56 protein-coding genes (2 of these 56 running past the window's edge) are annotated in these 56128 nt (G+C 64.4%); 38 read left to right on the top strand and 18 right to left on the bottom strand.

Translation table 11 applies throughout. From position 1 onward, the window contains the following. From CDQ91_RS11615 to CDQ91_RS11595, 5 genes are all read left to right on the top strand, one after another. A protein-coding gene (locus CDQ91_RS11615; protein WP_088472890.1) for an electron transfer flavoprotein subunit alpha/FixB family protein crosses the window boundary here: on the top strand, positions 1-362 show its end. 568 nt of this gene lie to the left of the window's left edge; 362 of the gene's 930 nt are visible here — the last part of the coding sequence; its start codon lies beyond the left edge, outside the window; the stop codon is at positions 360-362. 161 nt (positions 363-523) lie between these two features. Beyond that, on the top strand, positions 524-1519 hold the full coding sequence (locus CDQ91_RS11610; RefSeq protein WP_088472889.1) for a cupin-like domain-containing protein: 996 nt from the start codon (positions 524-526) through the stop codon (positions 1517-1519). 69 nt (positions 1520-1588) lie between these two features. Continuing rightward, positions 1589-2476: an energy transducer TonB gene (locus CDQ91_RS11605; protein ID WP_088472888.1), complete on the top strand. Its 888-nt coding sequence runs from the start codon at positions 1589-1591 to the stop codon at positions 2474-2476. Positions 2477-2553: 77 nt separating this feature from the next. Further along, positions 2554-3885 (top strand): phosphotransferase, encoded by a 1332-nt coding sequence (locus CDQ91_RS11600; RefSeq protein ID WP_088472887.1) that lies wholly within the window; start codon positions 2554-2556, stop codon positions 3883-3885. A gap of 23 nt (positions 3886-3908) precedes the next feature. Then, entirely contained in the window at positions 3909-5198 is a 1290-nt protein-coding gene (locus tag CDQ91_RS11595) for an acyl-CoA dehydrogenase family protein (protein WP_088472886.1), read from the top strand. A gap of 153 nt (positions 5199-5351) precedes the next feature. On the opposite strand, the gene CDQ91_RS11590 is transcribed toward CDQ91_RS11595, so the two are convergent. Both CDQ91_RS11590 and CDQ91_RS11585 read right to left on the bottom strand, forming a co-directional pair. Further along, positions 5352-5657 (bottom strand): alkylphosphonate utilization protein, encoded by a 306-nt coding sequence (locus CDQ91_RS11590; RefSeq protein ID WP_088472885.1) that lies wholly within the window; start codon positions 5655-5657, stop codon positions 5352-5354. Positions 5658-5664: 7 nt separating this feature from the next. Further along, the gene (locus CDQ91_RS11585; protein WP_088472884.1) at positions 5665-6426 is read right to left on the bottom strand and encodes a class I SAM-dependent methyltransferase; all 762 of its coding nucleotides are present in this window, start codon (positions 6424-6426) and stop codon (positions 5665-5667) included. 126 nt (positions 6427-6552) lie between these two features. Between CDQ91_RS11585 and CDQ91_RS11580 the strand changes: the two genes are divergently transcribed. Next, complete coding sequence (locus CDQ91_RS11580) at positions 6553-8292, top strand: N-acyl-D-amino-acid deacylase family protein (protein WP_088472883.1); 1740 nt, start codon at positions 6553-6555, stop codon at positions 8290-8292. 91 nt (positions 8293-8383) lie between these two features. Here CDQ91_RS11580 and CDQ91_RS11575 read toward each other — a convergent pair whose 3' ends face one another. The 4 genes from CDQ91_RS11575 to nhaA form a co-directional block, all read right to left on the bottom strand. Then, positions 8384-9511: an aminotransferase class V-fold PLP-dependent enzyme gene (locus CDQ91_RS11575; protein WP_088472882.1), complete on the bottom strand. Its 1128-nt coding sequence runs from the start codon at positions 9509-9511 to the stop codon at positions 8384-8386. Continuing rightward, positions 9508-10272, bottom strand: a complete 765-nt coding sequence (locus CDQ91_RS11570; RefSeq protein WP_088472881.1) for a tryptophan 2,3-dioxygenase family protein — start codon at positions 10270-10272, stop codon at positions 9508-9510. Before CDQ91_RS11570 ends, CDQ91_RS11575 begins: the two co-directional genes overlap by 4 nt. Positions 10273-10424: 152 nt before the next feature. Continuing rightward, a complete protein-coding gene (locus CDQ91_RS11565; RefSeq protein ID WP_237245955.1) occupies positions 10425-11777 on the bottom strand; it encodes a hypothetical protein in 1353 nt (450 codons plus the stop codon). After that, the gene (nhaA, locus tag CDQ91_RS11560; RefSeq protein ID WP_088472880.1) at positions 11777-13057 is read right to left on the bottom strand and encodes a Na+/H+ antiporter NhaA; all 1281 of its coding nucleotides are present in this window, start codon (positions 13055-13057) and stop codon (positions 11777-11779) included. Before nhaA ends, CDQ91_RS11565 begins: the two co-directional genes overlap by 1 nt. A 149-nt stretch (positions 13058-13206) precedes the next feature. Here nhaA and CDQ91_RS11555 point away from each other — a divergent pair, with 149 nt between their 5' ends. From CDQ91_RS11555 to CDQ91_RS11535, 5 genes are all read left to right on the top strand, one after another. Continuing rightward, the gene (locus tag CDQ91_RS11555; RefSeq protein ID WP_088472879.1) at positions 13207-14634 is read left to right on the top strand and encodes a glycosyl transferase family protein; all 1428 of its coding nucleotides are present in this window, start codon (positions 13207-13209) and stop codon (positions 14632-14634) included. Continuing rightward, complete coding sequence (locus tag CDQ91_RS11550; RefSeq protein WP_144036761.1) at positions 14631-15782, top strand: hypothetical protein; 1152 nt, start codon at positions 14631-14633, stop codon at positions 15780-15782. The genes CDQ91_RS11555 and CDQ91_RS11550 overlap by 4 nt, the downstream gene beginning before the upstream one ends. Positions 15783-15888: 106 nt before the next feature. Then, positions 15889-16797 (top strand): sulfite exporter TauE/SafE family protein, encoded by a 909-nt coding sequence (locus CDQ91_RS11545; protein WP_088472877.1) that lies wholly within the window; start codon positions 15889-15891, stop codon positions 16795-16797. Continuing rightward, positions 16794-17570: a TIGR02186 family protein gene (locus tag CDQ91_RS11540; protein ID WP_088472876.1), complete on the top strand. Its 777-nt coding sequence runs from the start codon at positions 16794-16796 to the stop codon at positions 17568-17570. The genes CDQ91_RS11545 and CDQ91_RS11540 overlap by 4 nt, the downstream gene beginning before the upstream one ends. An 83-nt stretch (positions 17571-17653) precedes the next feature. Further along, positions 17654-19366 (top strand): ATP-binding protein, encoded by a 1713-nt coding sequence (locus CDQ91_RS11535; protein ID WP_174688500.1) that lies wholly within the window; start codon positions 17654-17656, stop codon positions 19364-19366. A 73-nt stretch (positions 19367-19439) separates the two neighbouring features. Here CDQ91_RS11535 and CDQ91_RS11530 read toward each other — a convergent pair whose 3' ends face one another. The 6 genes from CDQ91_RS11530 to CDQ91_RS11500 form a co-directional block, all read right to left on the bottom strand. Continuing rightward, positions 19440-19601: a hypothetical protein gene (locus tag CDQ91_RS11530; protein ID WP_419722560.1), complete on the bottom strand. Its 162-nt coding sequence runs from the start codon at positions 19599-19601 to the stop codon at positions 19440-19442. 43 nt (positions 19602-19644) lie between these two features. Beyond that, a complete protein-coding gene (locus CDQ91_RS11525; protein WP_088472875.1) occupies positions 19645-20775 on the bottom strand; it encodes a cell wall hydrolase in 1131 nt (376 codons plus the stop codon). A gap of 16 nt (positions 20776-20791) precedes the next feature. Further along, complete coding sequence (locus CDQ91_RS11520; RefSeq protein ID WP_088472874.1) at positions 20792-21784, bottom strand: glycosyltransferase family 2 protein; 993 nt, start codon at positions 21782-21784, stop codon at positions 20792-20794. A 329-nt stretch (positions 21785-22113) separates the two neighbouring features. Further along, positions 22114-22308: a hypothetical protein gene (locus CDQ91_RS11510; RefSeq protein ID WP_088472872.1), complete on the bottom strand. Its 195-nt coding sequence runs from the start codon at positions 22306-22308 to the stop codon at positions 22114-22116. A gap of 219 nt (positions 22309-22527) precedes the next feature. Then, positions 22528-22785, bottom strand: a complete 258-nt coding sequence (gene infA, locus CDQ91_RS11505; protein WP_088472871.1) for a translation initiation factor IF-1 — start codon at positions 22783-22785, stop codon at positions 22528-22530. Between the two features lie 2 nt (positions 22786-22787). Further along, positions 22788-22994 carry a cold-shock protein gene (locus CDQ91_RS11500; protein ID WP_088472870.1) on the bottom strand — a complete coding sequence of 69 codons (207 nt, stop codon included), beginning with the start codon at positions 22992-22994 and terminating at the stop codon, positions 22788-22790. Positions 22995-23308: 314 nt separating this feature from the next. Here CDQ91_RS11500 and CDQ91_RS11495 point away from each other — a divergent pair, with 314 nt between their 5' ends. From CDQ91_RS11495 to rbfA, 7 genes are all read left to right on the top strand, one after another. Next, positions 23309-24484 carry a benzoate/H(+) symporter BenE family transporter gene (locus tag CDQ91_RS11495; RefSeq protein WP_088472869.1) on the top strand — a complete coding sequence of 392 codons (1176 nt, stop codon included), beginning with the start codon at positions 23309-23311 and terminating at the stop codon, positions 24482-24484. 145 nt (positions 24485-24629) lie between these two features. Further along, positions 24630-25175, top strand: coding sequence for a ribosome maturation protein RimP (gene rimP, locus CDQ91_RS11490; RefSeq protein WP_088472868.1), 546 nt, complete (start codon positions 24630-24632; stop codon positions 25173-25175). Further along, on the top strand, positions 25175-26839 hold the full coding sequence (gene nusA / locus CDQ91_RS11485) for a transcription termination factor NusA (RefSeq protein ID WP_088472867.1): 1665 nt from the start codon (positions 25175-25177) through the stop codon (positions 26837-26839). Before rimP ends, nusA begins: the two co-directional genes overlap by 1 nt. Continuing rightward, a complete protein-coding gene (locus CDQ91_RS11480) occupies positions 26820-27590 on the top strand; it encodes a DUF448 domain-containing protein (protein ID WP_088472866.1) in 771 nt (256 codons plus the stop codon). Before nusA ends, CDQ91_RS11480 begins: the two co-directional genes overlap by 20 nt. Before the next feature lie 17 nt (positions 27591-27607). After that, a complete protein-coding gene (infB, locus tag CDQ91_RS11475; protein ID WP_088472865.1) occupies positions 27608-30199 on the top strand; it encodes a translation initiation factor IF-2 in 2592 nt (863 codons plus the stop codon). 36 nt (positions 30200-30235) lie between these two features. Then, positions 30236-30793 carry a DUF1697 domain-containing protein gene (locus tag CDQ91_RS11470; protein ID WP_088472864.1) on the top strand — a complete coding sequence of 186 codons (558 nt, stop codon included), beginning with the start codon at positions 30236-30238 and terminating at the stop codon, positions 30791-30793. Continuing rightward, a complete protein-coding gene (gene rbfA, locus CDQ91_RS11465; protein ID WP_088472863.1) occupies positions 30790-31191 on the top strand; it encodes a 30S ribosome-binding factor RbfA in 402 nt (133 codons plus the stop codon). The genes CDQ91_RS11470 and rbfA overlap by 4 nt, the downstream gene beginning before the upstream one ends. Positions 31192-31274: 83 nt before the next feature. Here rbfA and CDQ91_RS11460 read toward each other — a convergent pair whose 3' ends face one another. Further along, positions 31275-32690: a WS/DGAT/MGAT family O-acyltransferase gene (locus CDQ91_RS11460; RefSeq protein WP_088472862.1), complete on the bottom strand. Its 1416-nt coding sequence runs from the start codon at positions 32688-32690 to the stop codon at positions 31275-31277. A gap of 192 nt (positions 32691-32882) precedes the next feature. On the opposite strand from CDQ91_RS11460, the gene CDQ91_RS11455 reads away from it, so the two are divergent. The 6 genes from CDQ91_RS11455 to pnp all read left to right on the top strand — a co-directional run bounded on the left by CDQ91_RS11455 (position 32883) and on the right by pnp (position 38370). Continuing rightward, entirely contained in the window at positions 32883-33485 is a 603-nt protein-coding gene (locus tag CDQ91_RS11455; protein WP_088472861.1) for a thymidine kinase, read from the top strand. Then, on the top strand, positions 33478-34032 hold the full coding sequence (locus CDQ91_RS11450) for a GNAT family N-acetyltransferase (RefSeq protein WP_088472860.1): 555 nt from the start codon (positions 33478-33480) through the stop codon (positions 34030-34032). The genes CDQ91_RS11455 and CDQ91_RS11450 overlap by 8 nt, the downstream gene beginning before the upstream one ends. Before the next feature lie 47 nt (positions 34033-34079). Continuing rightward, complete coding sequence (locus CDQ91_RS11445; RefSeq protein WP_088472859.1) at positions 34080-34496, top strand: DUF6491 family protein; 417 nt, start codon at positions 34080-34082, stop codon at positions 34494-34496. Between the two features lie 86 nt (positions 34497-34582). Then, a complete protein-coding gene (gene truB / locus CDQ91_RS11440) occupies positions 34583-35557 on the top strand; it encodes a tRNA pseudouridine(55) synthase TruB (RefSeq protein ID WP_088472858.1) in 975 nt (324 codons plus the stop codon). 26 nt (positions 35558-35583) lie between these two features. Next, positions 35584-35853, top strand: coding sequence for a 30S ribosomal protein S15 (rpsO, locus tag CDQ91_RS11435; RefSeq protein ID WP_088472857.1), 270 nt, complete (start codon positions 35584-35586; stop codon positions 35851-35853). Positions 35854-36045: 192 nt separating this feature from the next. Next, positions 36046-38370, top strand: coding sequence for a polyribonucleotide nucleotidyltransferase (gene pnp, locus CDQ91_RS11430; RefSeq protein WP_088472856.1), 2325 nt, complete (start codon positions 36046-36048; stop codon positions 38368-38370). 120 nt (positions 38371-38490) lie between these two features. Here the strand turns inward: pnp and CDQ91_RS11425 are convergent, their stop codons facing one another. Together CDQ91_RS11425 and CDQ91_RS11420 are read right to left on the bottom strand one after the other, a co-directional pair. After that, a complete protein-coding gene (locus CDQ91_RS11425; protein ID WP_088472855.1) occupies positions 38491-38799 on the bottom strand; it encodes a TFIIB-type zinc ribbon-containing protein in 309 nt (102 codons plus the stop codon). Positions 38800-39127: 328 nt separating this feature from the next. Further along, complete coding sequence (locus CDQ91_RS11420) at positions 39128-39616, bottom strand: MarR family winged helix-turn-helix transcriptional regulator (protein WP_088472854.1); 489 nt, start codon at positions 39614-39616, stop codon at positions 39128-39130. Positions 39617-39709: 93 nt separating this feature from the next. Between CDQ91_RS11420 and CDQ91_RS11415 the strand changes: the two genes are divergently transcribed. Further along, the gene (locus CDQ91_RS11415; protein WP_088472853.1) at positions 39710-40888 is read left to right on the top strand and encodes a serine hydrolase domain-containing protein; all 1179 of its coding nucleotides are present in this window, start codon (positions 39710-39712) and stop codon (positions 40886-40888) included. Between the two features lie 90 nt (positions 40889-40978). On the opposite strand, the gene CDQ91_RS11410 is transcribed toward CDQ91_RS11415, so the two are convergent. The 3 genes from CDQ91_RS11410 to CDQ91_RS11400 all read right to left on the bottom strand — a co-directional run bounded on the left by CDQ91_RS11410 (position 40979) and on the right by CDQ91_RS11400 (position 42393). Beyond that, positions 40979-41512: an SRPBCC family protein gene (locus CDQ91_RS11410; protein WP_201791891.1), complete on the bottom strand. Its 534-nt coding sequence runs from the start codon at positions 41510-41512 to the stop codon at positions 40979-40981. 2 nt (positions 41513-41514) lie between these two features. After that, a complete protein-coding gene (locus CDQ91_RS11405; protein WP_088472851.1) occupies positions 41515-41874 on the bottom strand; it encodes an ArsR/SmtB family transcription factor in 360 nt (119 codons plus the stop codon). 63 nt (positions 41875-41937) lie between these two features. Then, positions 41938-42393: a hypothetical protein gene (locus CDQ91_RS11400; RefSeq protein WP_144036760.1), complete on the bottom strand. Its 456-nt coding sequence runs from the start codon at positions 42391-42393 to the stop codon at positions 41938-41940. Positions 42394-42566: 173 nt separating this feature from the next. Here CDQ91_RS11400 and CDQ91_RS11395 point away from each other — a divergent pair, with 173 nt between their 5' ends. The 13 genes from CDQ91_RS11395 to CDQ91_RS11335 form a co-directional block, all read left to right on the top strand. After that, positions 42567-43295: a peptidylprolyl isomerase gene (locus CDQ91_RS11395; RefSeq protein WP_088472953.1), complete on the top strand. Its 729-nt coding sequence runs from the start codon at positions 42567-42569 to the stop codon at positions 43293-43295. An 82-nt stretch (positions 43296-43377) separates the two neighbouring features. Next, the gene (locus CDQ91_RS11390; protein ID WP_088472849.1) at positions 43378-44172 is read left to right on the top strand and encodes an outer membrane protein assembly factor BamD; all 795 of its coding nucleotides are present in this window, start codon (positions 43378-43380) and stop codon (positions 44170-44172) included. A gap of 47 nt (positions 44173-44219) precedes the next feature. Then, positions 44220-45890: a DNA repair protein RecN gene (recN, locus tag CDQ91_RS11385; RefSeq protein ID WP_088472848.1), complete on the top strand. Its 1671-nt coding sequence runs from the start codon at positions 44220-44222 to the stop codon at positions 45888-45890. Continuing rightward, on the top strand, positions 45887-46576 hold the full coding sequence (locus tag CDQ91_RS11380; protein ID WP_237245950.1) for a GNAT family N-acetyltransferase: 690 nt from the start codon (positions 45887-45889) through the stop codon (positions 46574-46576). Before recN ends, CDQ91_RS11380 begins: the two co-directional genes overlap by 4 nt. Then, positions 46573-46968, top strand: a complete 396-nt coding sequence (locus CDQ91_RS11375; RefSeq protein ID WP_088472846.1) for a putative quinol monooxygenase — start codon at positions 46573-46575, stop codon at positions 46966-46968. The genes CDQ91_RS11380 and CDQ91_RS11375 overlap by 4 nt, the downstream gene beginning before the upstream one ends. Further along, positions 46965-49106, top strand: a complete 2142-nt coding sequence (gene ligA, locus CDQ91_RS11370) for an NAD-dependent DNA ligase LigA (RefSeq protein WP_088472845.1) — start codon at positions 46965-46967, stop codon at positions 49104-49106. The genes CDQ91_RS11375 and ligA overlap by 4 nt, the downstream gene beginning before the upstream one ends. Before the next feature lie 184 nt (positions 49107-49290). After that, a complete protein-coding gene (locus CDQ91_RS11365; protein ID WP_088472844.1) occupies positions 49291-50460 on the top strand; it encodes a sterol desaturase family protein in 1170 nt (389 codons plus the stop codon). 87 nt (positions 50461-50547) lie between these two features. Continuing rightward, entirely contained in the window at positions 50548-50940 is a 393-nt protein-coding gene (locus CDQ91_RS11360; RefSeq protein ID WP_144036759.1) for a DUF2946 family protein, read from the top strand. Between the two features lie 69 nt (positions 50941-51009). Then, entirely contained in the window at positions 51010-53010 is a 2001-nt protein-coding gene (locus tag CDQ91_RS11355; protein WP_088472842.1) for a TonB-dependent receptor family protein, read from the top strand. A gap of 12 nt (positions 53011-53022) precedes the next feature. Beyond that, complete coding sequence (locus CDQ91_RS11350; RefSeq protein ID WP_088472841.1) at positions 53023-54375, top strand: PepSY-associated TM helix domain-containing protein; 1353 nt, start codon at positions 53023-53025, stop codon at positions 54373-54375. A 32-nt stretch (positions 54376-54407) separates the two neighbouring features. Beyond that, positions 54408-55163 carry a molybdate ABC transporter substrate-binding protein gene (modA, locus tag CDQ91_RS11345; RefSeq protein ID WP_088472840.1) on the top strand — a complete coding sequence of 252 codons (756 nt, stop codon included), beginning with the start codon at positions 54408-54410 and terminating at the stop codon, positions 55161-55163. A 132-nt stretch (positions 55164-55295) separates the two neighbouring features. Further along, positions 55296-55991: a molybdate ABC transporter permease subunit gene (gene modB / locus CDQ91_RS11340; protein ID WP_088472839.1), complete on the top strand. Its 696-nt coding sequence runs from the start codon at positions 55296-55298 to the stop codon at positions 55989-55991. Further along, positions 55981-56128, top strand: partial view of a molybdenum ABC transporter ATP-binding protein gene (locus CDQ91_RS11335; protein ID WP_088472838.1) — the beginning only. The gene runs 473 nt beyond the window's last position; 148 of the gene's 621 nt are visible here — the first part of the coding sequence; its start codon is at positions 55981-55983; its stop codon lies off the right edge, out of view. The genes modB and CDQ91_RS11335 overlap by 11 nt, the downstream gene beginning before the upstream one ends.

The following is a 56128-nucleotide window of genomic DNA, read 5'->3' as shown; positions in this document are numbered from 1 at the left end:
TGACCTCGGCCAAGATCATCGTGTCGGGCGGCCGTGCGCTGGGTTCGAGCGAGAAGTATGAAGAAGTCATCGTCCCGCTCGCCGACAAGCTCGGCGCCGCGCTCGGTGCTTCGCGCGCTGCGGTCGATGCGGGTTATGTCCCCAACGATTATCAGGTCGGCCAGACCGGCAAGATCGTGGCGCCGCAGGTCTATTTCGCCATCGGCATTTCGGGCGCGATCCAGCATCTCGCCGGGATGAAGGATTCGAAGACGATCGTTGCGATCAACAAGGACGAGGACGCCCCGATCTTCCAGGTCGCCGACTTCGGCCTCGTCGCCGATCTGTTCAATGCCGTTCCCGAACTGACCGGCAAGATCTGATCCGCGATTGCTCCGGCCTGCGCCGGATAGCGTGAGTATAACAAAGCGGTCGTGGGCGATGCCCACGGCCGCTTTGTCGTTTCGGGCGCGTCGCCAAATTGTCATCGACATGCGCTTGAGCATCGCTCACGAACGCCCATCGTGGGCGGAGGAGGCTTTTCATGTCGCAGTCGGACAAGCGCACGCTGATCGCCGAGGGGCTGGCGGCGGGCGACGATGATGCCGCGTTGCACGCGCGGTTGGTTGCGGCGGGAGTCTCCGGGGCGTCGGCGAAATATGAGATTGAGCGGCTGGCGAAAGACCCGCTGGCGGCGGCGCTGCGGTTGCAGGCGGCGCGCATGGCGAAGCAGGGCTGGCTGCTCGCCAATCAGCAGCGGCTGGCGTTCGAGGCCGATGGCGGCTTTGCGCTCGATACGCTGGAGCGACCCGATCCCGATCATTTCTATCGCCACCACTATGAGGCGAACCGCCCCGCGAAGCTGACCGGGCTGATCGATCATTGGCCCGCGCTCGAGCGCTGGTCGCTCGACCATTTTGCGGCCGCCGGTGGCGACGCGGTGGTCGAGGCGCAGGTCGAGCGGACGCGCGATCCCGCCTATGAACTGGCGAAGGATGACCACCGCCGCCTGATCCGCTTCGCCGAACTGATCGACTGGCTCCGCAAGGATGAGGCGAGCAACGATATTTACCTCACCGCCTATAACAGCGGCACCAATGCAGCGGCGCTTGGCTTCCTGTGGGACGATCTGGCGCCGATCGATTTGCTTGACGATCGCGGAGGCCGCGACGGCTTTTTCTGGCTGGGGCCGCGCGGCACACTGACGCCGTGGCACCATGACCTGACCAACAATCTGCTGGTCCAGGTGCTGGGCCGCAAGCGGGTGCGGATGGCGCCGCCCTGGGCTTTTGGGCGGATGAAGAACCGCCTTCATTGCTTTTCCGACTGGGGCAATGAAGCGCTGCCCGCCGGGGTGGGTGACGCCGACACGCCGCCGGTGCTGGAGGTGGTGATCGGCCCCGGCGAAGCGATTTTCCTGCCCGTCGGCTGGTGGCATCAGGTCGAGGCGCTCGACCTGTCGGCGAGCATGAGTTTCACGAGCTTTCGGAGATCCAATGCCCATGCCGGGGATTATGTGTCCTACGGTGCCATCGGCTGAGATTGCCTTTCCGATTCCAGCCTATAAGTTCGGTGCCTCCGAAAAAGAGGGTTGTGGGAGAGGATTGTGATGCATCGTCGTGCTGCTCTTACCGGACTTGCCGCAGCTGTGGCCATGACGATGCCGGCCTATGCCGGCGAACCCTTGCGGTTGTCCCCTTCGTCTGACTGGCACATCAATTATGCCGACGATAGTTGCCGCCTGGCGCGGTCGTTCGGAACCGGCGATGAAGAGGTCGTTCTCGTCCTCGACCGCTTTCAGCCGGGACCGAAGGTTGGCATGACGCTTACCGGTCAGCCGGTGAAAGTCCGCAGCGAAACGCGCCGGATCACCCTTCGCTTCGGTCCCAACGACCCGGCGTTCGAAAAGGGCTTCACGACCGGATCGCTCGACAATGGAAATGCGGCGCTGATCGTCGACGGCAATCTGTGGATCACGGGGTACGACCCGGCCCGTGCCGCCCGGGAGAATGAGGGAAAATCGCTCAAACAGCCAGATATTGATCCGGCGCTTTACGCCGCGATCCGTTTTCTCGAGTTGCGGATCGTCGGCAAGCAGGCGATCCATCTGGAAACGGGTTCGATGATGGCGGCAGAACAGGCGCTGGCCGCCTGTACCGACGACCTGCTGCGGGGATGGAAAATTGATGTCACAGCGCATCAGAATTTGTCGCGCCGGGCGACTCCGGTGGGCGAGCCGGAACAATGGCTGAACAACAGCGACTATCCGCCCGAGATGCGCGCGCGCGGCTATCAGGGCCTTGTCCATTTTCGTCTGATTGTCGATGCGGCGGGCAAGCCCGCCAGCTGCCATATCCAGCAATCAACGCGGCCGGTCGAGTTTGACGAGGCGGTGTGCAACGGAATCATGCGCCGCGCTGAATTCGAGCCGGCGCTCGATGCGATGGGTAAACCGGTGGCTTCCTATTATCTGAATCGCGTGCGTTTTCGCATGTAACGCATCACCGATGCGAAGGCGCCACACCGAAAGCCGATTGGCCTTGCGGTAGAGCAAAATACTTAGCAAGGTAAGTAATGGCTGAACTGAACGAACCCCTGTCCGCCTTCATGACCCGCACCGCCGGACCCGGCACGCTTGCAGGGCTCGCGCGCCTGTCGGGCGGCGCGAATATGGAAAGCTGGGCGTTCGAGTGGGCTGGGGCCGCTTATGTGCTGCGTCGTGCGCCGTCGGCGGAATATATGGCCGACCGGCCTTTCGCCCATGTCGACGAGGCAGCGCTGGTGATGGCGGCGCATGCCGGCGGTGTGAAGGCGCCCGAAGTGGTTGGGGTGCTGGGCGATGCCGATGGCATGGGAACCGGCTATGTGATGCGGCGGGTGGTCGCCGAAGTGAACCCGGCGAAGATTCTCGCCAATCCGCCGCCGTCGCTGATCGCCGATCTTGGCCGCGAACTGGCGCGTATCCATGCGCTGCCGATGGAGGTCATCCCGGCGGCGATCCCGTTGATGGATACGGCGGACGCGCTGGCCGAATTGAAACGGCGCTTTCTCGTCTATGGCGGCGACCGCCCGGCGATCGCGCTCGCGATCAAATGGTGCGAGGATCATCTGCCCGCGCCCGTCGCGCCGGTGCTCGTCCATAGCGATTATCGCATGGGCAATATCATGGTCGATGGCGATGGCCTCGCCGCCGTGCTCGACTGGGAACTCGCGCATCGCGGCGATGCTCATGAAGATCTGGCCTTCGGCTGCATGACCGTGTGGCGTTTCGGCCAGCTCGACAAGCCCGCCTTTGGCATCGGTAGCCTCGAGGACTATTTCGCCGCCTATGAAGTCGCGGGCGGGGTGCCGGTCGATCGCGACCGCTTCCACTTCTGGCTCGTCTATCGCACCCTGTGGTGGGCGCTCGGCTGCCTCCAGATGGGGCAGGCGTGGCGCAGCGGCGCCGACGCGACGGTCGAGCGCGTGGTGATCGGGCGGCGTACCGCCGAACAGGAACTCGATCTGCTGCTTTTGCTCGAGGATGAATCACCCGCGGACGAACGCGCGCGCGCGCTGCCACCGTCGTCGCCCGTTGCTGCGGCGCCGGTTGGCGAGCCGACCAACGCCGAAATGGTGCAGGCGGTGCGCGACTGGATGGGCGACACGATCAAGCCGCGCGCCGAGGGCCACGCGAAGTTTGAAGTTGCTGTGGCGATGAACGCGCTCGGTATCGTCATGCGCGATCTCGATGCCGGGGTGCGCGCCGAGGACAAGCCGCTCGCCGAGGCTTTTCTGGCGGGAACGACGACGCTCGCCGAGCCGGGCTTGCTAGCGAAGCTGCGCCGCGGCGCGCTCGACAAATGCACGATCGACAGCCCCAAATATGCCGCGCTGGCGCGAGCCCGCGATGCGTGGGGCGGATAGAAAAAACACGGGAGAAGAAGAATATGGATTTTGCGATGCCTGCGGGCCTTCAGGCCTATCTCGACGAACTCGACGCGTTCATCGCGGCCGAGATTCAGCCGCTGGAGGACGCCGACGACAATATCCGCTTCTTCGACCATCGCCGCGAACATGCGCGCACCGACTGGGACAATCAGGGCCTGCCGCGCCACGATTGGGAGCAGTTGCTGAAACAGGCGACACGCAAGGCCGACGCCGCGGGCCACTGGCGTTTCTCGGCGCCGAAGAAATATGGCGGCAAGGATGGATCGAACCTGTGGATGGCGGTGATCCGCGAGCATTTCGCCGCGAAGGGGCTCGGCCTCCACAACGACCTCCAGAACGAACATAGCATCGTCGGCAATTTCCCGTTCGTCGAGATGTTCGAGCAGTTCGCGCAGAATGAGGAGCAGAAGCAGGAGTTCATCCTCGGCGGGTTCGAGGGCAAGCGCCGCACCGCCTTCGGTCTCACCGAACCCGATCACGGGTCGGACGCGACGCATATGGAAACCCGAGCCGTCCGCGAGACCCGCGACGGCGTCGAAGGCTGGCTGATCAACGGGCGCAAGATGTGGATCACCGGCATGCATGTCGCGACCCACTGTGCGACCTTCTGCCGCACCAGCGGCAAGGACGGCGATGCGAAGGGGGTTTCGTGCCTGCTCGTCCCCACCGGCACCCCGGGGATGACAGTCGATGAATATATGTGGACCTTCAACATGCCGACCGACCATCCGCGCATGACCTTCACCGATGTCTGGGTGCCTGACAGCGCGCGGCTCGGCCCGGTCGACGGCGGGCTGTCGATCGCACAGAGCTTCGTCCACCAGAACCGTATCCGCCAGGCGGCATCATCGCTGGGCGCCGCGGTTTTCTGCATTGAGGAAAGCGTGAAATATGCGCGCGAGCGAAAGCCGTTCGGCGAGGCGCTGGCGAAGAATCAGGCGATCCAGTTCCCGCTCGTCGAACTCGCGACGCAGGCCGAAATGCTCCGCTTGCTGATCCGCAAGACCGCGTGGGACATGGACAATATGCCGCACAAGGAGGTTGAGCATAATCTGTCCGACAAGGTCAGCATGTGCAATTATTGGGCGAACCGGCTGTGCTGTGAAGCCGCCGACCGCGCCATGCAGGTCCATGGCGGCATCGGCTATTCGCGCCACAAGCCGTTCGAACATATTTATCGTCACCACCGCCGCTATCGGATCACCGAGGGCGCCGAGGAGATTCAGATGCGCAAGGTCGGGGCATATCTGTTTGGATATCTGGGGCCGCGGAAAGGCACGTTGGGGTAGTTGGATATCCTCCCTGTCGCGCAGCGATGGGGAGGGGGACCGCGCCCGAAGGGCGCGGTGGAGGGGTCGCGACGCCAGCGCAAATGCCCCTCCGTCAGCGCTTCGCGCTGCCACCTCCCCATGCCTGTGGCACAGGGAAGATAGGCGGGTTTTTTACCGCTTCCGCACAAACTCCGCGCGCAGCACCAGCCCCTTGATCCCCTCGTGGCGGCAGTCGATTTCCTGCGCGTCGCCGGTCAGGCGGATCGACTTGATCACCGTGCCGACCTTCAGCGTCTGGCCCGCGCCCTTCACGGTCAGATCCTTGATCAGCGCGACCGAATCGCCGTCGGCGAGCAGATTGCCGACCGCGTCGCGCACCTCGGGGGCCGCTGCTGCGGCGGCATCGCGCGCGGCGATATCGCCCGCCGACATCCACTCGCCGCTGGCTTCGTCATAGACATAATCATCGTCGGCCATGTTGGTCCTATCCGGGTTTGCGGAAGCGCAATGCGAACTGGTCGGTCTTGCCGCGGATCGCGGGTTCGAAGACGTTCGTGGTGCGCGGGTCGTCGCTGCGTTTATAGAGATTACTCGATGCTTCAAGCTTGAAGCCCGCTTTGGTGAGCGCGGCGACCACGGCGGCCTTGTCGATGCGGTGGAGGCTGTCGGACAGGCTCGTGCCGCTGCCGTCGGCGGCGCTATGATCGACGACGACCAATGTTCCACCGGGTTTGAGCGCCGCGAACAAGGCCGCGCTCGCCTTGTCGCCCGTCCCTTCGGGGAAGGGTTTCAGATACAGATCGTGGAAATTCTGCACCGTGATGATCGTGTCGAGCGGCGCGGGGAAGGCGGGGGCAGCGAACGGTCCGTTCACGGCGTCAACATTGGCATAGGCGGCGTCGATCGCGGCCTGATCGTCGCCATATTGCTTCTTGAATCCGATGAATTCGGCGGGCTGAAAGGCATAGACGCGGCCCTTGGGGCCGACCGCAGCGGCGAGCAGGCGGGTGACATAGCCGCCGCCCATCACGAAATCGCCGACCTGTTCGCCCGGCGCGACCTCGGCAAAGGCCAGAAGTTCGGCGGGTTTGCGCGTGGCATCGCGTTCACGATCGGTCGCGGGGCGCGCCGGGTCGGCGAGCGCGGCGCTATAGTTGGGGGCTTTGGCCTGCTTCGCGGCGAGCGGCGTCGCGGTGACGGCGAGCAGGAGGGCAATCAGGCAGGTGGGGGTAAGCGGGCGGATCATGGCATCGACTCCCTTGGCTTTTATCGCGCCATCATAGCGCCTCGCCGCGCGCCCTGCGCGTTTATTTGCATATCGCGATTTTGATGATAGGTTTTCGGGTGAAACTAAAAAAATGGGAGAGCGGACATGTATGATCTGGTGATTCGCGGCGGCACGATCGTCGATGGAACGGGCGGAAATGCCTTTGTTGCTGACGTTGCGGTCGATGGCGATCGTATCGTCGCGGTGGGCGAAAATCTCGGCGCCGGCGCCAAGGAAATCGACGCGAGCGGTAAGATCGTCACCCCCGGCTTCGTCGACGTCCACACCCATTATGACGGTCAGGCGACGTGGGATCAGGAAATGGCGCCGTCGAGCTGGCATGGTGTCACCACCGTCGTCATGGGCAATTGCGGCGTCGGCTTTGCCCCCGCCAAGCCCGACCGCCACGACTGGCTGATCAGCCTGATGGAAGGCGTCGAGGATATCCCCGGAACCGCGCTCGCCGAGGGCATGTCTTGGGATTGGGAAACCTTCCCCGAATATATGGATGCGCTGGAGAAGCTGCCGCGCACCGTCGACGTCGCCTGCCACGTCCCGCACGGCGCGGTGCGCGCCTATGTGCTCGGCGATCGTGAACGGCCCGGCGCGGTTCCGACGGCCGAGGATATGACGGAGATGTCGCGGATCGTCGAGGAAGGGCTGCGCGCCGGTGCGCTTGGTTTTTCGACCAGCCGCACCGTGCTGCACAAATCGATCGACGGCGAACTTGTCCCCGGCACCACCGCGACCGCCGAGGAACTGATTGTGATCGGTCGTGCGATGGGGCGCGTCGGTTATGGCGTGTTCGAAATGGCGAGCGACATGAAGCGCGAGTGGAACGAGTTTCAGTGGATGGGCGACCTCAGCCGCGAAACCGGGCTGCCGGTGACCTTCGCCGCGCTCCAGTCGATCGCCAAGGAATTGCCGCTCGAGGAACAAATCTCGGAAATGCGGAAGCAGAATGCGACCGGCGCCAATATCGTCGCGCAGATCGCATTGCGCGGCAACGGCATCATCATGGCGTGGCAGGGGACGGTGCATCCGTTCCGCTTCAAGCCCGCGTGGAACGAGATCATCGATCTGCCTTGGGATCAGCAGCTCGCAAAGCTCCGCGATCCGGCGTTCAAGACGCGGATGATCGAAGAGGAAAATATCTGGCCCGAAAGCGACATCATCGACTTCCTGAAAATCGTCGCGCTCGGCTGGCCGGTGCAGTTCGAAATGGACCCCGACTTCAATTACGAGCCGAAGATGGACGAAAGCATCATGGCGCGCGCCACCGCGGCGGGGGTTTCTCCTGACGAATATGCCTATGATTTGCTGATGAAGGACGATGGCAAGGGCTTCATCTATTTCCCCATCCTCAATTATCGCGACGGGAACCTCAATTTCCTCGAGGATTTGCAGGCCGCCGACGACACGGTGAACAGCCTGTCCGACGGCGGCGCGCATTGCGGGACGATCTGCGACGCCGCCTCGCCGACCTTCATGCTCCAGCATTGGGTGCGCGACCGCAACGGCAACCGCATCGGGCTGGAACATGCGATCAAGCGCCAGTGCCGCGACACCGCGATCCTTTACGGGCTCGAGGACCGCGGCGTGCTCGCGCCGGGCTATCTCGCCGATTTGAACGTCATCGACATGGATGCGATCAAGCTCGGCAAGCCGTGGCTCGCGTTCGACCTGCCCGCGGGCGGCAAGCGCCTGCTGCAGAAGGCCGACGGCTATGTCGCGACGGTGAAGTCGGGTGAAGTGACGTTCCGCGACGGCGAAATGCAGGGGCCGACCCCGGGCGGTGTCATCCGTGGCCCGCAGCGTGTCGAAATGGCGATGGCGGCGGAGTGATTCTTCTCGTCATTGCGAGGAGCGTAGCGACGAAGCAATCCAGAGAGGGGTAAGACCGCCCTGGATTGCTTCGCTTCGCTCGCAATGACGATTAGCTGAGCGCCCGCACGACGCGCTCGACATCGGCCACGCCATTATAGGCATGGAAGGACAGCCGCAGGATCGTCCCGCGGAAGTCGGCGCGCAGCTGATGTTCGTCCAGCGCCGCAGCGACGCGCCGCTGGTCGGCGCCGGTGTCGAGGCACAGGGTGCCGCCGATCTCGCCGGTCGGCCAGCGCCACTTTGGCGTCTTCGCTTCGAGCGCGTCGCGTAGCATCGCCTGCAACGCGCGGTTGTGCGCACCGATCGCCTCGACTCCGATCGCCGCAATTTCGCTTATCCCCGCTGCCGACAGGATGAATGGCGCAACATCGGGTGTCCCGCCCCACCAGCGCCGCGCGTCTGGCGCGTAACGGAACGCGTGGATATCCATTTCGAACGGATTGTCGTGGCTCCACCAGCCGCGTTCCATCGGATCGAGCGCGGTGCGATCGTGCGGCGCGACCCACAGCCAGCCCCCGCCGGGGCCACCGCACAGCCATTTGACGCTGGTGCCGAGCACGGCATCGACGCCCCATGCCGCCGGGATGACGGGCACAACGCCAACCGACTGCGCGCAATCGGCGATACAGCGCGCACCGGCCGCCTTCGCCGCCGCTGCGATCCCCGCAATGTCGGCGAGCGCGCCGCTGTTCGAGCTGACGTGCATCGCGATGACGAGCGCGACATCCTCGTCCAGCGCCGCAGCCCAGCTCGCCGGATCGCGCACATCGGCATCCTTGGGCAGGTAGCGCGTCGTCCATCCCGCCGCCGCGAGCCCGCTCGCGACATAGCCGATCGTCGGAAAAGCGCTCGGCGCGAGCAGGATCGTCCGCCGCGTCGTCGCCTGCCCGAGCGCCGAGATATAGCGCGACAGACCCGCGCTGACATTGGTTGCGGGGCAGAGGTCGCGGGCCTCGACGCCGAGTAGCCCGCCCAGCGCCGCGCGCCAGTCGTCGATTGCGGTTAGCCAGTCGGGCCATGCCTCGCCAGTCTCGCGCCACGGATCGATCAGCCGCGCCTGAAGTGCGTCCGCCGCAGCGCGGGGCTGACATCCCACGCTATGGCTTTTGAGATAGACGGCATCGGGCGGCAGGTGAAAGCGGCCCGCAACGGCAGGCGGCAGCAATGCGCCGCTCACAGCCCGCTGCCATGACCGGCGGGCGCGCCGCTGATGCTGTCACGCTTGACGCCATATTCGGCGCCCCAGCGGTCGGTCATTTCGGCGCGAATATCCCAAAGCTCGGGGAAGAAGCGGTGCCGCGCGCCCGCGTTGAGCAGTTCGACCGGGCGGCCTTTCAGCGATTTCGACCCCATGCCGATCGAACGGTGGATCAGATAAATGTGATGCGCGCGGAAAATCTGGAACAACTCGTCAAACTCGATCAGCGCTTCGGCGACCATATAGGCTTCGTCATGCTGATAGCCTGTGTCGTAAACATCGGCGACGCTGCGTGTCGTGGGGTCGAGATAGGCGGCCTTGTAGCGTGCCCACAAAGGCTGCGGCAGGGTGAGCAACAGCTGGAAGCCGGGGCTTTCCTGCCCCGATCCATTGCCGAGCTGGAGCCGGATCGACTGATAGTCGAACGGGCTCATCGTCTCGAGCAGCGAAAGCTGGTCGGTCATCAGCCGCATCAACTGATGAACGCGGGTGAAAAGCGAGAGGACGCGCATCGTCTCCCCCGCCGCCATATGGCCGTCGATCTCGGCGAGGGTGAAGGCGATCAGCTTCATCCAAAGCTCTTCGACCTGATGGACGATCTGGAATTGCAGCTCGTCGGGGGTGCAAAGGTCTGCGAGCGGCTTCTGGCAATCGAGCAGGCGATCGACAGCGAGATAGACGCCATAATCCTTCATGTCGGGGGTTTCGATGCGGTGGTGAACGTCATTTTTGTCGAGCATGGCTCATGGTCCCTTTGCCTGGGTATCACGGGTGAACGGAAGGTTTGACGGCGCGCGGGCGCGCCGGTTCGTTCAGCCGCGCGGGGCCACACCCGCCGGGGGACGCCGCGGCGATCCGGCCTGACCAAGCCACAGGAGGGACGTGCCGCGCGTCATCGTGCGAGCAGATCCTTGGGCAGGGTGGGTTCGCTGATGATCTTTGCCATGCGGCGCCACATTTCCTCGCGGGTCGGTTGTCCGCGCTCGACATAGCCGCGAACCATCGCCTCGCCGAGCCCATAATTGATCACATAGCTGCGATACTGGTCGGTGAAGGTGACCGATTGTTCGGCGCGCGCCGCTGAGACGAGCAGATATTTCTGCGTCAGCGCGACCGCGGTCGGCCGGTCGATCTGGCCGTCGAGATATTGCTGGGCGATCGTCAGTCGCGCGCCGGATGCGCGGTCGATCGCCTTCAACAGCTGCCAATAGCGGTCATCGGCCGGCACGGCGATTTCGGCGATCGGCATCAATATATCGCGCTCGGTTTCGGCCTTGCTCGCTTCGGGAAAGGCAAGGTCGATGCCGTAATTGGCGCTGCCTTCGGCGATCAGGCTCTGCGGGCTGTAGAGGGGATAGACGCTGAATTCGGCCCAGCCGCGCTCCTTCACCAGCTTCTCCTCGAGCTTCATGTTGAGGAGATGGTGGCCGGGATAGCCTTCGTGACAGCCCAGATCGAGTGCGCGCGACAGGCGGATCGGCAGGTCGGTGTTGACCTGGATGAGGCTGTGATAGCCGCCCTGATAAAAATTATAGCCGCTCCAGCTTTTGCCGGTGACGAACTCGAGGCGAAAGCTCTCGCCTTCGGGCATCGGGATATGCGCCATGCTGCGGCCCCGACAGCGCGCGATTGCGGCGTCGAAGGTTTTTTGCAGTCGATCCTTGGGAATGGTGAAGCCGTCGAGCCAGGTTTCGACCCGTGCCGCAAGCGGGCCGTCGCCAGGGACCAGCGCCGCGATTTTTGCCAGTTCGCCATCATAGCTGGCGAGGGGTTTCAACACCGGGCGCACCCCGAACAGGCGCTCGGCCTCGTCGGCAAAGGCAAAGCGGGTGCCCTGCATCATCAGCAACCGCGTTTCGGCGGCGCGCAATTGGGCGCGCAGAAATGTGGCGCGGCGGCGATCAAGCGGATCGGACAGCCGCCGCGCCGCGATATCGAGCCGGGCGATCAGCGCGCGCGTTGCGGCGAGCAGAGCGGGTTTGTCGCGGGGGTTCGCCTCGGCTGCCGCGCGCAGCGCCGCCGGTCCATAATAGGCGTCGATATAGCCCGCTTCATGCGTCCCGATTTCAAGGCTGAGCGACAGATAGTCGGTAGCGATCGCGTTTATCGCTTCCGCCGACGCCGACGTGTGGCGGACCGCGACGGTTGGAACCTGTGCAGTGGCGGCCGGACGCGGACTGTCGGTTGTCGCGCAGCCCGACAGCGCGGCAACCGCTATCGGCAACAGGATCAGCGATCCGCGCATCACGCTGTCGCCGGGGCTTCGGACGTGTCGCGGACATCGCCGTCGTCGGCGATCTCGGTTTCCGATGCCGCTTCGGTCGCGTCATGGTCGGGATGGGGCGGAGCAAAGCGTAGCACCGCAAAACCGACCAGTGCGGCGACGAGCGAGCCCATCAGCGTGCCGATCTTCGCCTCTTCGATCAGCAACGGATCGCCGGGGAAGGCAAGGCCGCCGATGAACAGGCTCATCGTGAAACCAATGCCGCAGAGCAGGGATACGCCGTAAACCTGAAGCCATGTGGCCCCGCGCAACCGGCCGGCGATGCCGAGTTTGACGCTGAGCCAGACGCTGCCAAAAATACCGATCTGCTTGCCGAGGAACAAGCCCGCGGCAATGCCGATCGGCAGCGGCGCGAGGATCTGGTCGATGGTCAGCCCCGACATATCGACCCCGGCGTTGGCGAAACCGAACAGCGGCACGATGGCAAAAGCGACCCAGGGGTGGAGCCCATGTTCGAGCCGATGGAGTGGCGAGGTCGCGCTGTCGGGGGTGCCCGGGGTGCGGTCGAAGGGGATGGTCATCGCCGCGAGCACGCCCGCGATCGTCGCATGGACCCCCGAGAGCAGCATTGCATACCAGAGCAGCACGAAGAGCAGCAGATAAATGGCGAGGTGGCGGACGCCGCTGCGGTTGCAGATCGTCATGATGGCCAGGATCGCCGCCGCTGCGGCGAGTGCAACAAAATTGAGCTTGGCGGTGTAGAAGAGCGCGATGATCGCGACCGCGCCCATGTCATCGACGATCGCGACGGTAACGAGGAACAGCTTGAGCGATGTGGGCGCACGCTTGCCGAGCAAGGCGAGCACTCCGATCGCAAAGGCGATGTCGGTCGCGGCGGGGATCGCCCAACCCTGAGCGAGCCCTGCGGTGCCGCCTGCGAAGAACAGATAGAGGATCGCGGGTACCGCCATGCCCGCCGCTGCGGCGATGAACGGCAGTCGCCGCCGATCCCAGCTCGCGAGGCGTCCATCGACGAATTCGCGCTTGATCTCCAGCCCGACGAGCAGGAAGAAAATCGCCATCAATCCGTCGTTGATCCACAGATGGACGGTCATCGGCCCCAGCTTGTCGGTGAGCACCGGTCCGGTCACTGCATGGATGAAATGGCTGTAAGTGTCGCTCCACGCCGAATTGGCGACGATCATCGCCAATATGGCTGCGAAAATCAGCAGCATCCCGCCGGCGCTTTCGCTCTCGAGAAAGTCGCGTAAGGCTGAACGGGGCGAGGATTTGGAGGGCATAGAGCGAAAAATACCTGTTTTTCGATGGGGTTTGTGCGGACCTTCCTAGCGTGCGGGCCCGTCTTCGTCACGCTTTACAAATAGATACCGGTCACTAGGTTTTTCTCGCATCGGATGGCGCAAGGCCATTGTGGGGGCGGACTGGCAGGGTGGACCGATTGACCGCATGGCTGGAATGGCTGGTGCTGAGTGCTGGCTACGAACTGATGCTCTTCGCCTCGGTCGGCATATTGCTGATCGGCGTCGACGATCTGTTGTTCGACATTCGATGGATGCTGGCCCGCCGGCATACCTCGCGGCGCCGCCATCGCGAGGCCGCGCAGATCGACGGTCGTGTCGCGATATTCGTTCCGGCGTGGGACGAAGCGAGCGTGCTGCCAGCGATGCTGCGCCGTACCCTCGCGGCTTGGGAGGGAGAGGATTTTCGTCTTTATGTCGGATGCTATCCCAATGATGCAGCGACGCTGTTCGCGGTGTCGTCGCTGGTCGCGCGCGATCCGCGACTGCGCCTCGTCATCGGGGCGGGCGATGGCCCAACGACCAAGGGTGATAATCTGAACCATATGTGGGCGGCGCTGGGTGCGGATGAGCGCGCCGAATCGATGCGTTTTGCGGCGATCGTCCTCCATGACGCCGAAGATCATGTCCATCCCGAGGAACTGGCGCTGTATCGCCGCATGCTCGTCGACCATGCGATGGTGCAGATTCCGGTGGTGCCGTTCACTGACCGCCGGACCGAATGGATCGGCGGCCATTATGGCGATGAATTTGCCGAGGCGCATAGCAAGGAACTGGTGCTGCGGTCCGAACTCGGCGTGCCGATTCCGTCGGCCGGGGTTGGCTGCGCGCTGACGCGCAGCGCGCTCGCGCTGCTCGCGATCGAGCGTGGGGGACGGCCGTTTCGTGCCGACAGTCTGACCGAGGATTATGAGGTTGGCATGCTGATCGGCGCCTATGGCCTGCGCACCTGCTTCGTCGATGCGGTGGGCGCGGCGGGCGACCGCATTGTGTCTCGCGGCCCCTTCCCCGGCGATGTCGAGGCGGCGGTCCGGCAGAAATCGCGCTGGATCGCAGGCATTGCACTGGGGGGATGGGATCATCTCGGCTGGCTGACGGCTGGGCGCGGATCTGCTGGCGACGGCGTCCATCGCTCCTGGCTCGCGCGCTGGATGTTGTGGCGCGACCGCCGGGCGCCGCTCGCGGCGGTGATTCTTCTTGCCGCTTACACCGGGTTCCTGCTCACCGCGCTGGGCTGGGCGGGCTATGGCCTGGTCGGCTGGCAGGCGCCGGAGATTCATGAGGGGATGCGCTTGCTGCTCGCGTTCGACGCGGCGCTGCTGATGTGGCGGCTCGGGATGCGCGGCCATTTTACCGCGCGATGGTATGGTTGGCGGCAGGCGATGATGGCATTGCCGCGCGCCTTTGTCGCCAATGTCGTCGCGATTCTTGCCGCGCGCCGCGCCGTGGTGCTCTATTATCAGATGCTGCGTTCGGGTCGGGTGGTTTGGGACAAGACCGTGCACCTGGAAGACGATGGCGTCCATGCGCCCGCAACGGTGCGGGTCAGGACGCAATGATGGCGCATGTCTCGGGGCCGCAATCGCGGCATGGCGCGCCAGCGCTCCGCTTTCTGGCGCTGTGCCTTGGCGGCTGGGTGGTCTTGCGGATCATGATCGTCTGGAATCCGGCGGCGCCGATGCCGCCCGCCGCCGTTCGCGCGCCCTGGGCATCCCCACCCTTTGCGATCAAGCGACCGTGGCCGGGGCAGGAACTGCGGGTGGTCCGGTCTCTGGCCAGTGCCGTGCCGCGATCGGCTGCGACGCGTCGCTCTTTCTCACGGCTTGTTCTTTTGGTCGATGGCAGGGGCGTCGAGGCAGTTGTCGCGGGTAGCGGTGGCCCGGGCGGCGATCGTCACAAGCTTCGCTTCGCCCTCGCGGCGCGTTTCCTGTCGGCGACGATGGTCGGCAGCGGCGACGCCCGCGCCGTGCCATATGTGGGCGGGGGCATGGGGTTGCCTTCGCCGTCGGTGGTAAATGCAGCGCCGGGGCATGGTCAGCCCTATTGGATGCGTCGTCAGATGGCGGGCTGGTCGCTCAGCGGCTGGCTGTATGCGCGCGACGCATCCCCGGCGGCACCGGGTGGCATTGCGGCGGCGAGTCAGCTTGGCGCCAGCCAGGGCGGGCTGCGGATCGCCTATGGTTTCGGGGAAACGGGTCGGCTTCGCGGATATGGCCGGGCGACCGCGGCGTTGGAGCGCCCCCAACAGCGCGAACTGGCGTTGGGCATCGCCTTTGCCCCTGTACGGCATTGGCCGGTCGATCTGGCGGTCGAGCAGCGGCTGGCCGTTGGGCGTGAAGGGCGTAGCGCGATCGCTGCGATGGTGACCGGTGGGGTCAGCGGGGTTGCGCTGCCCGGCGACTTCCGGCTCGACGCCTATGGCCAGGCGGGGTTAGTTGGCGGGCGGCAGCGCGACGGCTTCGCCGACGGCGCGGTGGTGATCGACCGCCGGCTGGGGTCTGACGAGGATGCGCGGCTGCGACTTGGCGCACTCGCGGCGGGGGCGGTGCAGCCGGGGGCGGCGCGGTTCGATGTCGGGCCGCGCCTGACGCTGCGCCTTCCGCACGTCGGCGAAGGCAGCCGGATCGCGCTCGACTGGCGGCAACGCATTGCGGGCGACGCAGCCCCCGAAAGCGGGGTGGCGCTGACCTTGGCCACCGACTTCTGAAATATCCCGAAATTTCGGCGTCACAGCCGATTCCCCGACCCGAAAAAATGGTCTAGGGTTGCCGCCAACGGTCCCGTCCTGGGGCCATATAGGTCAACCGGGGCCCATGGATCTTTACCTTCCTGTCGCCAATCTGTCGGTCAACGCCCTGGTCATCGTTCTGCTGGGTGGCGGGGTCGGCTTCCTGTCGGGGATGTTCGGCGTCGGCGGCGGCTTTCTGACCACTCCGCTGCTGATCTTTTACGGCATCCCGCCCACGGTCGCAGCGGCGTCGGCAGCGACGCAGGTTACTGGGGCGAGCGTGTCGGGGGCGATGGCGCATCTCGAACGTGGCGGCGTCGACCTGCGCATGGGTGGTGTACTCGTGGCAGGCGGCCTGGTCGGTTCGGTGCTCGGCGCCGGATTGTTCGAGTTGCTGACCGCCTGGGGTCAGATTGATACCGTTATCGCCATTCTTTACGTCGGGCTGCTCGGCTCGGTCGGGTCGATCATGGGACGCGAGGCCGTCGGCGCACTTCGCCTGGCCAAGGCGGGCATGCCCGCGCCAGCGCGCAAACGGCGTCACCATCCGATGGTGGCCAATCTTCCGATGCGCTGGCGTTTCTATCGCTCTGGCCTGTATATTTCCCCGCTCGCGCCGCTGATGCTCGGCGTCGTCGTCGGCATCCTCACCATGTTGCTGGGGGTCGGCGGCGGCTTCATCATGGTCCCGGCGATGATCTATCTCCTCGGCATGGGGACGCAGGTGGTCGTCGGCACCTCGTTGTTCCAGATATTGTTCGTGACGATCGCGACGACGATGGTCCATGCGATGACGACCGGTGCGGTCGATATTGTATTGGCGGGCCTGTTGCTGCTCGGCAGCGTCACGGGTGCGCAGGTCGGCGCGCGCTTCGCGCAAAAGGTGCGGCCCGAGTATCTGCGGCTGGCGCTGGCGGTGATCGTGTTGCTGGTTGCGCTGCAAATGGCGATCGGCCTCTTCATCCAGCCACCTGAAATTTATACGGTGCAATGAAACATATTGCCGCCTTGATCCTGGGGCTCGCGGCGCTGCTGCTGACGCCCGCCGGCGCGGCGCAGGCGGCCGATCCGCGCCTGGTGCCTGACGTGTCGAGCCGTGCGATCGACATCCAATATAGCTTCACGGGCGAGGAATTGCTGCTGTTCGGCGCGATCCTCTATCCCGGTCAGCGCCTGCCCGACGACCGCGCCGATATTGTCGTCGTGCTCAAAGGGCCGGTGCGGCCCGTCATATTGCGCGAAAAGCGGCGCGTCGCCGGCATCTGGGTCAACGCCAACAGCCTGCGCCTGCGCACCTCACCGGGCTTTTATGCCATCGGATCGTCGCGCCCGATCGACAAGCTGGTCGACGAACGCACCGCCGCGATCTTCGAACTCGGCCTCAACAATTTGTCGATGTCGCCGACCGGTTTTTCGGAGGCAAAAAAGCTCCAGCGCTTCGAGGCCGGGCTGATTGATCTTTATACACGCCTGGGTCTCTTTTATGAAAATCCGGCGGCGGTCGAGATTAGCGAAGGCGTGCTCTATCGCGCCCGCATCCCGGTTCCGGCACGGGTTCCCGTCGGCACCTATCGCGCCGAAACCTATTTGATCAGCCGGGGCCGGGTGCTCGCGGTTGCGTCGCGCGATGTCCAGATCCGCAAGGCGGGGTTCGAGCGTTTCGTGGCGCTCGCGGCGGAACAGCATGGCTTTCTATACGGGCTGAGCGCGGTCGCGCTGTCGCTGCTGCTCGGCGTCGGCGCATCAGCTATTTTCCGCCGCCGCTAAACCCGCCTGCGCGCTATCATAAGCGCTTTGTTTACCCTGTGCTGCGATAACGGACGCTGGATAATCAACAGGCGGGGCGAGACATGGATATGCAGGGCGGAGGCTTTGGCCCCGGAGATATGACGGCGGCGCAGCATGTCCGACTGGCGGGCGGTGGCACTGCCGCACCCGTCGCGGCCGCGACCACCCATCACCGCGACGATCTGCTGATCGGTGAAGTGATCGACATCTCCGGTTCGGCGTCGCGCCTGCTTCTCGATTCGGCGGCGATCGCTGCCCTGACGACCTCGAGCGATCCGGCGGTGGCGATGGCGGGCCAGGTCGGCGCGCAGGTCAAGGTCCGCGTCGGCAATATATGGTTGCTCGGCAGCATCCGCGACCAGCAGCTTCATGAAAAGGGGCAGGGGTTGGTCCTCGCCTCGATCGACTTCCTCGGCGAAGGCGACGAGGAGAAGATCACTGGCCGCATTCACAATTTCCGTCGCGGCGTCACACGCTTTCCGGTGCCCGGGAGCCAGGTTTTTGCCGCGACCGGCGCTGATCTGAAGCAGATTTACGCCGCCGACGAGCGTGCGCATGTCGAAATCGGCACCGTCTATCCGACCAAGGATATTCGCGGTTCGCTCTATGTCGATGCAATGCTCGGCAAGCATTTCGCGCTGCTCGGCTCGACGGGGACCGGCAAGTCGACCAGCGCTGCGCTGATCCTCCACAAGATTTGCGAGCTCGCGCCGCAGGGCCATATCGTGATGATCGATCCGCACGGCGAATATTCGGCGGCGTTCAAGGGCATCGGCGCCCTGTTCGACGTCGACAATCTGGCGATGCCCTATTGGTTGATGAACTTCGAGGAACATTGCGAGGTTTTCATCACCAGCGAAGGTCGCGACCGGCAGAGTGACTGCGACGTCCTCGCCAAATGCCTGCTCCAGGCGCGGCAAAGGAACCGGCTGGCCGAGGGCATGTCGAAACTGACGGTTGATTCGCCGATCCCCTATCTCCTCTCCGATCTGCTCAACATCCTGCAGAATGAAATGGGCAAGCTCGACAAGGCGACGTCGAGCGCGCCTTTCATGCGGATCAAGGGCAAGATCGAGGAAATGCGCGCCGATCCGCGCTATGGCTTCATGTTCTCGGGCATGCTTGTCGCCGACACCATGTCGGCCTTCATCGGCAAGATTTTCCGTCTGCCGTCTGACGGCCGTCCGATTTCGATCATCGACGTATCGGGGGTGCCAAGCGATATTACGTCGGTCGTCGTCGCGGTTCTGTCGCGCCTGACCTTCGATTATGCGATCTGGTCGCGTGGCGAGCCGCAGCGCCCGATCCTGCTCGTTTGCGAGGAAGCACACCGCTATATCCCCGCAAAAGACGTCGGGCAGGGGCAGGCGGTCCGCAAGGTTCTCGAGCGGATCGCCAAGGAAGGCCGCAAATATGGCGTGTCGCTGGGGCTGATCACCCAGCGCCCGTCGGACCTTGCCGAAGGTGTGCTGTCGCAGTGCGGCACGATCATTTCGATGCGTCTCAACAACGAACGCGATCAGCATTTCGTAAAGGCGGCGATGCCTGAGGGCGCGCGTGGTTTCATCGATTCGATCCCGGCACTGCGCAACCGCGAATGCATCGTCTGCGGCGAGGGCGTGTCGATCCCGATGCGCATTTATCTCGACACGCTGGACGAGGACAAGCGCCCGGCGTCGAGCGATCCGCTCTTCTCCAAGCTGTGGCGCGAGACCGGCGGCGAACCCGAGATGCTGGAGCGTGTTGTCAAGCGCTGGCGCAGCCAGGGGCGGTAGCTTTCCGTCATCCCGGCGAAAGCCGGGATCTCCACCCTGCGTGGCCCCTCATCGTCGTGGGCCGGGGTGACGATCAGGCGGGGGTGGCTTTCGGCGGCTCCCATAATTCGATCGGACCGCTGTCGTCGGCGTTGCAGCCCGCGCCGATGCCCAGCGGTTGGTGATACCAGGCGTTCAGTGCATCGGGCGCGCGCGCCCGGAAAAACAGCCCGCCAATTCCCTTCACTTGTCCCATGGAGGACTCCCTGTCGGTGAGGGGGCAGCCGAGGCCTTTCGCCCTATTGAATCCACTCTCCGCTCTTGCGGAATTCTTCGCGGACCTGACCCGACTGGCCGAGCCGCGGGTCGCTATAAGCGGTGGGCGGCGGGGTTGGGGCGGAAGCGACTGGCGTAGCGTTCTGCTGTGCCATCGCCCCCGGTGTCGGCGCGGCGGCGACGTTCGGGAGAGGTGCCGCGAGTGCGCCGCTGATGTCGGGAACCAGACCAGAGGGCGCGACCGCACCACCGCGCAGGATCGCGACCTGCTGCGCGATCGGCAAATAGGGGCCGGGAACCGGCTCGCGGCCCAGATAGGGCGCGCGAAACGCGTCGGGCATGCCCCAGCGCCCGCGCCAGCGGTGGAAAATATGTGCGCCGACGATGTTGGTCATCACGAGGCTCTTGCCCCAGCGCGGCCAGATCGCCTGCGTGTGATAATGGGTGGTCAGACCGACTTTGGGAAAGACATATCCGCCGAGCGCCGCCGACGCGATGCGGCTCGCGCGCAGCCAGTTCGGCTTGCTCGGCGCCCGCGCCATCGCCCCATCGCAACTGAAGGTGAACTGGCACACTCCCGCGCGCTGCGATCCCTGAAAGACGACCCCGCACACGGTGTTGGGGAAGCTCGGGTGGCGAACGCGGTTAATGATCGTCTGTGCAACGCCGCGCATCCCGTCGTCGCTTTCGGATGCGGCTTCGTAATAAATGGCGGCGGTAAGGCAATAATGGGCGCGCTCGCGGTCGAGCGCAGTGACTCCGCGAAAAGCATAGCTTTTGGCGGGCGGGCCGACAAAGGCCTCGTCGCGCAGCAGCGCGGGCTCGGCGGGGGGTGTTGCGGCGGCATCGCCATAATCGACGCTGTTCGGATCGGGCAGTGTCGGGTCGATCTTCAGGGCCGCCGCATAATCCTCAGCAGTCATGATCGCCCAGCGCGCAGGGTCATGGGGTTTGAAGGCGACCGGAACGGTGACCTGATAGGGGCCGAAACCAGCGGGTCCGCGCAGCTGTCCGCTCGACAGCAGGAAGGCAAGGCAGGCGACGGCCACCGCGGCCGCCAACGCCGCCCAGAAATTGCGCCCCGGGCCTGCGGGTTTTTCCGGCACCGGGTCGCGCCACGTCGCGCGGGCGGTGAGGTTGAGTTCGGGTTTCATGGCTGGATTGCCGCCCCTACCCTAATATCGCCGCTTTGGCGATTCGGACTGCATTGCCATATTGTCCCGCGCGCAGCAGTCGCGCCGCGACCTTCAGCGTGCGGGGCAGGTCGGTCACCTCGCGCTGGCGCAGCGCTTCGACCAGCAATTCCATGCCGCCATTCTGAAAAGCGTTGGGGCGATATTCGATTTGGGGCAGCACGAATTCGCGGGCCAGGCGGGGCAGGTCATCGCGGCCGAATAAGCCGGGAAGCGCGTCGACGCGGGGCATTTCGGTCAAGCCTTCGGTGGGATCACTGCGTCCCGCGATGCGTTCCTGATAGGCCGCATAGGCGATGACGGTGCCGAGCAGCTGCGTGGTCGCATGCTTTTGGCTGACCTGTCCGTCATAATAGCGATAGAGGAGCAGGCGCTCGGGCAGATTGGCCAGCTTTGCCTGCTCCGAGAAGCGCAGCCAATAGTCATAATCTTCGCAATGCCGATACGCCGGGCGATAGCCACCGACCCGGTCGACGACTGACTTTCGCATCATCGCGGTCGGATTCATGATCGGGCTGCTGTGCCGCAGCGATTCGGCGATCTCCGCCGGATCGGTCGGGGGATCTCCGCCGGGCAAGCGGGGGGCGTCGTCCTCGTCGATCACCCAAATCCACGTTCCCAGCGCGCCCACGTCGTCATGGGCATCCAGAAAGGCGACCTGCTTTTCGAATCGTACAGGATCGGCAATATCGTCGCCATCCATGCGCGCGATCAGTTCGGCCTGCGCGAGTTCCAGCCCGCGGGTTGCTGCGGCGATCGTCCCCCGATTTTCCTGATGTATCGCGCGCACCCGTGCGTCGCGGGCGGCATAGCCATCGACGATTGCGCCCGAACCGTCGGTCGAGCCGTCGTCGATAACGATGAATTCAAAATCGCCGCATGTCTGGCCCAGGATGCTCTCGATCGATTTCGGGAGATAGGGCGCGTTATTGTACACCGACATGACGACGCTGATTTTCGGAGTTCGCATCGCCTTTGTTCTCGTGTGTCGATTGCCCGGATTGACGATAATGAGTGCGGCTTAATATCAAGTTACGGACGCGTCCGGCGCGCGCCGCTGCCAAAGGAATTCGTCATCGATCGCCGGCGGGAAATACGCTTCGAGTATTCCGCCGCTAAATTCGAGAATCGGGCCACATCGAACCGATTTCGTGCGTTCGTAGTTTCGTGCTTCGCAATGGAGGCAGATCCGATGCGGGGCAATCCGCACATTTGCGCGCATGCGCGCCCGATGTCCTTATCCGTCGGCTCTTGGGGAAAGGCGGCGCCGGAATATTCCAAGGCAGGCCAAAACCGGCTTCATTCGCCGGCGGCGGCAGCCTTTTTTTCCTTTTCGGCGCGCGCCTCTTCGGTACGGATCAGCCGGTCGGCCATCGACAGCCACGCCTGTTCGGCGCGCAGGCTGCGGTCGCGTACCTGAACCAGAGACGAAGCGGCCGCGTCGGTAGCGCATTTGGCGGCTTGCGCCAGATAATAGTCGCTGGTGGTCGACACGGCCTTGCTCCTTTGGGGTTATACCGAACGCCGTGTGGCGCTCAGTCGATCATATGGGCGATCAGGCGTTGCAGCTCGCGGCGCGAGAGGGTCGGCGATCGCCGGGCCGGCTTGGCGGTCGTTGCCATCGGGGCCGGCCGGCCCGCGGAATTTTGCGGATAGTCCTGGTATTGATGAATCATATAGTCCTGTAATTTTATCTTTTGTTTTGGTTGTTGGTCAGCGGCGCTTGCGCTGCGCGCCGACGGGGGCCCCTGCGCCGCGTTCACGATAGATCACGCGACCCTTGGTCAGGTCATAGGGGGTCATTTCGACGCGAACCGCGTCGCCCACGACCGACCGGATGCGAAAACGTCGCATCCGGCCGGCGGTATAGGCGATGATGCGATGACCATTTTCCAGCACGACGCCAAAACGGGCGTCGGGCAGGATCTCGTCAATCACACCATCGAAGGTTATAATTTCTTCTTTGGCCAAGATCAGGCCGGCTGAAGATTGACAGCCGAAGTCTTGCCGCGCTGGTCGGTTTCCAGTTCGTACGAAACGCGCTGGTCCTTGTTCAGCGTCGCCATACCGGCGCGCTCGACGGCGGTGATGTGCACGAAGCTGTCGCCCGAGCCGTCCTCATTGGCGATGAAACCATAGCCTTTGTCCGAGTTGAAGAATTTTACGGTGCCGATGGGCATGGATGTTTCCTTTCACGAAAACAGGGGTATCCACCGGCAAAAGCACCGGCGGAGCTGGTAGCGTGTGAAGGGAAGGATCAGCCTGGAGGCATCAAATTTCCGTCGCAGGCGACGTTAGCACGAGTAACTTGGCGTTATTTTGCCGAAAAGTCAAGGTTCGTTGCGAATTCGGGCCAATCCGCCCGGCTTTTCGTGCGAATATTTGCCGGGACGTCGCCGGGCATTGACCTCCGCGCGCCAGCTATATGCCATCATGGCAGTGCCGATGATGGCGGGGCTTTCCCGTCATCTGCCACATGGTTAGGGGGGGGGCGATGTTTAGATTGCCTCCCATCAATGCCTGGTCGTCCGCGCTGATCGCGGCGCTGATCGGTTTCGGCGGAACGATCGCCCTCGTCGTGCAGGCGATGCGGACACTCGGCGCCTCGGTCGAGCAGACCGGAAGCGCGGTTACGGCGCTGTGCCTCGGCATCGCGGTCGCCGGCGCGATGATTTCGCTGCGACTGCGCATGCCGGTCGTGCTGGCCTGGTCGACGCCGGGTGCCGCGCTGCTCGCCGCGACCGCCCCGGGCCTGTCGTGGCCGGTCGCCGTCGGCTGTTTCCTCGCCGCGGCGTTGCTGATGGTCGGGCTTGGGGCGATTCCCGCGCTGGGCCGAATCGCCGAAAGGATTCCCGCTTCGGTGGCGTCCGCGATGCTCGCGGGGGTGCTGCTGCCCTTTTGCCTTGGGCTCTTTCGTGTCGGAACCGGCGATCCTGCATTGGTCGCGCTGCTCGTCGGGGTGTTCGTGATCGCGCGGCAGCGGGCGCCGCTCTATGCGCTGCTGCTGGTGCTCGTCGCCGGCTTTATACTGACGCTGGCGCGCGGCGATGTGGCGCATCTTCCATCGGGGCCGATTTTCGGGGCCTTGCTTCCGATATGGCCGCAGTTTGACGCGCAGACGATTCTCAGCGTCGGCGTACCGCTCTTCCTCGTGACCCTCGTGTCGCAGAATCTGCCGGGGATCGTCGTGCTCAGGACCGCGGGCTATGTGCCGCCGGCGGGCAAGCTGATCGCCGGGACGGGGATGATGTCGGTGCTGATGGCACCCTTTGGTGCGCATGCGGTCAATCTGGCCGCGATCACCGCCGCGATCTGCACCAATGATGACGCTCACCCCGACCGCGATCGGCGCTGGGTGGTCGGAGTGATCTACGCGGGCTTTTATCTTCTCCTTGCGCTCTTCTCCCCCGCGCTCGTGCGCCTGTTCCTTGCGCTGCCGCCCGAAGTGATCGCGGCGCTGACCGGGGTCGCGCTGATCCCGGCGCTGACCGGCGCGATCGATGCCATGCTGTCGGCCGCCGATGAGCGCGACGCCGCGATCCTGACCTTTCTCGCCACCGGATCGGGGCTCGCGGCCTTTGGTCTGGGATCGGCTTTTTGGGGGTTGCTCGTCGGCTTCGTCGCGCTCGCGGCGAAGCGCTGGCTCCGCAACGCGCGCCGCGAAGCCTGACGCAGCATTCCCCCTTGCCGACTCACCCTCGTCAGCCTATATGCCGCCTACTTCTTGACATGGTTAGCCAGTTGGGACGTCGGGGCCGCGGGCCGCGGCGGCCGTTCCTGCATGGCTTTTCGATCATGATTTTTGGGATAATATATTGGCCGATCTCGACGTCCTGAATGCGATCATTGCACCCGAAGCCGAGGCGATGGGCCTTGCGCTCGTGCGCGTCGCCTTTTTCGGCGGTGAGAGCGACCCGACGCTGCAGGTGATGGCCGAGCGTCCCGCGACGCGCCAGCTGACTATCGAGGATTGTGCCGATCTGTCGCGCCGCATTTCGGCCCAGCTCGACGCGCTCGAGGAAGCGGGCAAGGACCCGATCGCGCAGGCCTACCGGCTGGAAGTGTCGTCGCCCGGCATCGATCGGCCGCTGACGCGCCGCACCGACTTCGCCGACTGGGCGGGGCATGAGGCCAAGGTTGCGCTGAAAGAAAAGCGCGACGGGCGTCAACGCTTCAGCGGCCTGCTGATCGGCATCGAGGACGATGTCGTGACGATAGAAGATACGCAAGGGGTCGAGCATAAACTGCCGTTCGACGCGATCGATACGGCGAAGCTCGTTCTCACCGACAAATTAATTGCCGCAACCATCCCGCTGTCGAGCGACGGCGCCGATGAACTGGAAGAAGAAGGACAGGACTGATGGCCACTGCCATTTCTGCCAACCGCGCCGAACTGCTGGCGATTGCCAACAGCGTCGCCAGCGAGAAGATGATCGACAAGGCGATCGTCATCGAGGCGATCGAGGAAGCGATCCAGCGCGCGGCGCGCGCCCGTTACGGTGCCGAGAATGACATCCGCGCCAAGCTTGACGTTCAGACCGGCGACCTGCGCTTGTGGCGCGTCGTCGAGGTCGTCGAACAGGTCGAGGATTATTTCAAACAGGTCGATCTGGCCGCCGGTCAGAAGCTGCAGAAAGACGCTCAACTGGGCGACTTCATCGTCGATCCGCTGCCCGCAGTCGATCTCGGCCGCATCGACGCCCAGTCGGCAAAGCAGGTGATCTTTCAGAAGGTCCGTGAAGCCGACCGCGAGCGCCAATATGCGGAATTCAAGGATCGCGCCGGTGAAATCATCACCGGCGTCGTGAAGTCGGTCGAATTCGGCCACATCGTCGTCAACCTTGGCCGCGCCGAAGGCGTGATCCGCCGCGACCAGCAGATCCCGCGCGAACTGATGCGCGTCGGTGATCGCGTCCGCGCGCTGATCCTGTCGGTACGCAGCGAAACCCGTGGTCCGCAGATTTTCCTCAGCCGTGCGCACCCCGACTTCATGAAGAAGCTGTTCGCGCAGGAAGTGCCCGAAATCTACGACGGCATCATCGAGATCAAGGCCGCTGCCCGCGACCCGGGCTCGCGCGCCAAGATCGGCGTCATCAGCTATGACAGCAGCATCGACCCCGTCGGCGCATGCGTCGGCATGAAGGGCAGCCGCGTTCAGGCAGTCGTCCAGGAAATGCAGGGCGAAAAGATCGACATCATCCCCTGGTCGGAAGATACCGCGACCTTCGTTGTCAACGCATTGCAGCCGGCAACGGTCCAGCGCGTCGTCATCGACGAGGATGACAGCCGCATCGAAGTTGTCGTTCCCGACGATCAGCTGTCGCTCGCTATCGGTCGTCGTGGCCAGAATGTCCGTCTCGCCAGCCAGTTGACCGGCAGCCAGATCGACATCATGACCGAGGCTGATGCCAGCGAAAAGCGCCAGCGTGAATTCGTCGAACGCTCGTCGATGTTCCAGGAAGAACTCGATGTCGATGAAACCCTCGCGCAGCTGCTCGTCGCCGAAGGCTTCGGTGAGCTCGAAGAAGTCGCTTATGTCGGCATCGACGAACTGGCGAGCATCGAAGGTTTCGACGAGGAACTGGCGCAGGAACTGCAGAGCCGCGCTGCCGAAGGGCTCGAGCGCCGCGAAGAAGCGTCGCGCGCCGAACGCCGCGAACTGGGCGTCGAAGATGCGTTGGCCGAGATCCCGCACCTGACCGAAGCGATGCTTGTCGTGCTTGGCAAGGCCGGGATCAAGACGCTCGACGACCTCGCCGATCTCGCTACCGACGAACTGATCGCCAAGAAGCGCACCGACAACCGCCGCGGCCCGCCGCGCGGTGACCGCGCTGAGGACAAGGGCGGCGTGCTGGGCGAATATGGCTTGAGCGAAGAGCAGGGCAACGAGATCATCATGGCGGCGCGCGCCCATTGGTTCGACGACGAAGAGTCGGCCGAGTCGGTGGAAGAAGCTGCGCCGCAAGCTGGGCCCGCGGCAGAGCCGCAAAACGGGGAGGCCGCCGATGCGGACCCCGCACAATGATCAGCTGAGCGAACCAGACCGCGCTGGTCGGCGCGGCCAACATGTGCCCGAACGGCGCTGCATATTGTCCGGAGCAGTTGTTCCGGCAGAGCAGCTCGTGCGTCTGGCGCTTGGCCCCGATGGTCAGATCGCGCCCGATGTGCATGGCAAGGCGCCCGGACGCGGTGCGTGGATCGGCGTGCCGCGCGCCGAGCTCGAAGCCGCGCAGGCAAAAGGCAAGCTGAAAGGCGGGCTCGCCCGCGCCTTGCACGAAAATAATATGGTCATTCCCGATGACCTCGGCGCGCGGATCGAGGCGCAGTTGATGCGGGCGACGCTCGACAGGCTGGGGCTCGAGGCGCGCTCCGGCACGCTGATCAGCGGCAATGAACGTATCGAGCAGGCGGCGCGCAAGGGGCAGGTTCGCTTGCTTCTCCATGCCAATGATGCAGGCGAGGACGGGCGCAAGAAATTGGCGCAGGCATGGCGCGTCGGCGAGGATGCCGAAGGCTCCGGCCGCGAGGGTTTGGTCTTGCCGGTGGACCGCGGCACCCTATCTATGGCATTAGGGCGCGAAAATGCGGTGCATCTGGCGTTGACCGACGCCCGCGCCGCGGCCCGTGTGCTTGCGCATTTGAGCCGCTGGCAGTTTTTCACAGGATGGAGTAGGGACGCGTCCAACCGCGATTCCGATCCGCAGACTCCGCCGCCCGCCGGCGAGGAAGAAATTGGGACGGCGCCAGCTGGCACCGCCGCTTCGGACGCGTTTTGAAGGAATGATGGTTTTCGATGAGTGACGAACAGGACAAGCCGACGCTGACCCGCAAGCCGCTGGGGCTGAAGCGGACGGTCGAATCCGGCCAGGTGCAACAGCAATTCAGCCACGGCCGCCGCAACACGGTGGTGGTCGAGGTGAAGCGTCGCCGCGTGCTCGGGCGTCCCGGCGAAACCGCCGCGCCCGAAATGGAAGAGGTCGAGGCTGCTCCGGCACCCGCCGCGCCCGCGCCCGCACCGGTTGCTGCGGCTCCCGTCGCGCCGCCGCCGCCGCCGAGGCCGGCTGCTACGCCGCGCGTCAGCGAGGCGAGCAGCCTGATGTCGCGTCAGGAACGCCAGGTGCAGTTGCTGCGCGAGGCCGAAGAATCGCGCATGAACGCGCTCGAGGAAACGCGCCGCCGCGAAGAAGCCGCGCGTGCCCGTGCCATTGAGGAAGAAAAAGCCCGCGCCGCCGAAAAGGCTGCGCCGGCGTCTGTCGCCGCGCCGGAACCGGTCGCCCCTGCGCCCGCCGCCGAACCTGTGGCTGCTGCCCCGGCTCCCGTCGCCAAGACGGAAACGGCTGCTGCGCCTGCAGCGGCTGCGCCGACTCCCGCACCGCGGGCGACGACCAGCGCCGCACCGGCACCGCGCCGCTTCACTCCGGTCGCGGCTCCGCCGCGCCCTGAACCCAAGCGCCCCGAGCCGAAGGCAACCCGTGGCGGCGACAGCCGTCGCCAATCGGGCAAGCTGACCGTCACGCGTGCGCTGAACGAGGATGAGGGTGCACGTGCGCGCAGCCTCGCGGCGTTGAAGCGCGCTCGCGAAAAGGAAAAGCGTTCGCACACTTCCTCGTCTGGTCCGCGCGAGAAGCAGGTCCGTGAAGTCGTCGTGCCCGAAAGCATCACGGTTCAGGATCTCGCCAACCGTATGGCCGAAAAGGTCAGCGATCTGACCAAGGCGCTGTTCAAAATGGGCAGCCCGGCCAGCAGCATCGACACGATCGATCAGGACACCGCCGAACTGCTCGTCACCGAATTCGGTCATGAGATCAAGCGCGTGAGCGAAGGCGATGTCGACATCCGTCACGACGAGGACGTCGACGATGCCGAGCATCTGAAGCCGCGCGCGCCGGTCGTCACGATCATGGGCCATGTCGATCACGGCAAGACGTCGCTTCTCGATGCGCTCCGCGGCGCCAATGTCGTTGCGGGCGAAGCCGGCGGCATCACCCAGCATATCGGCGCCTATCAGGTGAAGACCCCCGATGGCAGCATCGTCACCTTCCTCGATACGCCGGGCCACGAAGCCTTTACCGAGATGCGTCAGCGCGGTGCCAATGTCACCGACATCGTTATCCTGGTGGTCGCGGCCGACGACGGGCTGAAACCGCAGTCGATCGAAGCGATTAAGCATGCGAAGGCGGCCGGCGTGCCGATCATCGTGGCGATCAACAAGGTCGACAAGGAAGGCGCCAACCCGCAGCGCGTCCGCGAACGCCTGCTCGAACATGAGCTGGTGGTCGAGGAAATGGGCGGTGACGTCCAGAATGTCGAAGTGTCGGCTTTGAAAAAAACCGGTCTCGACAAGCTGCTCGAAGCGATTGCGATGCAGGCCGAGATCATGGAACTCAAGGCCAATCCCGACCGCGCCGCCGAAGGCACGGTGATCGAGGCAAAGCTCGACAAGGGCCGCGGCCCCGTCGCGACGATCCTCGTCCGCCGCGGTACGCTGAAGGTCGGCGACATCTTCGTCTGCGGAGCCGAAAGCGGCCGCGTCCGCGCGCTCATCGACGATCAGGGCAAGCAGATCAAATCGGCCACACCGTCGATGCCGGTCGAAGTGCTGGGTCTGGGCGGCGTTCCGATGGCGGGCGATACGCTCACCGTCGTCGAGAACGAAGCCCGCGCCCGCGAAGTTGCTGCCTATCGCCATGGCGAGGCGCTCAAGAAGCGCACCGTCCAGGCGCCGGTCAGCCTCGAAGGCATGTTTGAGGCGCTCGCTGACAAGGCGAACGTCATTCAGTTCCCGGTGATCATCAAGGGCGATGTGCAGGGCTCGGTCGAGGCGATCGTCAATGCGCTGAACAAGCTGTCGACCGACGAGATCCGCGTCCGCGTGCTTCAGTCGGGCGCCGGTGCGATCACCGAAAGCGATGTGACGCTCGCGGCGGCGACCAATGCGCCGATCATCGGCTTCAACGTCCGTCCGAACCCCAAGGCACGCGATATCGCGAAGCGCGAAAAAGTGCGCTTCATGTACCATGATGTCATCTATCACCTGACCGATGAAATTCGGAAGGAAATGGCGGGCGAGCTGGGTCCGGAACGGATCGAAACCGTCGTCGGCCGCGCCGAAGTCAAGGATGTCTTCCCCGCCGGCAAGCGCGACAAGGCCGCAGGTCTGCTCGTGCTCGAAGGTGTCATCCGCAAGGGACTTCATGCGCGTCTCACGCGTGCCGATGTTATCGTCTCGGCGACGACCATCGCTTCGCTGCGTCGTTTCAAGGACGATGTCGCCGAAGTGCGCGCCGGTCTCGAATGCGGTGTCGTGCTGACGGATACCAACGACATCAAGGCGGGCGATCACCTCGAAGTCTTCGAAGTCGAACTGCGCGACCGGACGCTGTAAAAAGCGTCCGCTTCGCGCGGATCAGGAGGCGCCAGCATGGCTCGCTATGTGGCATTGTTCGGCAGCATCAATGTCGGTGGAAACCGGCTGAAGATGGCCGATCTGCGCGCGGCGTTCGAGGCCGAGGATTTCACCTCGGTCGAGACCGTCGTTGCGAGCGGCAATGTTTTGTTCGACCATGACGAACGGCCGACGCGCGGGCTCGAAGAAAAATTGACGCTGATGGTCGATGAGCGTTTCGACATGGCCACCGCCGCGTTGGTGCGCAGCCGTGACGAGCTCGCCGCCGCGATTGCCGACAATCCGTTTGCGGGAATGAATGAGGACAAGTTCGTCCACACGATGTTCCTCGACGGCCAGCCGACGCAGGAACAGTTCGACACGCTGGTCGCCGATCATCGCGGCCGCGGCGACGAAAAGCTGGCGCTGGGCGACCGCGCGCTGTTCATCGATTTCGGCGACGGGGTGGCCGATAGCAAACTGACCGGTGCGTGGATCGAAAAGCGGCTTGGTCACAAGGGCACCGCGCGCAACATGCGCTCGATCGCACGGATCGTCGCAAAACTGGACGAAGAGGCAAAGGACGCCCGATGAAAACCGAAAAGGAAAAGGGCCCCACGGTCCGCGCGCTGCGCGTCGGCGAACAGGTACGCCATATCCTGTCCGAAATCCTCGCGCGCGGCGACGTCCACGACGACCAGCTGACCAAGCATCCGGTGAGCGTCACCGAAGTGCGTATGTCATCGGACCTGCGCCACGCGACGGTGTTCGTGAAGTCGCTGCTCGGCAAGGAAGAGGAAGCGGTGCTGAAGGCGCTGCGCACCAACACCGCCTGGCTGCAAAAGAGCGTCGCGGAAAAAATGACGATGAAATATGCCGCGAAGCTGAAGTTTCTGAGCGACGAAAGCTTTGACGAAGCGAGTCACATCGACAAATTGCTGCGCGACCCGAAGGTTGCGCGCGATCTGGGCGAGCGCGACGGCGAGGAATAATTGCCGTCGCCCCCGCGAAGGCGGGGGCCACTGGCAACCTTGTGCACCGCCGATAGCGACCACTGCCTTCGCAGGGGCGACGCTTATTTCTTGATCCCCGCCGCCTGCTCCAACTCGACCAGCGCTTCCTCCAGATAATCGATCATCCGCTGCGCATGCGGCACGCTTCGCCTGCAGGCGGTGATGCCGAAATCGATATTCTTGTTGTTCGACACCTGGGTGATGTTCATCGCCATGCCGTCGACCGGGATGCTCGCGGGATACATGCCGTCGAGCCGTGCGCCGTTCCAGTACATTTGCTCGCGTGGCCCCGGCACGTTCGAAATCGTCACCGAATAAGCGGGAAAGCGGTCGGCGGTGCGGGTCAGTGCGGTCAGCATCATCGGGAAGCTTGTGATCGCGGTGTAGAGCTGAATCTGCCCGGCGGTCATGGCGCGCAGCTGTGCCTTTGCTGAATTCATCGACGCCTGGATCGTTGCCATCCGCTCGGCGGGGTCGTCGATATGCGTCGCGAGATTGGCGGTCACTGACGCGACCGAATTGCCCGAATCGACATCGCCCTTGGGACGAATCGAGACCGGCGCCATGGCCTTGAGCGGCTTGTCGGGCAGTTCGTTCAGCGATTGCAGATATTTGCGCATCGCCCCCGCGCACATGCCGAGCACCGCGTCGTTGATCGTCCCGTCATAGGCCTTGCCCATCGCGCGCACGCGCTCGAGCGACCAGCTTTGCGCGACGAAGCGGCGCGCACCGGTGATGTTGCGGTTGAAGCTCGTGCGCGGCACGCCGCTGAAGGGCGTGGTCAGCCCGTCGCCGCCAATCCCGAACATGGCCGCGACATATTGGTTCAGCGCCTTCGTCACCCCGACGCTGTTTCCCCATTGCTCCTTCAGGAAATCGCCAATCGCCTTGATGTCGGTCAGGCTGGGGCGCGGCGGCTTTTTCGCCATGGGGAATTGGCGCTTATAGGCTTCATAAGCCTCGACCGAGAGCGGCGAATAAGTGCGCCGTTCCTTCGGGTCGGGGGAGAGCATCGAATTATAGAAATGGATGCTCGCCGCGCCGTCCATCAGGGCGTGGTGCACTTTTTTGAAAGTTGCGATCTGCCGATTGGGCAAACCCGAGATCAACGTGATTTCCCACAAGGGCCGGGTGCGGTCGAGCAGGCCAGAATGGAGGCGTGAGGCAAGTTCGAACATCTCGCGATAGCGCCCGGGCTTGGGCAGCGCGGCGGCCCGGACATGATAGTGCATGTCGATGTCGCGATCGGGCTCGAGGCGGATCGGGCCGTACTGGCCGAAGGGAGTCAATTTCAGCACCTCGCTGAACGGGCGCCGTAGCCCTTCCGATTGCCGCAGCAATGCGAGTTGTTCGTTCAGCCAATCGGTCTCATCGACATCGTCGGGCAGGGTGTAGAGGTTGATACCGCCGATATGCATCGGCATTTCGCGGCTCTCGCCCACAAGGAACATTGCGTCGCTCACTGGCATCAGGCGCATATGGCAGCTCTCCCCACTGTTTGTGCTGCTTCTGTTGGGGGCAGCATGACAGCGGCGGTGGGCGAGTCAAGCAGCGCTCCTCCCTTCGTCACTCCGGACTTGATCCGGGGGCCCGCTTTTCAGCATGGTGGAGAGGGACCCCGGATCAAGTCCGGGGTGACGAGGCTATTCGAACGCGTTATCGCTCGCCCCATGGCCAAGCTCTATTTCTACTACGCCAGCATGAACGCCGGCAAATCGACGACGCTGTTGCAGGCGGATTTCAACTATCGCGAGCGCGGCATGGAAACGATGCTGTGGACTGCCGCGCTCGATGATCGTTATGGCGCGGGGCAGGTGACGAGCCGCATTGGCCTGATCGCAGAGGCGCATAAATTCGATCCCGACAGCGACCTGTGGGCGGCGGTGAACGCCGAACATGCTGAACGTCCGCTCGCCTGCGTCCTCGTCGACGAGGCGCAATTCCTGACGCGCGAGCAGGTGCTGGGGCTTGCGCGGCTCGCTGACGAGGCTGGGATTCCCGTCCTCTGCTATGGCCTGCGCACCGATTTTTCGGCGGAGCTTTTCCCCGGTTCGGCGGCGCTGCTCGGTATTGCCGACGCGCTCGTTGAATTGAAGGCCGTGTGCGAATGCGGCCGCAAGGCGACGATGAATCTCCGCGTCGACGAACAGGGCCGCGCGGTGGTTGCGGGCGCGCAGACCGAGATCGGCGGCAATGATCGCTATGTCGCAATGTGCCGCCGCCACTTCATGCAAAAGCGGCGCGAGGCAGCCGGGGCGTCGGCCGATGCTTGACCACCTTTATACCGAACTCGCCGATGGCGACCTGAAACTCGTCAAGCTGACCGAGGCGCACCGGAAGGCGCTGCGTGTGGTCTGCGCCGCCGATGCCGACGTCTGGGCAATCTATTCGTCGAGCTTCGATTCCGATCATTTCGATGCGAGCTTCGACGTGCTGACCGGGAAGGGCGGGCGCATGCCCTATGCGATCATGGACGGCGACACGCTCGTCGGCATGACTGCCTGGCTGCGGCCCGATGCGTCGGCGCAGACGGTCGAGATCGGCAACAGTTTCATCCACCCCGATCATCGCGGCACCGGCTTCAATGGACGGGTGAAGCGGTTGATGATCGACCATGCGTTCGATGCAGGGATCCGCCGCATCGAGTTCCGCATCGACGAGCGCAACAAGCGGAGTCAGGCTGCGGTCGCCAAGCTCGGTTGCACCAAGGAAGGCGTGCTGCGTTCGGAACGCATTACCTGGACCGGCTATATCCGCGACACCGGGCTATGGTCGCTGCTCGCCGATGAATGGATTGCGGCGCAGATGAACGGCGCCTAACAAAGGGGTCAGTGCCGGTTCAGCCCGGCATTGCTAGGGATTGTGGCATGAAAAGGACACTTTCCATTCTGCTTGCGGCCGCGCTGCTTCCCTTTGGAGCCGCCGCTGCCGAACCCGCCAAGACTGAACGCGCGCTTGGCGTCGAGTCGAGCATCGTTTTCCCGAGCGACAGCTCGATCCGTAACTGGCGCGCCGACCGCGATCGCGGCATCTGGATCCAGGATCGCCGCGGCGACTGGTATTATGGCACCTTCGCCGGCTTTTGCCGCGACCTCGATTTCGCGCAGGTGATCGGGGTCGATACCCGCGGTATCTCGCGCCTCGACCGCTTCGCGACGCTCGTCGTGCGCGGCGAGCGCTGTCAGTTGAGCTCTTTCGTTACCTCGGCACCGCCGCCGACGAAGAAGGAGAAGGCGGCGGCGCGGAAAGCCGCCGAAGCTGCCAAGGCGCCCGCGCAAAATTGACAACTCGTGTCGATGCGGAGCTTCTGTTGCCGCATTTTACGAACCGTCCGGTTTTACCCGGACTGAAAATGCTCTAGCGGCGCAGCATGAACGGCTGGATCATATTGGACAAACCCTTGGGGCTCGGCTCGACGCAGGCGGTGGGCGCGGTGAAGCGCGTGTGCCGCGAGGCGGGGCTGGGCAAGGTCAAGGTCGGGCATGGCGGGACGCTCGACCCGCTGGCGTCGGGGGTGTTGCCGATCGCGCTTGGCGAGGCGACCAAGCTGTGCGGGCGGATGCTCGACGCGAGCAAGACTTATGACTTCACCATAAAGTTCGGGGTGCAGACTGACGGCCTCGATGCCGAGGGCGAAGCTGTCGCGACGAGCGAAGTGCGGCCGACCTTGGCCGAGGTCGCGGCGGTGTTGCCGCGCTTCACCGGACCGATCGAACAGGTGCCGCCTGCCTTTTCGGCGATCAAGATCGACGGACAGCGCGCCTATGACTTGGCGCGTAAGGGCGAAGTGGTCGAGATGAAGCCGCGAAATGTTGTGATACACACTCTCTCTGTTTGCCCTGAGCTTGTCGAAGGGCCGTCCTCCTCTTCGGACGTTGAAAGCAAGAACGGTCCTTCGACAAGCTCAGGACAAGCGGAGCAGGGAGGGGCAGGGCCGCTCGAATCGATCACCCTGACCGCCCATGTCTCGAAGGGCACCTATATCCGCAGCCTTGCGCGTGACATCGCGCATGCGGTCGGCAGTGTCGGGCATGTGACGATGCTGCGCCGCACCAGGGCGGGGCCTTTCACGCTCGAACAGGCGATTTCGCTGGACAAATTGAACGCTTTCGGCCAAGGCGCCGCCCAATCAGAATTCATTCTGCCGCTGGAGGCAGGGCTGGTCGACATCCCGGCTCTGAACCTTTCCCCGGAAGCGGCAGGGGCGATCCGTCAGGGTCGTGTCTGGACCGGGGTAGCTACGGATGACGGGCTCTATTGGGGACGGGACAGCGATATGCGTCCCATCGCCCTGATCGAGGCTTTGGCGGGAACGCTGAAGGTCGTGCGCGGCTTTAATCTTTAAGTCAGGATGTTCGAAGGAAAAAATATATGTCGATTACTGCCGAGCGCAAAACCGAAGTCATCAACGACAACGCCCGCGCAAAGGGCGATACCGGTTCGCCGGAAGTCCAGGTTGCCATCCTGACCGATCGTATCAACACGCTGACCGATCACTTCAAGGCGCACCACAAGGACAACCACAGCCGCCGCGGCCTCCTGATGATGGTCAACAAGCGTCGCAGCTTGCTGGACTATCTGAAGAAGAAGGACGAGGGCCGTTATCAGGCTCTCATCGCGAAGCTGGGTCTTCGTAAGTAAGAAATTTTCGGCGGCCCCGGATTTCCGGGGCCGCTGTCATATTGGCGTCCGCAAATGGCGGCGCCAAACGGGCTCTCCCGCATTCGGCGGGACCGCCATTGGGGCAGACAGACGCCCCGCACCGCCCCGGGTCGGATTACCCGGAACTAGAGGCCCCGCCTGGCATAGGGCCCGGCGGGCGAAGGAAATCTCATGTTTGACGTGAAAAAAGTATCGATCGAGTGGGGCGGTGAAACGCTGACCCTCGAAACGGGCAAGGTTGCCCGCCAAGCCGACGGCGCCGTGATGGCGACGCTGGGCGAAACCGTTGTCCTGTGCGCCGTCACTGCCGCCAAGAAGGTCAAGGAGGGGCAGGATTTCTTCCCCCTCACCGTCCATTATCAGGAAAAATATTCGGCCGCCGGACGCATCCCGGGTGGCTTCTTCAAGCGTGAGCGCGGCGCGACCGAAAAGGAAACGCTGGTTTCCCGCCTGATCGATCGCCCGATCCGCCCGCTGTTCCCCGAAGGTTTCTACAACGAAATCAACGCCATTGCGCATGTTCTGAGCTATGACGGCCATAACGAGCCTGACATATTGGCGCTTGTCGCCGCGTCGGCTGCGATGACGATTTCGGGCGTTCCCTTCATGGGCCCGATCGGCGCAGCACGCGTCGGCTATATCGACGGCGAATATATCCTCAACCCGACCGATGCGCAGGTTGCCGAAGGCGACCTCGACCTCGTCGTTGCTGCAACCTACGACGCGGTGATGATGGTCGAATCCGAAGCCAACGAGCTGTCGGAAGAGATCATGCTCGGCGCCGTCCTGTTCGCGCATGATGCGTGTAAGGAAGTCGTCAAGGCGATCATCAAGCTCGCCGAACAGGCCGCCAAGGAGCCTTGGGCGATGGCCGAACAGGCCGATCTGACCGCCGCCAAGGACAAGCTGAAGAAGCTGATCGGCAAGGATATTGCCGCCGCTTACAAGCTGACCGACAAGTCGGCGCGTTCGAACGCGCTCAACGAAGCGCGCAGCAAGGCCAAGGACGCTTTCGCTGATGCCGCTCCGCAGGATCAGCTGGCCGCGTCCAAGCTGATGAAGAAGCTGGAAGCCGAAATCGTTCGCGGCGCCATCCTCAAGGACGGCAAGCGCATCGACGGCCGCACCACCACGCAGATTCGCCAGATTGTTGCCGAAACGCACTTCCTGCCGCGTTCGCATGGTTCGGCGCTGTTCACGCGTGGCGAGACCCAGACCATCGCAACCTGCACCTTGGGCACCAAGGACAGCGAGCAGATGATCGACGGTCTGAACGGCCTGTCGTACCAGAACTTCATGCTGCACTATAACTTCCCGCCCTATTCGGTCGGTGAAGTCGGTCGCTTCGGCGCGCCGGGCCGCCGCGAAGTCGGTCATGGCAAGCTGGCATGGCGTGCGCTGCACCCCGTGCTGCCGACCAAGGACGAGTTCCCGTACACGATCCGCATCACCAGCGACATCACCGAGTCGAACGGCTCGTCGTCGATGGCGTCGGTTTGCGGCGGCAGCCTCGCGATGATGGATGCCGGCGTTCCGTTGAAGCGCCCGGTTTCGGGCATCGCCATGGGCCTGATCCTCGAAGGCAAGGATTATGCGATCCTGTCGGATATCCTGGGCGATGAAGATCACCTCGGCGACATGGATTTCAAGGTGGCTGGGACGTCCGAAGGCATCACCACGATGCAGATGGACATCAAGATCGCGGGCATCACGCGCGAGATCTTCGAAGCCGCTCTGACCCAGGCCAAGGAAGGCCGCGCGCACATCCTCGGCGAAATGGCGAAGGCGCTGGGCGAAGCCCGTACCGAGCTGTCGGATTATGCTCCGCGTATCGAGACGATGCAGATCGACAAGTCGAAGATCCGCGACATCATCGGCACCGGCGGCAAGGTGATCCGCGAGATCGTCGCGACCACCGGCGCCAAGGTCGACATCGACGACGAAGGTCTGATCAAGATTTCGTCGAGCGATCCGGCCCAGATCGAAGCCGCTCGCAAGTGGATTTCGGGCATCGTCGAGGAAGCCGAAGTCGGTAAGGTCTATGACGGCAAGGTCGTCAACCTCGTCGATTTCGGTGCGTTCGTGAATTTCATGGGCGGCAAGGACGGTCTCGTCCACGTCAGCGAAATCGCCAACGAGCGTGTCGAAAAGGTCGCTGACGTCCTGAGCGAAGGCCAGGAAGTCAAGGTCAAGGTCCTCGAGATCGACCAGCGCGGCAAGGTTCGCCTGTCGATGCGCGTCGTCAATCAGGAAACCGGCGAAGAGTTGGAAGATACGCGCCCGCCGCGTGAAGCCCGCGAACCGCGCGGCGATCGTGGTCCCAGAAGCGATCGGGGCCGTGAAGGCGGCGACCGTGGCGATCGCGGTCCGCGTGGCGGCGGTGGCGGTCGTGACCGCGGCCCGCGTCGTGACGGCGGCGCCGATCGCGGCCCGCGCCGCGAGCGCAACGATGGTCCGGAAGATCAGGGCCATGTGCCCGACTTTCTGAAGGACTAAGTCTTCCGCTATCGGATAAAAGAAAGGGGCCGCGAAAGCGGCCCCTTTTTTGTGCGTTGGAGAGATGGGCGGCAAAGGTGCCGCAAGACGGGACCGGCCAAACCGGCCCCGTCCGATATGCTAGTCGAACAGCTCTTCCAGAAAGGATTTCCGGCGCTTCGGATATCCCTTGTGATGTCCATGGTGCCCGTGGCCCCAGGGTGGGGGCGGTGCGGCTTGCGGATAGGGCTGTTGCGGCGGGGGCGGCGCTGACGGCGCCTGCGCCGGTTCGGCGGCCAGGCTGCGCTCGATGATCTTGTCGAGTTCGCCGCGATCGAGCCACACTCCGCGGCATTGCGGGCAATAGTCGATCTCGACGCCCTGGCGGTCGCTCATCGATAGCGGCACTTTGCAGACGGGGCAGGGCATACCCACAGCGGGGCCCGTCATTGCGTGCCCCTCCCGCTGGTCGGCCCAAACCGATTGCCGGATTTCTGCCCGAGGGCAGAGGAGAAAAATATATGCGACATCACACAGACTCCGATTGTGATCCAACCGAGGTGTCGATGTGGCTTGGGAAGCATATAGGTCGAGCCAACATCGAGTATCCTCGATGCGGTCCGACATCACGATCGATGCGATCGTCAGAGGGGCCCGGCCCGCAATCCCGAGATAAGCTTTGCGCGCGCAAATTCAATGGGAGGATTATGTCGCGGCGTTGATTCCGTTCGATGTCGGCCATGGCGCCGCGATCGACCGCAAGGGCCCCTTGGACGCATCATATGCCGCCGATACGCGCCATGATGCGGTCGAACAGCGATTTCCTGGCAATGGCCTCATCGAGCCGGCTGAGTGCGCGGACAACCTCGCCAGCCTCTGCATCGAGCTCGCGAGCCGCGTCTTCACAGGCCTGCCAAATGGGCTCCAGACGCCGGACGAAATCCTGGCCTTTGCTGGTCAGGCGCAACGTCCGCCGCCGGGCGTCGCGACTGTCGCGGTCCGACGCGATCAGCCCGGCTTTTTCGAGCGACTGGCGTGTTTGGCTGACGGAGACATGTGTGATCCCGAGCGTCGAGGCGATGTCGGTGACTGCCATAGGGCCGTTGATGGCAATCTGGTTAAGCACGCCGAACCAACGCTGCTCAAAGCGGATACCAAGTACAGCATAGGCGCGCGTGGCATCGGCATCGATGCGAGCCGACAATCGCCTGAGTCGCGCGCCGATCGCGCCGCCCCCGGCGCGGGCAGGAAAGTCGGAATCGTTCATGCTTGCTCCAGACGGTTGACATATAGGTAGTCACCTACGTAATTAACCGCAAGCCCGCATCGTCATCGGGCTATCGCGCTGAAGGACCATAGGATGCAAGCTGACACAAGTGCCGATTGCCGGATTTCCCGCCGGAACCTTCTCGCCCGCGGCGTTGCGGTTGCAGCGCTGCCATTGGTTGCGCATCCAGCCTTCGCGCGGCCGCGCGATGAAATTGACGCATTTGTTCTGGAGGAGATGGGGAAAGCGAAAATCCCCGGGCTGGCGCTGGGGGTCGCGCGGCGCGGCGCAGTACAACTGACGCGCGGTTATGGCTTCGCGGACATTGCGGGGCGCCGGCCGGTCACCGTGGATACGATGTTCCACATCGCCTCGATCACGAAGACGGTTACCGCAGCAGTGGTTGTGGCGCTGGCCGATGCAGGCAAGTTCGATCTCGATGAGCCGGTGAACCCATATCTGGATTTCACGCTGGCCAATCCCGCCCATCCCGATACGCCGATCACCTTCCGGCATTTGCTGATGCATGTCTCCAGCATTTCGGACCAGATTTACTATCAGGTCGACTTCCGCGAGCGCGGCAAGGACTCGCTCATGCCGCTTGCCGATCTCCTCAAGGCCTATCTCGTTCCCGGTGGGCGCTACTGGTCCGAAGGCGGGAATTTCTCGACAGCCGCACCCGGCAGTATGTGGGATTACAGCAATGTCGGCTATGGCCTGCTCGGCTATCTCGTCGGACGGATCACGGGCGAGGATATGCGCGACCATGTTCGGCGATACTTTTTCGCGCCGCTCGGCATGCGTCACTCGGTCTGGAAGATCGCCGACGTGCCGGACAAGCTCCGCGCGACGCTCTATGATATGGTCGAGGACGTGCCGACGCCCGTGGAGCCGGTCGGTTTTCCTGACTGGTCGTCGGGGATGCTCCGTTCGTCCATCGTCGATCTTACGCGCTTTCTCGCCGCCGCCGCCAATGGTGGCGTTGCTGATGGAGCACGGATTTTGAGCGCTGCGGCGGCCGCGCAGATGCTGGAGATGCGAACGCCTGCGGGTCTGCCGGATTGGCTGACGGGTCAGGGGCTCGGCTGGATGGCCTCGGAACTGGGCGGGGTGCCGCGGATCAACCATTGGGGCGGCGATCCCGGCCTGTTCACCGCGGCCTATCTCGATCCTGCAACCCGCACCGGCGTGGCGATCTTTAGCAACATGTCCGCATCCGCAGAAAGCAGGACGGCGATCAAGGCCATCGCGGATCGCATGCTCAAATTATAAGCTGGTGGATCAAGTGCCGTTGCTGTCGGTTTCCAACTCCGCCTTCAAAATGCACGGATCACCACCGAGCTTCCCGGTCGCAAGACGGGATCAGCTGGACAGGCGCTCGGCATAGACGCTGCGCAACTGCGTCCAATTGTCCCAATGCGGCGTGGGCGTGGTGCCGCGCAGTCGTGCTTCGAGCACATCGACATGCGCGTGCCAGCCCGCGCTGACATTCAGCAGCACGGTGGGGTCTTCGATGCGTCGATGGACGATCGTCAGCAGTACTTCATCGCCCTGTTCCTCCAGCGTGAAGGTCACACCGCCGGTACTGCCCCAGCTGATCGACAGCAGGCGCGGGGCGTCGATCGCGGTAACCTCGCACGTCATGCGATGCTCGTCGCCAAAGCCTTCGGGGCGCATCCCCGGCGGGTCGGTGAGGTCGTCGTTGCGCCACACGAAGTCGACCGGCGCGCCGACCTCTTCCTCCATCGCGCCCGCGGCGAGCCACAGGCGGCGCAGTTCGCCGTCGGTGAGATAGGACCAGATGCGGGTGACCGGGCCGGGGAGCAGGCGCTGGATCGTCAGCGTCGCGGGCTCGGTCAACAGGCCGTAATGGTCGTCGGCAAGGGTCGTGCTCATCGTCATTCTCCTTTTTTCGGGGGAAGGGTGGCGGCATCCTCAGCACGCAGCAGCTGTTCGAGGGTGTCGAGGCGGTCGGTCCAAAAGCGGCGATACATGCCGAGCCATTGGTCGGCGCTCGCCAGCGGCACGGGCTCGAGGCTGCAATGATGCGTCCGCCCGCGCACGTCGCGGCGGATCAGTCCGGCGCTTTCCAGCACCTTGATATGTTTCGACGCCGCCGCGAGCGACATGGCGAAGGGCTCGGCCAGTTCGCCGACCGTGCGCCCGCCGGTAGCGAGTTCGGCCAGCATCGCGCGGCGCGTGGCATCGCCGAGTGCGTGGAAGATATTATCGAGTGTTTGCGAATCATGTTCAACCATGTGGTTAAATTTAAATGCGCCGCGCCTATTGTCAACCATATGGTTTAATGATCACGCGTCGCCTTACGTGCAATAAGTGTCGCGCATCGCGTCCATCAGCACGACCCGCGTCTGCGCGAGGGGCAGTGCGCGAGGCTCCTCGGCGACATCGGTTGCCTTGGCCAGATTGTTTCGTGCCTGTTTCAGCTCCTTGCACTCGCTCTTTTTCGCGCTGTGCGTGGTGTTGCCGTCCTTCAGATGGTCGAACAGGCGGCCATAGACCCGGCACACGCCGATCAGTTGCTGCCCCCAATAGGGAAATTGGAACCCTTGCCCGACAACCGTGCCCGTGACGCCTTGGCAGGCGCTGTCGAGCTGTGCGGGGTTTACCGCCCTGATCGCCAGGGCAATGCGTTCGCCATGGTCGGCCCAGTTGCGCCACCCTGTCGCCTTGTCGGCCGCGGACGCCAGCACCGGCGATCCCGCCAGCGCCAATATCGTCGCCGCCCGCACGGCCAGACCCATAACCCGAACCCGCATCGCAAACTCCCCCTCGAAAGCGCTGCCCTGCCACCGCACCGCCGGGCGGCATTGGAGATTTCCGACAGCAGAACCTTCGGCGTCGGATGCGGCGCGTCCATCAAGCAGCGGCTTGGCGGGGCGACGAACAGCGTCTAGCCTTGCCGCAGGCCATTTTTCGAACCGAGGATGCCATGATTTTCGAGACGCTGATCCTGTCGCTCGCCGCCGCAGCGGCCCAACCCGCACCGGTCCCGGCGCCGCGGACGCGCCCGATGCCGACCTTTGCGCCGCCACCACCCCCGCCACCCTTGCCGGTGCCGCCCAAGCCTGAAGCGCCCGGCGCCGCCGACACGCGCCCCTATGTCGCGCTCACCACCGATCTTGGCACCATCATCGTGCGGCTGGAGGACAAGCGCGCGCCGGTCACTGCGAAAAATTTCCTGCGCTATGTCGATGCGAAACGGATGGACGGGTTTCAATTTTATCGTTCGACGCGTAGCTGGGGGCCGGCGAGCCAGCTGATCCAGGCGGGGAATCGCGGCGATCCGCGCCTCAACTATCCCCCGATCGTGCATGAGCCGACCAACGTCACTGGCCTCACCAACTGCAAGGGCGCGCTGTCGATGGCGCGGCTGGCGCCCGGCGACGCGACGAGCGATTTCTTTTTGTTGCTCAGCGAAATCAAGGGTTTCGATGCCGATCCCAAGCTTGGCGGCGACAATGCGGGCTTTGCGGTGTTCGGTGAGATCGTCGCGGGCGAGGAGGTGGCGGAGAAAATCTATGCCGCCCCGGTGTCCGAAACGCTGGGCGAGGGCGTGATGAAGGGCCAGATGCTCGCGCCGATGGTGACGATCAAATCGGCGCGCCGCGTGCCCGCCCTGGCCGACGCGCCGACGGGCTGCGTCGTCAAGGCGCCTTGATTTTCGAGCGGACCGGCACTCGCGCTCAGAAAAGCGCGATCATTTATTTTGCGTTCATCCGCGCTGTGTCTATACCGCCCGCATGACTCAGCGCTCCTCCTCGCGTGCCATGACGCGCCTGCTCGCCGCTACCCTTGTGATCACGCCACTTTTGGCGGCCTGCGGCGGCGGTGCCGGCGTCAAGAAAGACACGCGTTATGTCGCGCGCGACGTCAACACGCTGTACCGCGCGGCGCAGGATCGGCTCGATCAGGGCAATTACCGGATCGCCGCAGCGCTGTTCGACGAGGTCGAGCGCCAGCATCCCTATTCGCCTTGGGCGCGCCGGGCACAGCTGATGAGCAGCTTTTCCTATTATATGGACCGCGAATATACCCCGGCGATCGAATCGGCGCAGCGTTTCCTTGCGATTCACCCGGGCAACAAAGATGCGGCCTATGCCTATTATCTGATCGGGCTCAGCTATTATGAGCAGATCAGCGACGTCACGCGCGACCAGAAAATCACGCAGCAGGCATCGAACGCGCTCGGCGAAGTGATCCGCCGCTATCCCGACAGCCGCTATGCCGCCGATGCGCGGCTCAAGGTCGATCTGGTCCAGGATCACCTCGCGGGCAAGGAGATGGAGATCGGGCGTTTCTATCAGCGCAGCTCCAACTGGCTCGCCGCGTCGATCCGTTTCCGCGAAGTGACGCAGAAATTCCAGACCACCAGCCACACGGCTGAGGCGCTTTATCGCCTGACCGAATGCTATCTGGCGCTGGGCATCCCCGAGGAGGCGAAGAAATCGGCCGCAGTCTTGGGCGCCAATTATCCGGGCACCAAATGGTACGACCGCGCCTATAAGCTGATGCAGAAGCACGCGCCGACAGCCTGATTCCGCCAGGAATAGATTCGCGCTTTGTTCTGCGGTAAGGACGTGCTGTGCTGACCGCTCTGTCCATTGCCAATATCGTTCTGATCGAACGACTCGACCTCGATTTCGAGGCCGGGCTGGGCGTGCTGACCGGCGAGACCGGTGCGGGCAAGTCGATCCTGCTCGATGCGCTCGGCCTCGCGCTCGGCGCGCGCGCCGACAATGCGCTGGTGCGGCAGGGGTGCGACAAGGCGCAGGTGACGGCAAGCTTCGCCACGCCTGCCGTCGGGACGCCACTGGCATTACTGCTCGCTGACAATGATGTGGCGCAGGAGGCGGGTGAGCCGCTGCTAATCCGCCGCACGCTGAAAGCCGATGGCGGCAGCCGCGCCTTCCTGAATGACCAGCCCTGTTCGGCAGCTCTGCTCCGCGAAGTCGGCAGCTATCTCGTCGAAATCCACGGCCAGCACGACGACCGCGGCCTGCTCGCGCCCGCCGGACATCGCGCGCTGCTCGACACCTATGCCCGCGCCGACACCGCCGGGGTTTCCGCCGCCCATGCCGCATGGCGCGGCGCCGAGGAACGGCTGGCGGCGGCGCGCAGCGCGCTGGCCGAGGCGGAGCGTGATCGCGAGTGGCTGGCACATTGCGTCGCCGAACTCCAGACGCTGAACCCGCAGCCGGGTGAAGAGGAAGAACTCGCCGAAGCGCGCGCGGTGATGCAAAAGGGCGAGAAGATCGCCGGCGATCTCGGCGCGATCATGGCGGCGTTCGAGGGCAGCGATAGCGGTCCGGCGCAGCTGCGCGGCGCGGCGCGGCGGCTCGATCGGCTGGCGGGCGACCATCCGCTGCTCGCCGAAGCGCTCGCGGGGCTCGACCGCGCGATCATCGAGGCCGACGAGGCCGAGGCGAAGCTGCACGAAGCCGCGCGCGCGATGGAATATGACCCCGAGCGGCTCGAGACGACCGAGACCCGATTGTTCGAACTTCGCGCGATGGCGCGCAAGCATGGGTGTCAGCCTGACGCGCTCGCCGAATTGACGGGCGAACTCGCGGCGCGGCTCGATGCGATCGAGGGGGGCAGCGCTGGGCTCGCGAAGCTTGAGGCGATGGTCGCCGAAACTGCCGCCACCTACACCCACGCCGCGACCGCATTGTCCGATCTCCGCGCCAAGGCCGCGGTCCGCCTCGACGCGGCGGTGGCGGGCGAACTGGTGCCGCTCAAGCTCGATGCCGCGCGTTTCCAGACCCTCGTCGAGCGATTGCCCGCCGAACGCTGGGGCGCCGACGGCATGGATCGCATCGAGTTCCTGATTTCGACCAACCCCGGCGCGCCCTTCGCACCGCTCGCCAAAATTGCGTCGGGCGGCGAATTGTCGCGCTTCATCTTAGCGCTGAAGGTCGCACTCGCCGAAGAGGGCGGCGCCGACACGATCATCTTCGACGAAATCGACCGCGGCGTCGGCGGCGCGGTCGCGTCAGCGATCGGTGACCGGCTCGCGCGGCTTGCGGGTGCGGGCAAGCAGTTGCTCGCGGTGACTCACAGTCCGCAGGTCGCCGCCAAGGGCGCCGCGCATTTCGTCATCGCCAAATCGAGTGAAGGCATCGTCACCCGCACCAGCGTCCATGAGCTTTCCGACGCGGGCCGCCGCGAGGAAATCGCGCGCATGCTCTCGGGCGCCGAAGTCACCGACGAAGCCCGCGCGCAGGCGGAGCGCTTGTTGGAGGTCGCGGCGTGAGCCAAACTCACCCCCTCGACCGGCCGATCTGGAACATGCTCACGGGACGGCAGGCGCATATCGTCGAGGGCGACGCCCGCGCGGTGCGGATCGACCGCGGCTATGGGCCGTTTGGCGCGGCGGCTGAGCAGAACGCGGAGGCGCAGGCGGCGCTCGCGGCGCTGATCTCCGATGATGGCGAATTGTGGATCGTCGAGGGCGAACCCTGGCCGGTTCCCGCTGGCGCAAGCGAGGTCAAGCGTGCAGTGCTGGCGCAGATGGTCGCTGAAGGGCCGCCACCCGAGCCGCGTCCGAACGATCCGGACATCGTTGCGCTGACCGACGCCGACGCCGCCGAAATGGCCGCGCTCGCCGATCACGCCAAGCCCGGCCCTTGGGGGCCGAAGACGCATCTTTACGGCCCCTTCTTTGGGGTTCGCGAGAATGGCCGCCTGCTCGCAATGGCGGGGCAGCGCATGCTGATGCCTGGGATGGCCGAGGTCAGCGGCGTGTCGACCTGGGCCGATTGCCGCGGCCGCGGGCTCGCCCGCGCGCTGATCGGCCATGTCATGCGCGCGATGGTTGCGCGCGGCGAACAGCCCTTCCTGCACAGCTATGCCGACAATGCGGGCGCGATTGCGCTTTATGAGGCGCTGGGTTTCCGCATCCGGCGCGAGGTGCATGTGCTGGTGCTGGCGAAGCGATGAACCGGCGCGAGCATCTGGCCGCGCTGCTCGTAGTGGCGGCGGCGCTGCTGCCTGCGGCCAAGGCAGGCGCACTGGAGAAGCTGATGGAAGACGCCGAACCCCAATATGGCCTGCTCGGCCAGATGATGGCGCAGCCCGGCCAGCGAGCAGCGCTCGCGGCAATCCTTTCCGAAGGCACGGATCAGATGCCCGGCAACATCGCCTATCTGATCGGCGAGGACAGCGCGAACCCCGACGCTCTGTGGATCGTCGAGCTGTGGACCGACAAGGCTGCGCACGAGGCGTCGCTCCAACTGCCCGCCGTGCAGGCGGCGATCAAAAAGGGGCGCCCGCTGATCGCCGGATTTGGTACTCGCGCCGAGTTCAAGCCGGTGGCAAAGGCCGGTGCATGACCGAGATTGAATCGCTTTCCGAAGCCGACGCCGCGAACGAACTGATGCGCTTGGCGAAACAGATCGCCCATCACAATAAGCGCTATCATGCCGAGGATGCGCCCGAGATTTCGGACGCCGACTATGACGCGCTCATCCGCCGCAACAATGAACTTGAGGCGGCATTCCCGTATCTGGTCCGCGCCGACAGCCCGAACAATATGGTCGGCGCCGCGGTCGAGGCGTCGCCGCTGTCGAAGATCACCCATGCCCAGCGGATGATGAGCCTCGACAATGCGTTCAACGGCGAGGATGTCGCGGAGTTTGTCGCGCGGGTACGGCGCTTCCTGAATCTGGCGGAAGATGCCCCGATCGCGCTGACCGCTGAGGACAAGATCGATGGGCTGTCCTGCTCGCTGCGCTATGAAAAGGGCGTGCTGGTGCAGGCGGCTACGCGCGGCGACGGTAGCGTTGGTGAGGATGTGACGCCGAATGTGCGGACGATTGGTGACATTCCGCAGCAACTGGCCGGGGATGTTCCCGAGGTCTTCGAAATCCGCGGCGAAGTCTATATGGCGAAGGACGACTTTGCTGCGCTCAACGCGCGCCTGCTTGCCGAGGCGGACGATCCCGAAAAGGCGCGCCAGTTCGCCAATCCGCGCAATGCCGCCGCCGGATCGCTGCGCCAGAAGGATGCCAGCGTCACCGCAGCGCGTCCGCTGCGCTTCCTCGCGCATGGCTGGGGCGAGGTCAGCGCCGTTCCCGCCGGGACGCAATATGAAATGATGCGGCTGATCGAAAGCTGGGGCGTTCCCGTGTCGCCGCTGCTTGGGCGTTTCGAAAATGTCGAGGCCGTGCTCGCCCATTATGCCGATATCGAACGCCAGCGCGCCGAGCTGCCCTATGATATCGACGGCGTCGTCTACAAGGTCGACAGCCTTGCATGGCAGGTGCGGCTGGGCTTTGTCGCCAAGGCGCCGCGCTGGGCGATCGCGCATAAATTCCCTGCCGAACGCGCGCAGACGACGCTGGAAGCGATCGATATCCAGGTCGGCCGCACCGGCAAGCTCACCCCCGTCGGGCGGCTGGTTCCGGTGACCGTCGGCGGGGTCGTCGTGTCGAACGTCACGCTCCACAACCGCGACGAGATCGGCCGCCTCGGCGTCCGCCCGGGCGACCGTGTTGTCGTCCAGCGTGCGGGCGACGTCATCCCGCAGGTCGTCGAAAACCTGACCCGTGACGAGGATCGCGCACCTTACATCTTCCCCGACCATTGCCCCGTCTGCGACAGCGAGGCGGTGGCAGAGGAGGGCGAAGTCGATGTCCGCTGCACCGGCGGCCTCATCTGCGGCGCGCAGAAGTTCGAGCGGCTGCGCCATTTCGTTAGCCGCGGCGCGCTCGACATCGAGGGGCTGGGCGAAAAGAGTATCGCCGAATTTATCGAGGCCGGCTGGCTGAACGGCCCCGCCGACATCTACCGCCTGAAGAACCACCGCGTCGAATTGCTCACGCGCGAGGGGTGGAAGGAAAAGTCGGTCGACAATCTCTTCGCCGCGATCGAGGCGAAAAGGTCGCCCGACGCGGCGCGGCTGCTCTTCGGGCTCGGCATCCGCCACATTGGCGCGGTGACTGCGCGTGACCTGCTCAAGGGGCTCGGCGATATCGCGCGGCTTCCGGGCAAGGCGGCCGAGATGCAGGCCTGGCTCGATGCCAATCCGCAGGGCGAGGGCGAGTCCGACGGCAAATATATGACGCGCAAGATGGAGGCGATCAAAGCGATCCTCGAAGTCCGCGCCGACGGCATCGGTCCGGCCGTCGCCGAGGCGCTCGGCGACTTCTTCCACGAACCGCACAACCGCGCGCTGTGGGATGATCTTTTCTCCGAGGTCTCGCCGCCGCCTTATGTCGTCGAAACCCGCGCCAGCGAAGTGTCGGGAATGACCGTGGTGTTTACCGGCAAGCTTGAGACGATGAGCCGCGATGAGGCGAAAGCACAGGCCGAAGCGCTTGGCGCCAAGGCGGCCGGGAGCGTCAGCGCAAAGACCGACCTGCTGGTCGCGGGCCCGGGCGCGGGATCGAAACTCAAGCAGGCGGCCGGGCTGGGTATCCGCGTGATCGACGAAGCCGAATGGGCGGAGATTGTCGCCGCGGCGGGGTGAAAACATCCTCCCCATGGCTTCGCCACAGGGAGGATCGTAAGAATGGTGCGCGACATCACATATGGCGCGAGCGGATGAGCTATGTATCTGAGTCACCCCGGACTTGGTCCGGGGGCCATGACGCCGGGGCAGCAGTGGATGCCGGATCAAGTCCGGCATGACGATCGAGAGGATGGGGGACCACATGGCCAAACGTGACTATCTGGACGCCCTCATGCGCGACCTCGAATCGCACACCGAAGTGCGGCGGTTCGGCAGCGGCTGGCTCTCGGGCTTTTTCGGCCTGCTCTTCGCGGTCGCCGGTTTCTTCATGGTCATTGCGCTGCGCTTTCCCGATTGGTTCGCGACCCCCGAACTGGCGATCGTCAAAAATTGGGGCGGATTTCGCGGCGCCGTCCACCTGATCCTGCTCGCCAGCTACGCGCTCTCGCTGCTCAGCCTGCTGCTCCGCCCGCGCAAGGCGTTGGGCGCGACCGCGCTGATGATCGGGCTCGCCGCGACTTTGATCGGCGGCGCCAATGTTCAGCCCGACGAGACGCAAAGCTGGGGCATTTTCTTCGGACTCGACTTCTTCGTCGTGAACCTGCTCGTCACCGGATTCATGTTCGCGCCGCTGGAACGCGCTTTTCCGCATCGCCGCAAACAGCGTCTGTTCCGCACCGAATGGCGCGAGGATCTTTTCTATTATCTGGTCAGCACGATGTTCGTGCAGGTGCTCGGCTTCCTCGCGCTCGCGCCGTCGACGATCATCAACGACAGCACCAGCAACTGGGATGCGTTCCGCGCCGGGGTCGCCAGCCTGCCGTGGCTCGTCCAGTTTGCGATCGTCCTCGTCGCGTCGGACATGGCGCAATATTGGTTTCACCGCACCTTTCACCGCTACCCCTTTCTCTGGGGTTTCCACGCGGTGCACCACAGCGCCAAGTCGATGGACTGGCTCGCAGGGTCGCGGATGCATTTCGTCGAGATCATCCTGCTGCGCTCGATCACCTCGCTGCCGCTCTTCACCCTCGGTTTCGCGCCGTCGGTGATGCAGGCCTATATCGGCTTCGTCTATGTCTGGTCGTCGCTGCTCCACGCCAATGTCGGCGGCAATTTCAACTGGCTCGGCCACTGGATCGCGACCCCGCGTTTCCACCATTGGCACCATGGGCTGGAGCGCGAGGCGTTCGACGTCAATTTCGCAATCCACTTCCCGTGGATCGACAAGCTGTTCGGCACCTTCCATCTGCCCAAGGACCGCTGGCCCGAAAATTACGGCATCCCCGAAGATGTGCCGCGCAACTATTGGGGGCAATTCCTCTATCCCTGGACCCGCACCGGCAAGAAGATCGACGAAACCCCCGCCGAATAGCCCACCTCGTCATTGCTTCGCTCCGCTCGCAATGACGAGGTGCCATGCGGCTTGCCTGTTTCGCATCACAGGCATAAGGCGCAGCGCGTGAGCCTGCTCGCCGCCTTTCGCCGTCCCGGCATCCTGCTTTTGCTGCCGCTGCTACTCGCGCTCGCCGCGCGTGTGCTCGTCGCGCCGGGCTGGATGATCGAGAGCGATGCGATGGGCACGATTACCGTCCGCGTCTGTTCGGACCCCGCCAACCCCGGCGGGACGATCACCATTCCGATCGAAAAGGTCGGCGACCATGACGCCGCCGCGAGCGACCAGCATTGCCCATGGGGCGCGCTCGCCGCCGCGCCGATCGTTCCCGCAACCCCCGTCCTTCCCGCCGCACCGCTGCGGGCCGAACCAACCCCCGCGCCGGTCAGGGCGCTCGGCTATGCGCCGGGCATCGCGTCGCCGCTGCCGCCGAGTACCGGACCACCCGCCTTCGCCTGATCCAGCCTGACTGGCCGCCCGCGCACCCGCGCGGCGCGGTCCAAACCTGAATCTTCCGAAGGATTATCTATGACACTCCACGCCTGTCGCGCGGCGCCCTTGCTGGCGCTCGCCTTTTCGTTCGTCCCCGCTTCGTCCCACGCCGAGGAAGCCGACTCGACGATCATCGTCACCGCGCCCGAAATCACCGACGCCGCCGAAATGCGCGTCGCCAGAACGCCCGGCGGCGCCGATGTCGTCAGCCATCAGGACTATGCCGACAAGTCGATCGTCAGCCTGCGCGACACGCTGGCCTTCTCCCCCGGCGTCTATCTCCAGCCACGCTACGGGCAGGAGGTCCGCATTTCGATCCGCGGTTCGGGCCTCTCGCGCGGCTTCCACATGCGCGGGCTGACGCTGCTCCAGGACGGGGTGCCGATCAACCTCGCCGACGATAATGGCGATTTCCAGGAGCTTGAACCGATCTTCTTCGATCATCTGGAAGTCTATCGCGGCGCCAATGCACTGCGCTTCGGGTCGGGAACGCTCGGCGGCGCGGTTAATGGGGTGACCCCGACGGGACGCACGGCGGAGGGGATTTACCTGCGCGGCGACGTCGGCAGCTTTGGCAGCATCCGCGGTCTGGTGTCGGCAGGCGTTGCGGGGGAGCGTGTCGATGCGTGGGGCGCGGTCAGCGCCGACACATCGGACGGTGACCGCGATCACGCCAAACGGCGCAGCTTTCGCTTCCACGGCAATGTCGGGATGCGCTTGAGCGATATCGTGTCGAACCGGCTCTATGCCAGTTTCAACAACATTAATCAGCAAATCCCCGGTGCGCTGACCCGGACAGAGGCGCTGACGACGCCGCGCACGGCCAATGCGGGCAGCGTTGCGAACGATCATGCGCGCGACGTCGATTCGCTGCGCATCCAGAACCGCACCAGCTTCGACTGGGGCGCGGTGAAGCTCGACGTCGGCGGCTTCGTCAACGCCAAGTCGCTCTATCATCCAATCTTCGAGGTGATCGATCAGGACAGCTTCGATCGCGGCGGCTATTTCCGTCTCGACTATGCCGGCGGCCGGATCGAGGCGACGCTGGGTGGCGAGCTGCGCATTGGCGATATTCGGTCGAAGCGCTTCGTCAACCTCGCGGGCAAGCGCGGCGCGCTGCGCTTCAACGCCGATCAGGATGCCCGCACCGCAACGCTCTATGGCGAAATCCGCGTCCGTCCGGTCGAGCGGCTGACTCTGGTGGCGGGCGGCATCTACGCCGATGGCACGCGCAAGCAGGTCATCAACGTCAACGCCGCCGCTCCCGCGCAGGCGGGCACCGTCGGCCGTGCCGACTTCAACGCCTTCTCGCCCAAGGTCGGATTGCTGTTCGAGCCCGCACCCGATGTCCAAATCTATGCCAATTACAGCCGCTCGGTCGAATTTCCCGGCTTCAACGAGCTGGCGCAGATTGCGAGTTTCGTCGCGCTCGACCCACAGCGCGCGTGGACAGCCGAGATCGGAACCCGCGGCACGAAGGGCCCGGTCAACTGGGATCTCACCCTCTACCGCTCCGACATCAAGGGCGAGATGCTGCAATATGTCGTCGGCGCCGACATTCCGGCATCGACCTTCAATGCCAACCGCACGCGGCACGAAGGCATCGAGGCGGCGCTGGAAATCGCCGCGACCGACTGGCTGCGGCTGCGGCAGGTTTACACCTACAGCAACTTCCGCTTCCGCAGCGACGCCGCTTATGGCGACAATCGCCTGCCGGTCGTGCCGAAGCATGTGTACCGTGCCGAACTCCGTATCGGCACCGACACGCTGCACATCGCACCGAACCTTGAATGGGTCCCCGACGGTCCCTTCGCGGATTACCGCAATCTGGTGCGCACCCCCGGCTATGCGCTGATCGGCGTGACGGGCGGCGCGCGGATCGCCGAAGGTTTCGACGCCTTCGTCGACGTCCGTAACATCACCGGCAAAAAGGCGATCGGCGACATCAGCGCCGCGATTGCGGTGACCGACACCTCGGCGATCTACTACCCCGTTGAACGCCGCGCCGTGTCGGCCGGCATTCGCGCGCGCTTCTAAGGGGATTCGGGGATGACCGACACCAACCGGATTCCGCTCTATCGCACGATCTGGCGCTGGCATTTCTATGCCGGACTGTTCGTCATCCCCTTTATCCTGATGCTGTCGGTGACGGGGGCGGCCTATCTGTTCAAGCCGCAGCTCGACCGATGGCAGGAAAGCGCGTGGCGCGACCTGCCGACCGCCGAGCGTATCGACGCTGATGCGCAGGTGAAGGCGGTGCTGACCGCCTTTGCCGGCGCGAGTTTTCACTATTACCGGGTGCCGCAGGCTCCCGGCGACGCCGCGATCGTTCATGTAGGTCTGCCCGCAGGCGGAATGCGCGACGTTGCGGTGTCGCCGCAGGGGCAGGTGATCGGGTCCGCTGATCCCGACGACCGCATTTCGGCGTGGCTGGCGAAGATCCATGGCAGCCTGCTCATCGGCAAGCCCGGCGGGATGGTCGTCGAACTGGCGGCAAGCTGGGCGATCGTGATGATCCTGACCGGGCTGTATCTCTGGTGGCCGCGCGGGCGCGGGCTGGCCGGGGTGGTATGGCCGCGGCTGTCGCGCGGTGGGCGCACCGCGCTGCGAGACCTGCATGCGGTGACCGGCTTTTGGGTGTCGGGCCTCGCGCTCATATTGCTGCTGACGGCGTTGCCATGGACCGACGTCTGGGCGAGTGGCTTTCGCGCGGTGCGTGCGGAAATGGGCTGGGTCGCGGGAACACAGGATTGGAAGGGCGGAGCGAGCGACCATCATGCCGCGCAGGATCACGGGGCGATGGCCAAGCCGACGTCCGACCCCGGCGCCGCGTTCGAACCGCGCGTTGCACTCGACCGGATCGTGCTGCGCGCGCAAAATGAAGATCTTCCCGCGCCGGTCATAATTCAGCCGCCGGGTGCGCCGAACCTGTTCGGACCGCCCAACGGAAATCATTGGACGCTGACCACCCAGACGCAGAATCGGCCGTTGGTCCGCAAGGTCAGCTATGACGTCGTGACCGGGATCGAAGTGTCGCGAAGCGGCTTTGCCGACAAGCATGTCATCGACCGCATCGTTGGTATCGGCATCGCATGGCACGAGGGCGCGTTGTTCGGGATCGTCAGCCAGTTGATCGGCGCGTTCACAGCGCTGATGCTTGTGACGCTTGCGGTATCGGGTTTCCTGATGTGGCGCCGCCGCAAGCCCGAGGATGCGCTCGGCGCCCCGCCCGGCGTGCGCGACCCGGCGAAGACGAAGGGCGTCGCTGCGATCGTCCTGCTCCTCGCGGCGGTGCTGCCGTCGCTCGCGGCGTCGCTGATTTTGCTCTGGATCGTCGATCGGTTGATCCTGCCGCGCCTCCCGCGCATGGCGCGCTGGCTGGGGGTGGCGGTGAAGGCCTAGGCGGGGGGTAGTGTCCATTCTATAGGTCGGCGATGGCCCGCTTCTTTTTCACCCTGTTTGTTTTCCTCCTCGCCCCCGCCGCGACGGCGGCCGAGCGCGGGCCGCTGGTGATGGCGGCGGCGAGCTTGCAGGAATCACTGACCGAGGCTGCCGATGTCTGGGCGGCCAAGGGGCATGCCAGGCCCATCATTTCCTTTGCAGCCTCGTCGGCGCTCGCGCGGCAATTGCTCGCCGGGGCGCCTGCTGATCTGTTTCTGTCGGCCGACGAGCCATGGATGGATGCGGTCGCCAAGGCGGGGCTACTGCGTGCGAACAGCCGCACGACCCTGCTCGGCAACCGGCTGGTGCTGATCGCGCCGGTCGGCAGTACGATGAAGCTGACCCCCGCGCGCGGCTTTCCGCTGGCGCGGGCACTCGGTAGCGGACGGCTCGCACTGGCCGATCCCGATGCGGTGCCTGCGGGCAAATATGCCAAGGCCGCGCTGACAGCGCTCGGCGTGTGGACCAGCGTCGCTTCGAAGGTCGCTCCCGCCGAAAATGTCCGCGCCGCGATGGCGCTTGTCGAACGCGGCGCGGCGCCGCTCGGCATTGTCTATGCGACCGACGCGCGGGCGTCGCGCAGTGTGCGCGTCGTCGGCACCTTTCCCGCGTCGAGTCACCCACCGATCCGTTACCCCGTCGCGCTGCTCAAGGCATCGCGGCACAAGGACGCCGCGGGTTTTCGTGCCTTCCTGCTGTCGAAGCAAGGCCGCGCAATCTTCGCGCGGCACGGCTTTTCGGCCCCTTAGAACATGGGAAATTTCGTCATTGCGAGTGGAGCGAAGCAATCCAGGGGCGGCCTTGCACCGCTCTGGATTGCCGCGTCGCCTTCGGGTCCTCGCAATGACGAACTCATCATATCAGCAATGATCGTGCGTTAGATGCTCTCATCCGAAGAATGGGGCATCGTCGCGCTGTCGCTGAAGGTCGGCGGCGTCGCGGTGCTCGCTACCTTGCCGATCGCCTTTGCGCTCGCGTGGCTGCTCGCGCGCAAACGCTTTCCCGGCCGCATGCTGCTCGACGGTCTCGTCCATTTGCCGCTGGTCGTGCCACCGGTGGTAACCGGCTGGCTTCTGCTTGTCGCCTTTGGCCCCTTCGGACCCGTCGGACGCTGGCTCGAAAGCTGGTTCGGGGTCAGCCTGATGTTCCGCTGGACCGGCGCTGCACTCGCCGCCGCGATCATGGCACTGCCGCTGATGGTCCGCGCGATGCGGCTGTCGATCGAGGCGATCGACCGGCGGCTTGAGGGCGCGGCGCGGACGCTCGGTGCGAGCGCGTGGCACAGCTTCTGGACGATCAGCCTGCCGCTCGCGCTCCCCGGCGTCCTCGCCGCGCTCGTCCTCGGTTTCGCGCGTTCGATCGGCGAGTTTGGCGCGACGATCACCTTCGTCTCGAACATTCCGGGCGAAACACGCACACTGCCGCTCGCCATCTATTCGGCGCTGCAGGTTCCCGGCGGTGAGGCGATGGTGACACGGCTCGCTCTGCTGTCGGTTGCGCTGTCGCTTGCAGCCCTCGTCGCGTCCGAATGGCTGGTGCGGCGCGGCCATCGGGGACAGGATCGCCATGTCCTTTGACATCGACGTTGAACGCCGGCTGGGCGACCGAAGCATCGGCGTGCGCTTTACCGCGGGGGCGGGGCTGACCGCCCTGTTCGGCCCGTCGGGCGCGGGCAAGACCAGCATCCTCAACATGGTCGCCGGGCTGCTCAAGC

Source organism: Sphingopyxis witflariensis, from assembly GCF_002205635.1.
Lineage (GTDB): Bacteria > Pseudomonadota > Alphaproteobacteria > Sphingomonadales > Sphingomonadaceae > Sphingopyxis > Sphingopyxis witflariensis.
Note: the sequence above shows the minus strand (reverse complement) of the source record. Positions and strands in the feature narration are given on the sequence as shown.

Coding starts and splice junctions, on each gene's coding strand:
- CDQ91_RS11610 (WP_088472889.1), top strand. CDS start 524: ATGTCGCAGTCGGACAAGCGCACGCTGATCGCCGAGGGGCTGGCGGCG.
- CDQ91_RS11605 (WP_088472888.1), top strand. CDS start 1,589: ATGCATCGTCGTGCTGCTCTTACCGGACTTGCCGCAGCTGTGGCCATG.
- CDQ91_RS11600 (WP_088472887.1), top strand. CDS start 2,554: ATGGCTGAACTGAACGAACCCCTGTCCGCCTTCATGACCCGCACCGCC.
- CDQ91_RS11595 (WP_088472886.1), top strand. CDS start 3,909: ATGGATTTTGCGATGCCTGCGGGCCTTCAGGCCTATCTCGACGAACTC.
- CDQ91_RS11590 (WP_088472885.1), bottom strand. CDS start 5,657: ATGGCCGACGATGATTATGTCTATGACGAAGCCAGCGGCGAGTGGATG.
- CDQ91_RS11585 (WP_088472884.1), bottom strand. CDS start 6,426: ATGATCCGCCCGCTTACCCCCACCTGCCTGATTGCCCTCCTGCTCGCC.
- CDQ91_RS11580 (WP_088472883.1), top strand. CDS start 6,553: ATGTATGATCTGGTGATTCGCGGCGGCACGATCGTCGATGGAACGGGC.
- CDQ91_RS11570 (WP_088472881.1), bottom strand. CDS start 10,272: ATGCTCGACAAAAATGACGTTCACCACCGCATCGAAACCCCCGACATG.
- CDQ91_RS11565 (WP_237245955.1), bottom strand. CDS start 11,777: ATGCGCGGATCGCTGATCCTGTTGCCGATAGCGGTTGCCGCGCTGTCG.
- nhaA (WP_088472880.1), bottom strand. CDS start 13,057: ATGCCCTCCAAATCCTCGCCCCGTTCAGCCTTACGCGACTTTCTCGAG.
- CDQ91_RS11550 (WP_144036761.1), top strand. CDS start 14,631: ATGATGGCGCATGTCTCGGGGCCGCAATCGCGGCATGGCGCGCCAGCG.
- CDQ91_RS11545 (WP_088472877.1), top strand. CDS start 15,889: ATGGATCTTTACCTTCCTGTCGCCAATCTGTCGGTCAACGCCCTGGTC.
- CDQ91_RS11540 (WP_088472876.1), top strand. CDS start 16,794: ATGAAACATATTGCCGCCTTGATCCTGGGGCTCGCGGCGCTGCTGCTG.
- CDQ91_RS11535 (WP_174688500.1), top strand. CDS start 17,654: ATGGATATGCAGGGCGGAGGCTTTGGCCCCGGAGATATGACGGCGGCG.
- CDQ91_RS11530 (WP_419722560.1), bottom strand. CDS start 19,601: ATGGGACAAGTGAAGGGAATTGGCGGGCTGTTTTTCCGGGCGCGCGCG.
- CDQ91_RS11525 (WP_088472875.1), bottom strand. CDS start 20,775: ATGAAACCCGAACTCAACCTCACCGCCCGCGCGACGTGGCGCGACCCG.
- CDQ91_RS11520 (WP_088472874.1), bottom strand. CDS start 21,784: ATGCGAACTCCGAAAATCAGCGTCGTCATGTCGGTGTACAATAACGCG.
- CDQ91_RS11500 (WP_088472870.1), bottom strand. CDS start 22,994: ATGCCCATCGGCACCGTAAAATTCTTCAACTCGGACAAAGGCTATGGT.
- CDQ91_RS11495 (WP_088472869.1), top strand. CDS start 23,309: ATGTTTAGATTGCCTCCCATCAATGCCTGGTCGTCCGCGCTGATCGCG.
- nusA (WP_088472867.1), top strand. CDS start 25,175: ATGGCCACTGCCATTTCTGCCAACCGCGCCGAACTGCTGGCGATTGCC.
- CDQ91_RS11480 (WP_088472866.1), top strand. CDS start 26,820: ATGCGGACCCCGCACAATGATCAGCTGAGCGAACCAGACCGCGCTGGT.
- infB (WP_088472865.1), top strand. CDS start 27,608: ATGAGTGACGAACAGGACAAGCCGACGCTGACCCGCAAGCCGCTGGGG.
- CDQ91_RS11470 (WP_088472864.1), top strand. CDS start 30,236: ATGGCTCGCTATGTGGCATTGTTCGGCAGCATCAATGTCGGTGGAAAC.
- rbfA (WP_088472863.1), top strand. CDS start 30,790: ATGAAAACCGAAAAGGAAAAGGGCCCCACGGTCCGCGCGCTGCGCGTC.
- CDQ91_RS11460 (WP_088472862.1), bottom strand. CDS start 32,690: ATGCGCCTGATGCCAGTGAGCGACGCAATGTTCCTTGTGGGCGAGAGC.
- CDQ91_RS11455 (WP_088472861.1), top strand. CDS start 32,883: ATGGCCAAGCTCTATTTCTACTACGCCAGCATGAACGCCGGCAAATCG.
- CDQ91_RS11450 (WP_088472860.1), top strand. CDS start 33,478: ATGCTTGACCACCTTTATACCGAACTCGCCGATGGCGACCTGAAACTC.
- CDQ91_RS11445 (WP_088472859.1), top strand. CDS start 34,080: ATGAAAAGGACACTTTCCATTCTGCTTGCGGCCGCGCTGCTTCCCTTT.
- truB (WP_088472858.1), top strand. CDS start 34,583: ATGAACGGCTGGATCATATTGGACAAACCCTTGGGGCTCGGCTCGACG.
- rpsO (WP_088472857.1), top strand. CDS start 35,584: ATGTCGATTACTGCCGAGCGCAAAACCGAAGTCATCAACGACAACGCC.
- pnp (WP_088472856.1), top strand. CDS start 36,046: ATGTTTGACGTGAAAAAAGTATCGATCGAGTGGGGCGGTGAAACGCTG.
- CDQ91_RS11425 (WP_088472855.1), bottom strand. CDS start 38,799: ATGACGGGCCCCGCTGTGGGTATGCCCTGCCCCGTCTGCAAAGTGCCG.
- CDQ91_RS11420 (WP_088472854.1), bottom strand. CDS start 39,616: ATGAACGATTCCGACTTTCCTGCCCGCGCCGGGGGCGGCGCGATCGGC.
- CDQ91_RS11415 (WP_088472853.1), top strand. CDS start 39,710: ATGCAAGCTGACACAAGTGCCGATTGCCGGATTTCCCGCCGGAACCTT.
- CDQ91_RS11410 (WP_201791891.1), bottom strand. CDS start 41,512: ATGAGCACGACCCTTGCCGACGACCATTACGGCCTGTTGACCGAGCCC.
- CDQ91_RS11405 (WP_088472851.1), bottom strand. CDS start 41,874: ATGGTTGAACATGATTCGCAAACACTCGATAATATCTTCCACGCACTC.
- CDQ91_RS11400 (WP_144036760.1), bottom strand. CDS start 42,393: ATGCGGGTTCGGGTTATGGGTCTGGCCGTGCGGGCGGCGACGATATTG.
- CDQ91_RS11395 (WP_088472953.1), top strand. CDS start 42,567: ATGATTTTCGAGACGCTGATCCTGTCGCTCGCCGCCGCAGCGGCCCAA.
- CDQ91_RS11390 (WP_088472849.1), top strand. CDS start 43,378: ATGACTCAGCGCTCCTCCTCGCGTGCCATGACGCGCCTGCTCGCCGCT.
- CDQ91_RS11375 (WP_088472846.1), top strand. CDS start 46,573: ATGAACCGGCGCGAGCATCTGGCCGCGCTGCTCGTAGTGGCGGCGGCG.
- ligA (WP_088472845.1), top strand. CDS start 46,965: ATGACCGAGATTGAATCGCTTTCCGAAGCCGACGCCGCGAACGAACTG.
- CDQ91_RS11365 (WP_088472844.1), top strand. CDS start 49,291: ATGGCCAAACGTGACTATCTGGACGCCCTCATGCGCGACCTCGAATCG.
- CDQ91_RS11355 (WP_088472842.1), top strand. CDS start 51,010: ATGACACTCCACGCCTGTCGCGCGGCGCCCTTGCTGGCGCTCGCCTTT.
- CDQ91_RS11350 (WP_088472841.1), top strand. CDS start 53,023: ATGACCGACACCAACCGGATTCCGCTCTATCGCACGATCTGGCGCTGG.
- modA (WP_088472840.1), top strand. CDS start 54,408: ATGGCCCGCTTCTTTTTCACCCTGTTTGTTTTCCTCCTCGCCCCCGCC.
- modB (WP_088472839.1), top strand. CDS start 55,296: ATGCTCTCATCCGAAGAATGGGGCATCGTCGCGCTGTCGCTGAAGGTC.